The organism is Mesorhizobium sp. B3-1-8 (assembly GCF_006439495.1).
Lineage (GTDB): Bacteria > Pseudomonadota > Alphaproteobacteria > Rhizobiales > Rhizobiaceae > Mesorhizobium.
Window position 1 is genome coordinate 57,315 of the sequence record NZ_VFTK01000009.1, and the last position, 56,455, is coordinate 113,769.

Genomic DNA, 56,455 nt, shown 5'->3' on the forward strand with positions numbered 1-56,455 from the left:
TCGGCGTGCACTGGTTGCTGCAGGGCGGGCCGGTCGAGCCGTCCGTCGCGATCCTGAAATATCGACCTGGCGCCGGCGTGCCGCGCCACCGCCATGTCGCGCTGGAGACCATCGTCGTGCTGGAAGGCACCCAGAGCGACGAGAACGGCGACTATCCTGCCGGCAGCGTGATCCTCAATCCGGTCGGAACCGAGCATTCGGTGTGGACGAAGGACGGCTGTGTCGTGCTGATCCAATGGGACCTGCCGGTGATCATTCTGGGGGAGACGAAATGAGCGATGTCTACTTCGACATAGCGAGCCTGCGCGCCGCCTATCGTGGAGGTGTCGGCGTTGGCGATGTGATCGCGGCGATTTATGCCCGCATCGAGGCAGCTGATGATCCGGGCATCTTCATCCATCTCGCCGCCAGGGCGGATCTGCTTGCCGCGGCCGAAGCGCTCGGCCCGTTCGACCCGGTGGCAAAACCGCTGTGGGGCATTCCCTTCGCCGTCAAGGACAACATCGACGTCGCCGGCATGCCGACGACGGCGGCCTGCGCGCAATACACCTACTGGCCCGACAAGGACGCCACCGTGGTGGCGCGGCTCAAGGCCGCCGGCGCGCTGGTCGTGGGCAAGACCAATCTCGACCAGTTCGCCACCGGCCTCGTTGGTGTGCGCACGCCCTGGCCGATCCCGCGCAACGCCATCGACGCGGAGCTGGTGCCGGGCGGCTCCTCGTCCGGGTCGGCGGTGGCGACGGCGCGCGGTATCGTCTCCTTCGCGCTTGGCACCGACACCGCCGGCTCCGGCCGCATCCCGGCCGGCCTCAACAACATCGTCGGGCTGAAGCCGACCGTCGGCGCGTTGTCGACGGGCGGCGTCGTTCCGGCCTGCCGCACGCTCGACTGCGTGTCCGTGTTCGCGCTGACCGTCGACGACGCCTATGCAGTGTTCTGCGTCGCGGCAGCGCGCGATGCAGCCGATCCCTATTCGCGCGACATCGCCGTCCGGCCGCTCGCCGCGCGCCCGCCTGTGCCGAGCGTCGGCATCCCGGCAAAAGCCGACCGGAAATTCTTCGGCGATGCGGCGATGCAGGCCGGCTTCGAGGCCTCGCTCGCCATGCTGTCGCGGCTCGGCTGCCGGCTGGTCGAAATCCCGTTCGGCGATTTCTACGCTACCGCCAACCTCCTCTATGAGGGCGCCTGGGTGGCCGAGCGCTATGCCGCGATCCGCGATTTCATGGAAGCCAACGAAGCCGCCATGCATCCGGTGACGAGCAGGATCATCGGGGGCGCCAGGAAGCTGTCGGCGGCGGACGCCTTCCGCGGCCTCTATGCCTTGCAGGCCTACCGGGCCAAGCTCGCCGCGCTCATTGCCTCGGTCGACCTGTTCTGCGTGCCGACCGCGCCGACGCATTACACCACCGCCGCCGTGCTCGCCGATCCGGTCGAGACCAACAGCCGGCTCGGCACCTACACCAATTTCGTCAATCTGCTCGACATGTGCGGCATCGCCGTGCCGACCGGCACGCGCGACGACGGCCTGCCGATGAGCGTGACGCTGCTTGCGGCCGCCGGACTGGACGGCCTTGTGGCGTCCGTCGCGCGCGATCTCCATGCCGCGAGCGGGCTCACCCTCGGCGCGACCGGCTGGGGGCAGCCGAGCGTGCAGCCTGTCGGCGCTTCGGCCGAAGACGGCACAATCGAATTGGTGGTGGTCGGCGCTCACCTCTCGGGAATGCCGCTCAATGGCCAGCTCAAGCAGGCCGGCGCCAGGTTCTGCCGGGCGACGAGGACGGCCTCTTCATACAAGCTTTACCAACTCGCCGGCCAGGCCACGCCCAAGCCCGGACTGGTCCGTGTGGAGAGCGGCGGCACTGCGATCGACGTAGAGGTCTGGCGGCTGCCTGCCGAGGCCTTCGGCCACTTCGTGGCCGCCATCCCGCCGCCGCTGGGCATTGGCAACATAGAGCTTGACGACGGCAGCAGCGCCAAAGGCTTCCTGGTGGAATCCGTGGGCTTGCTAGGCGCCTCTGATATCTCGTCGTTCGGTGGCTGGCGCCGCTTTCTGTCGGATCGCGTTCCCGCTTGAGCACTTCGTCAACGGCGTTTGCGAAAAGCAAGGACAACTCAGGAACCTGCGGCAGGTTGAGCGTCAGATATCTTTCGCTTCGAGGCCGGAAAGCCGCCATTCCGCCTCCGGCCCCAAATAAGACGTTCATGATCGTTGTCATGGGCGCTTGTCTCCGGGTAGGCCGAGGCTTGATGTAGGCAAGCCATCGTAGCTCGGAGACCTGGCCAACTACTCCGCTTTGCTTCTGAGCCATCGACGCCGCCAGTGCCTCCGTCGCCATTTCTCAGAGCGCACCAACGACCTCTCGAACGGGCTGATCTGGCCGAAGGACGGCTGAAGCCTCGACCGCCTATGCCGCAACGGCACGTCGCGAGTTTCTTCCCCTGGGCGAAGCCCATTCCTCGCGAAACCAAGAAACGCGCGCCTGCGCCATCCTCCGCTTCGCTGCGGTCGCAAGCGATGCGGCGGCGGTCGCCTTCGGCCTCACGATCGCCATCGAGGCCGCATGGTGCGGGCTCGGAAACGAGAACGGAGACTGAAAATGGCTACCATCGGCATCTTCAAGAAGACCAATGCGAACGAGTTCACCGGCGAGATCATCACCCTCAGCGTCCAGGCCAAGGGCGTGCGCATCGTCCCCGATACCCGGGCCAGTGGCGAGAACGCACCAAGCCACCGCGTGGTGGTCGGCAAGGCCGAGATCGGCGCCGCCTGGTCCAAGCGCTCCAACGAGGGTCGCGATTATCTCGGGCTCAAGCTCGACGATCCGAGCTTCACCGCTCCGATCTACGCCAACCTCTTCGCCGACGAGGAAGGTGAGGGCCTTAGCCTCATCTGGTCCCGCCCCAACCGCCGCAACGGCGAGTGAATCGGCAGACGCCTCGCCCGGTATCGGGCGAGGCGTCTCCTGATGCCGCGAAAGCCTTCCGCCGCGCCGGTCCGTCCGATCAGTTTCTGTTACCGGATGCGCTGCACGATGGCGCGAAGATGGTTGAGCGTACCGCCGCTCGCTGGAGGCGCCGCCGCCACTCCCGAAGGCCTCGTAGCGGTGCGAAATAGCGCCCCTCAATTGCACACCTGATCACCGTCCCCTTGCTCCTCCATCCTGGCCCTCGATCGCCGTTCAACCGCAACGGCCGGAAGGAGACACCTCATGAACGCCGACGCCGCGCCACTGCCGCCGCGCTACCTGCGCACTTCGGAAGCCGCGCATTTCCTCAGTCTCTCGGCGCGTACGCTTGAGAAACATCGTACCTACGGCACCGGGCCTGCCTACCGCAAACTCGGCGGCCGCGTCGTCTACGCAGTCGACGACCTCCAGCTCTGGGTTCAGCGCGGCGCGATGACATCGACATCCGATCCGCATGGCTCGGTGCTGCCCGCCAAGCCTCAGGCCGCCCGCCTGATCCCCTATGCCGGGCGCGAAAGGCGCTGAGCCCGCTGATCTCCCCCATGTCGGCACGACCACGTCAACCATTGGAGCGCGAACAGCTCGACCTGTTCCAGGCGCTGCCGGGCGTCGTCGCGCCACGCGATGCGCAGGACCTCATGGCCTATCCCTTCTTCTCCCTCGCCAAATCCAGGCGCATCGCGCCGATCGACTTTCGCGCCGGCGATGTGGCGATCCGTGTCGAAGCGATGCCCGATCACGGCATGGCGACGATCTGGGATGCCGATATCCTGATCTGGGCCGCGAGCCAGATCGTCAGCGCGCGGGACGCCGGATTGCGCACATCCCGCCTGATGGCCGCGACGCCATACGAGATGCTTACCTTCATCGGCCGCGGTGTCTCGAAGCGAGATTACCTGCGCCTCAAGGCGGCACTCGATCGCCTGCAGTCGACAAGCGTCGTCACCTCCATCCGCCAACCCGCGGAGGGCCGGCGCCATCGTTTCTCGTGGATCAATGAATGGCAGGAGCGCTGCGGTCGAAACGGCCGCCCGCTCGGCGTCGAATTGATCCTGCCCGATTGGTTCTATCGCGCCGTCATGGAGGATGCGCTGATCCTGACCATCGACCGCGCCTATTTCGGGCTGACGGGCGGCCTGGAGCGTTGGCTCTATCGGCTGGTACGCAAGCATGGCGGGCGCCAGCGCGCCGGCTGGCGTTTCGACATCCGACACCTGCATCGGAAGTCCGGCAGCCTCTCGCCGCTCAAGCGCTTCGCCTTCGAGCTGCGTGACATCGTGCGGCGCCAACCGCTCCCCGGGTATCTTCTGTTCACGGAGGTCGAAGCCAGCGGCCGCGTGTTGTTGGCTTTCGAACCGGCGCGGAGGCCTGTGGACAGCGTCGTGCCATCAGGAACCCGAACCATCGTGCCATCGGGAACCGCCTCCTCGTGCTTTCGGGAACCGCGATCGGCTCTAAGCGACGGGCCCGAAACGGGAAATCGCGCTCCTAACTTAGAGTCTAACTCCCAATCTAACAGTCTTGCGGAGAAGCCACGGACTGGCGGCGGGGAGCAGAAGCGGAGGTGCGTTGGCCGGCGCGAGGGAGACGACACATGATGCCGTCTTCCCAACCGACGCCGCGTGGCGGCCTCACGACGGTCGAGCTGATCTGGATCGAGAAGCGGATCGAGCACCGCATCCGCTTCGGATGCCCTGCGCACGAGACGATCATCGACAAGCGGCGCCGCGTCGTCGGATTTGCGCCGGGCAGTGTCTTTGCGTTCCTCCGCTGGGCGGCAAGTGACTTTGGCACCATCGTTTCGAGGATAGACGTCGTGCGCGCCGTCTTGCCCGCTGAACCTTACCAGACGCTGCCTTACATCCGGCCAGGCGGCGAGATCCTGCTCAAGATTGCAGGCTGGGAAAAGGTTGAGCGGGTTCTCCAACTTATCGATGCGATCGAGGCGATCGGCCTCGATCCGGTCGACGCCGCCCCTGAGTACTGGCGTCAGACCCACAACCGAATGGTTGCCGGCGGAACGCCGTGTGCCTATTCGCTCGAGCAGCACCGGGCCTTTCTGTTGCGCAAGCGAGCGACATCATGAGCCGCGCCGCTTGCATGGCCGCGACGCTTGCGGCCGTCGTCGCGACGGCCGCTCCGGCTGCCGTGGAAATGCCGCCGCTGCTGCTATGGAACGCGTCGGCCAGCGCGCCCCTCGGGCTCTATGCGATCCGGAAAACGGCCGCTCCGGCGGCTGGCGCGCTCGCCGTCATCGAACCGCCAGAGACCGTCGCTCGGTTCGCCGCCGAGCGCGGCTACCTTCCGCTTGGTGTGCCAATGCTGAAGCGCATTGAAGGGCTTCCTGGACAGGAAGTTTGTCGCGTTGCCGGCGTCATCATGGTCGACGGGATCGCGATCGGCACCGCACTGGAGCGCGATCGTAACGGACGCGCGCTGCCTGACTGGCAGGGCTGCCGCACTATCGCCGCCGCCGAAATCTTCGTCATGAACCGGAAGGTCCAGGACAGTCTCGACGGCCGCTATTTCGGCCCGTTCCCGGCGAGCTCGATCGTCGGACGCGCGCTGCCGCTTTGGACAGACGAGAGGGGCGATGGCCACTACACCTGGCTCGCTCCCGCGAACTGAAATTCAGCACATCCAACAACAGGAAGGAGATAGTCCAATGGCCGAGATCGGCGTCTTCCAGGAAACAGAATCCGGTTACTCCGGACGCATTCGAACACTGCTCGTGGATGCCGAGCTTGTGCTTGTCCCGATCAGGACGTCGAACGGCAATGCGCCGGATTTTCGCATCCACATCGGCGATGGCAGCGGCCCCGAGGTCGGCGCGGCCTGGAAGGAAACCGGGCAGACGGCTGGCGACTATCTGTCTTGTCGACTGGAGGATCCGCTGTTTGGTCGACGCTTTCGCGCCGGTCTCTTCCGATCCGACGACGGTTCCTGGTCGCTGCGCTGGATCCGGCCGAAATGGCGGCCGGAGCGTGCTCGATGAGTGGGCTATCGGCGCCGAGATATGCGGACGAAAGCCGACCCGTCAGTTGCTTGCCTGGTCGGAGGCAAGCACGTTGGCTTGTCGCTGGCACGCTGATCCTCTGCCACGCGATCACGGGGGCGGCCGCACAATCCGCGCCGGTCTCCCACAAATCCGCCGACGATCCATATGCCGCCCACATCGCCGAGGCGTCGCATCGCTTCCGCGTTCCTCAGCTCTGGATACGGGCAGTCATGCACCTCGAGAGCGCCCGCGACCCACGTGCCGTTTCGCGAAAGGGTGCGGTGGGTCTGATGCAGATCATGCCCGAAACCTGGGCCGAGCTGCGCCTTCGTCACCAACTGGGCAGCGATCCCTATGATCCGCACGACAACATCCTTGCCGGCACCGCCTATCTTCGCGAGCTCTATGATCGATACGGTTCACCGGGTTTTCTCGCCGCCTACAATGCGGGACCGGGGCGCTACGAAGCCTCCTTGAGGGGCCGGCCGCTGCCGGCCGAAACCCGCGCCTATGTTGCAAAGCTTCGCCCTTTGTCGGGCGGTGGTGATGCGACCGGCGCGCTCACCGCCAGCCATAGCAAGGCCGTCACGTGGAAGGCCGCGCCGCTGTTCATAGTGCGGTCCGGGTCCCCGGCCGGTTCCGGTCTTTCGTCCGGAGAACACGCTTCCGTCGAGGTCGCATCGTCTCCGTTGGTGCGCGAACTCTTCGCGGCCAGTTCGCAGCCGCGGCAACTGTTCACTGGGTCCGACGTCCGGACATCGCAGCGATGACGAAGTGTCCGTCAAATCGCCCCGCGGCATCTCTTTGGACGTCGCGGCCTTTGAGGCACATAGGGCACGAGGCAACAACCGACGGATGGCAAGATAAAAGGGCACACATTGTGCTGCGGTCGGTTGGTTGCATTTGCTGGATGTTTTGCCGCTTCCCGCACATTGCAGCGCCACGGCGCAATGTGCTGAGAACAGGCAAATCATTGTATTTGCCGTACTTATGGCAAGGTGAGGGCCGGTGCCGTGTCCGATGAGCACGAGTTCCGCATCCGTCCAGGCCGCATTCGCTCGACGCGAGCCCAATCGTCGCGGCCCTTCATTGCCCAAGCGCTTGCGGCGGCGCAAAAGGCTGGCGGCGGCGTATCGCGCTCAGGCCGGATCGGGACAGGCAACAGTTCGCGGTTCGGGCGGGGCAGGGCAGCGAGCCTTCAAGCCAATCGCTTCCTCACCGCCCGCTCCCGCATCTGCATGATCAAAACCCGCGTGGTTCGCCATTCGAAACGCGGCGCGCCGCTGGCGACCCACCTCAATTATCTGCGGCGCGAGGGGGTCACACGCGACGACGCGAGAGCCCGCATGTTCGGACCGGAGGTCGACGATGCGTCGATCCCGGATTTCGTCGATCGCTGCAAGGACGACCGGCATCATTTCCGCTTCATCGTTTCGCCCGAGGATGCCGCCGAGATGGCCGACCTGAAATCCTTCACCCGTGATCTCATGTGGCGCATGCAGAAGGATCTCGGCACGACGCTCGACTGGATCGCGGTCGACCATTGGAACACCGACAATCCGCATGTCCACGTCATCCTGCGCGGCCGGGCCGACGACGGCCAGGACCTCGTGATCTCGCGCGACTACATCAGCCGTGGCATGCGCGATCGCGCCAGCGACCTCGTCACGCAGGAGCTCGGCCCCCGGTCGGATCTTGAGATCCTCCGGCATGTCGAGCGCCAGGTCGAGGCCGAGCGGTGGACCGGGCTGGACCGCCAGTTGCTCCGCGACGCACGCGACAACGGCGTCATCGATCTAGCACCGCGTGCCGATCGCCAGCCTGACGAATTCATCGCGCCAAAGATCGGGCGGCTACGCAGGCTGGAAACGCTGGGCCTCGCCGAGCAACTCGGTCCTGGCCAATGGATCCTCAGCGAGAGAGCCGAGGCGACGCTGCGCCAGATGGGTGAGCGCGCCGATATCATCAAACGCCTGCATCGCGCATTCTCAGCCCGCGGCATCGAACGCGCGAGCGCCAGCTATGTGCTGGCCGCAGAGACCATCGGCGAGACGATTAGCGGCCGTCTGATCGAGCGCGGACTGGATGACGAACTGAGCGGCAGTGCCTATGCAATCATCGATGGCGTCGACGGTCGTTGCCATCACCTGCGGCTCGCCGATCTCGAGGCGGCGGGCGACGGTGCGCCGGGTGCGATCGTCGAACTGCGCAAATTCGAGGACGCTCAGGGACGCCCGCGGCTGGCGCTTGCCGTGCGCTCCGACCTCGATGTCGACAGACAGGTGGTTGCTGAGGGGGCAACCTGGCTCGACCGGCAGGCGCTTGCCCGTCCTGCGGCGGCTCTTTCCGACGGCGGCTTCGGCGCCGAGGTGCGCCAGGCGCTCGATCGGCGCGTCGAGCATCTGATCGGACTGGGGCTGGCTGAGCGGCAGCCGGGCGGGACCGTCTTTGCCGGCAACTTGATCGACACGCTGCGCCGAAGGGAACTCAATGCGCTGGGCGGCAGGATCGGGACCCAATCCGGGCGCACCTTCAACCGTGCGGCAAGTGGCGAATCCGTGTCCGGCACCTACAGGCAGCGCTTTGCGCTCGCGTCCGGCCGTTTCGCCATGATCGATGATGGCCTCGGGTTCCAGCTCGTGCCCTGGACGCCTTCGCTCGAAAAGCACCTCGGTCAGCATGTCAGCGGCAGCACTCGCGGCGACGGCGGTATCGATTGGAGTTTTGCCCGCAAGCGCGGGCTAGGTCTCTAGCAGCTGAAAGAATGGGTCCTGCCATGTCCGCCGCCAAATCCTTCGGCAGCAGATCCCCACGGTTTTCCTGAGCGTGGTGTTGACGACTTCGAAGGCGACACAATCGCGGCATGGAGACTTGGCGTTCGGCCGCACCTCGGGCCGCGCTGGTCGATCGCGCCGGCTTGCCCGTCCACTTATGCGCCTGCGCGCGCAGGAGGCGGGCGAACGCTACGAGGCCTTCATCACGGCGCGAGACGGCCTGGCGAAAGGGGCGAAGCTGCGCCAAGATTTCGGAAGTTAGCGATGCCGTGGGTCCGAGAAGGGGCAGTCTTAGCTGCGCCGCAGGTGATGTCGATATCGAATGTGCGGTCGGGCAGCCCAGAATTCTTGTCCGGCCGCCCTCTGAGCTTGATCAGCGTGTCTCGGCGAGGATTGTCGCGCGCCTGATTATCGCCGATCTGACCGACTCGACGAGCTGCGCGGGAAAGTGACGTGGCAACGAAGAAATCACGGCCTCGGTCCGCCTCTCGGCATTTCCGGAGATGTCTTCGAGGACCTTGCGCATCAGGGACGTCCCCACGCCGGATATGGCGGCGGTCTGCATGAAATGGCGGGGCACAATTTCATGTATGGAATAATGCCGGCTCTTGCCGGCAGACATCGCCAGCTTGAATTTCTTGCGAGGGATCTGGCCAGCATCAAGGCTGGGCTGCGCGGTCAGCACGTCATAGAGCGGCGTCATCCGAAACCGCCCGCCGGGCCCGAGAAAAATGCTGAAATTCTTGGCGTGGCCGTCGGTCGCACCAATGAACCAGAATATTATGCAAGCACGCAAAAACAGCGAGATGTCGTCTTCGGGCCGGTCACTGCCCTTAAGAAGCTCGATAATCGACGGCATGCCGGGACCGCCCTCTGACTGGTACTTGCGTGTCGGCGGGACCGACAGTGCTTGACACATATCCTCCTGTGGTAGGCGCATGAGACGGCCATCCCTGGCCCACAACCGATCGAACCGCTCGACGATCAGCGTACGGCGCTCCCCGAAGTCGGCGATCTCAGTTTTGGCGGCGGGAACGCCGAACGCGTCGATCAGCTTCAGGCACAGATATTCGTTCTCAACGCTGTTGGAGAGATCGATGCCATTCGGCAACCTGCCGATCTGCGGTTTCAGGATGTGGGTGGTCGCCGCCGTGCCGACCGGCTTGTACCAGCGTCCGTCCTTGCGTAGCAGCGCCGTCTTTTCCTGGGCGCCCGCGATCGAGATGCGGAAATCTTCATCCTCGCCGAGGCCAAGTGGGGCGACCGCGAGGTTTGCGATGATCCCGGCGATATCCTTTTTGCTGGCCGGCTTGCCGTCGCTGCTACCAGGACTGCCGGGATCGGCGCCATCAGGCAGGAATTGCAATGCGCCGACGCAGTCATGGCCCAGGGCGGCAAGCATGCTGTAGGCGTCGGTGCCATCTGCGCCGACGCGTTCGGCAATACGCTTGCGGATGGCGTCATTGTCGGGAAGCAGGTTGTCGAAGACATTGACAACAGGCGCGCCGATATAGCGGTCCTCCCGCAAGGGAAGCGAAAGCGAGACAGGGAAGGTACCGTGCCAGTCCAGCCATTCGCGGGCATATTGAAAGTCCACGGCGCCAGTGGATTGCCTGCGCAGCACGCCCACCAGCCGACCGTTCACGAAGATATTGAGCGGCGTGTGAGCCGGTCGCCGCGCCATCAGAACAGGTCCGCGATGTCGGTCGCGCTGCTTTTGCTGCGCGGGCGAACGACGAGTTCAAGGTCAAGGGCGGAGAGCGCAGCCATCAACGTACTGAGCTGCACTGCCGGCTCGCCGGCTTCAAGGCGAGACACGGTGGCCTGACGCAGGTGGATCCGGCTGCCAAGCGTCTCTTGCGTGAGGTCGGCTTGCCTGCGGGCGCGACGCAGAATGGCGCCGAGTTGCTTTTCGTTACGAGCGATCTGTTCGGTCATGATAGTCTCCTGAGCATATATACGCGATCGCGTATGACTTGGCAATATACGTAATCGCGTATAAACCTACCGTATACGCAAATGCGTATAGAGATCGGATATACGCAATCGCGTATGATGTTTGCTGCTCAAATGCGCAATCCAGGAGGACGGCGCCCTCGCTCGCGCCCCGGGCTCTTGGGCTTCCCGATTCCCTGTCTTCCTTGCCGACAGTACGACGCGACGCGATCGGCGTGAGCCCGCTGTTGAATCTCGCGCCAACCTTGCTGACCTCTCGCCACAAGGAGAAGCGAATGTCGGGAACGAAAGTCCTTTGGGGACAGATTGTCGTGGTCATCTTGATCGTGCTCTTCACGATCTGGGCCTCGACGCAATGGTCAGCCTGGCAGCTGGGCTATCAGGAACGGCTGGGAGCGCCTTGGTTCGTCATTGGCGGCATGCCAGTCTATTATCCGCCCGCCATCTTCTGGTGGTGGTATTTCTACGACGCCTACGCACCAGCCATCTTCGCGCGCGGCGGTCTGATTGCCGCCTCGGGTGGCTTCATCGCGATCGCCGTAGCGATCGGCATGTCGCTATGGCGTGCCCGCGAGGCGAGGGAGGTCGCGACCTATGGCTCCGCGCGCTGGGCCGAAAGAAGCGAGGTGCAGGCGGCAGGCCTGCTTGCCCCCGACGGCGTGGTGCTGGGGCGCTATGGAACTCATTATCTGCGCCACGACGGGCCCGAGCATGTGCTTTGCTTTGCGCCGACGCGTTCGGGAAAGGGTGTCGGGCTTGTTGTGCCGTCGCTGCTGACCTGGCCTGGCTCGGCAATCGTCCATGACATCAAGGGCGAGAACTGGGGTCTGACCGCCGGCTTCCGCGCCCGCCACGGCCGGGTTCTGCTGTTTGATCCGACCAATGCAAGATCGGACCCATACAATCCTTTGCTCGAGGTTCGCCGCGGTGAATGGGAAGTCCGCGATGTGCAAAACATCGCCGACATCCTGGTCGACCCCGAGGGCTCGCTGGAACGGCGCAACCACTGGGAAAAGACGAGCCACGCGCTCCTGGTCGGCGCGATCCTGCATGTGCTCTATGCCGGACCGGACAAGACGCTTGCCGGCGTAGCCGCCTTCCTGTCCGATCCGAAGCGGCCGATCGAATCGACCTTGGCCGCGATGATGACGACGCCGCATCTGGGCGAGGGCGGTCCGCACCCGGTCATCGCCAGCGCAGCCCGTGAGTTGTTGAACAAGTCGGACAATGAACGCTCCGGCGTGCTCTCGACCGCCATGTCCTTCCTTGGGCTCTATCGCGATCCGGTGGTGGCGGAGGTGACGCGCGCATGCGGCTGGCGCATCGCCGACCTGGTCGCCGATCCTCGTCCGGCGACGCTCTATCTCGTCGTTCCACCCTCCGACATCAGCCGCACCAAGCCGCTGATCCGTCTCATCCTCAACCAGATCGGCGGCCGTCTGACCGAGGATCTGCAGGCGAGGGTGGATCGGCATCGATTGCTTCTGATGCTGGACGAGTTCCCGGCGCTCGGACGGCTCGATTTCTTCGAATCCGCGCTCGCTTTCATGGCCGGCTATGGGTTGAAAAGCTTCCTGATCGCGCAGTCCCTCAACCAGATCGAGAAGGCCTACGGCCCGAACAACTCTATTCTGGACAACTGTCATGTACGCGTCAGCTTCGCGACCAATGACGAGCGCACCGCCAAGCGCGTCTCGGACGCCCTTGGTACGGCAACCGAGCTGAAGGCGATGAAGAACTATGCCGGTCACCGCCTCTCACCCTGGCTCGGCCATCTTATGGTGTCGCGCTCGGAGACGGCGCGACCGTTGCTGACGCCCGGCGAGATCATGCAACTGCCGGCCAGCGACGAGATCGTCATGCTGGCGGGCACGCCGCCGATCCGGGCGAAGAAGGCGCGCTATTTCGAAGACCCGCGGTTGCGGGAGCGCATCATGCCGCCACCGGCTGTCACGGCTCGAACCGAGGCGGAGCCTGACGGTTGGACGGCGCTTCCGTTGCCGGCTCCGCCACCGGGTATGGCAGCCGTGAGCGCGGGGGCGAAGGTCCAGGAGGGATCGACAGAGTCCGAATTGCGACGTCAGCCCGAGCTCGATCCACTTCTGCCAGCTGCGGAGCTGCCCCCCGTCAACGAATTCGAGATCGAAGCGCCTGACGAGACGGATGATCTCGCCGCGAAGAGCAGCCGGATGGCTCGCCTTGTTCGGGGCGTGGCACGTCAGATTGCGCTCGACCCGGACGATGGCATGGAGTTGTGAAGCTCGTGACAGCAAGAAAGAAGAAGGTCCAGATTTCCGTCTATCTCGATCCTGCCGTGATGGCCTTGCTGGTCGAGTATGCCGCCCGGCGCGATCGCTCGCAGTCGCTCATTGCTGAGGCGGCGATCGCCTCATTCCTCTCTCCGGATGCCGAAGCGCAACGCGAGGCGGCGATCTCCAAACGTCTCGACCGGATCGATCGCCGGATCGCGCGGTTGGAGCGCGACGTCGGCATCTCGGTTGAAACCCATGCGGTATTCGTCCGCTTCTGGCTTGCCACCACTCCGGCCTTGCCTGAGCCGATGGCCCAGGCAGCGCGCGCCAAGGCAAGCGAGCGCTATGAAGCTTTCCTTTCCGCGCTTGGCAGGCGCCTGGCCAAGGGGCCGAGCTTGCGGCAAGAAATCCCCGAAGACATCGCGCCATCCAGCGATCCTGAGCGATAGTGATGTGGCGGCCTGCGGGCGGAGGCGCCGCCCGAGCTCGCGCGGCGCCACCAGGTCCTGTTGATTGCTGGACGGCTTTCCCGTTGCTGACCCGGTCAGTTGGCGGCTCCGCATAATTGCGAGGTCGTCAAGCCTGGCGGCACGTTTTCGGTAGGGCCAAATCCGTACTTCGCCATGATGGTGGCAATCGTGCCGTTCGACATCACCTTGGCCAGCCCTTGGTTGTAAAGGTCGCGCAGGTCACCATCATCCTTCCTGAACGCGATCGCGACGTAGCTGATCGACTTCTCGTCGGTCGTGAATGGGTTGGCGCGCTCCAGATCGGGGCTCTTTTTGCCGGCCAGCAGCCCGATCGCCGTCGGGGAAGAAAATACCGCGGCGTCGATGCGGCCGGCGCGCAGTGCCGCGATGTTGGTCTCGACATCGGGAAACTGCAGGATCCGATCCTGAGGGACGCCCTCGGCGATGGCGTTCTGGATGACATTGCTGCCGCGGCCGCCGCCCATGATGGTGTCGGATTTCTTGGCAAGATCCGCATAGCTATGGATCGCCTTGGGGTTGCCGGCGAGTACGATCGCCGCGTCGTCCTGCCTCAGATCGGGAGCGCCGAAGGCGACCTGCTGGCATCGCGGCGGCGTTATCGACAAGCCGGACGCCACGGCATCGAAACGCCCGGCCATCAAGCCAGGGATCAACGCACCGAACTCGGTGACCTCGAAGTCGATCTGCTTGACGCCGAGATCGGCGAACGCTGCTCTGAGCAGGTCCGGATGCCAGCCGAGCAACTCGCCGGTTCCTTCCTTCTTGTAGCCCCATGGCGAACGGTTGTGGATACCGATTACAATCCTGCCCTCTCTCAAGATGCGTTCCTTTGTCGTTTCCGCCGTGGCCGGCAGCACGGATCCGACAATCGCGGCATAGGCGATGCAGGCCAGGCCAATGGCGGCCGATCGGGCTCGAAATTTCATCGTGCAGTCCTCCCATGAGATTGAGTTGCGCGCAGGGGTTCGGCCCCAGCCGTTCAACGCTACGTTGAGGGCAGCCAATGCGTCAATATAGATATACAAAATATGTACAAAATATTGCCGCCCCTCAAACAATGGGAGGCGAGCTGACCGGGCCGAATATTTGGAGTCTTCAATTTTCCTGGCCCCAACCCCGCCGACGATGCAGATCAGCAGACTCTCGGTCAGGCGCGCTTTTCACCGTTCGGTCTTCCTACTTGAGCCCTCTTTGGCGGCTCACCGCTGGATTGACCTTTGAGCGAATAAGGCTCAGCGCACGATCATTGCTACAAGGTTTCTAAAAGCTTCAGAGGCAAGCAGCCGACCGCGCCGGCGGCCGCGATCATATTCAATTTTGCTAAACTCTTCGGAACCGATTGCTCCGGCCCGGTTTGAATCCCGGTTCAGGAGTTCGAGTGCATGCGTAAATCGACCGGTCAGCTCGCCTTCATCGAATTTCAGTCACCGACGCTGGTCGAGAACGCTCCTGCCGACACGGACTGGCTGCACGAAATCAAATACGATGGCTACCGGACTGAGCTTATCGTCCAAGGTGGCGCGGCACGTGCTTTCACGCGCCGCGGCTATGACTGGTCACACCGATATAAGCGTATCGTCCAAGCGGCGGCGAATCTATCGGTCAAATCCGCAATCCTCGATGGCGAAGTAGTCGTCCTTGGTAAGACTGGCTTACCGGATTTCCAAGCTCTCGAGCGAGAGCTGGGGAATCCGGACTCGCCGAAGCTCATGTTCTTTGCGTTCGATCTTTTGCACCTTAACGGCCGAGACCTTCGACAGCAGCCGCTAATTGAGCGGAAAGCTGCTCTGCATAGACTCTTGCAGGAAACGGCTCCAACGCTGACCTATGCCGAACATCTGGAAATTAGCGGTAATGACGTGTTCGACCATGCCTGCCGTATGGGCTTGGAGGGCATCGTCTCAAAGCAGGCTTACTCTCCTTACCGATCCGGTGTCCAAGCGAGCTGGCTCAAAGTGAAGTGCGTAAAGAGCGACACGTTCCCGATTGTAGCATTCGTTGAAAAGCTCGGAGCCCAGCCGCGCCGCATTGCTTCTTTGTATATCGGCAGATGGGAGGGCGATCGGCTGCTTTACGCGGGAAAGGCGCAGAGCGGCTATACGCTGGAGGCAGCCCGGCGGGTTCGTGAGCGGCTTGATCCGCTAGTCATCAGCAAATCGCCTCTTTCGGAACCGATCAAAAAGCCCAAGGCAACTTGGGTGCGGCCGGAGATGCTAGCTGAGGTGCAATTCAATGGCGTGACCGACCGGGGCATCTTGCGCGAGGCGGTGTTCAAGGGGTTGCGCGAGGATCTCCATGTGATCCCGGCGAAGCCGCCGTCGCCCTCCAAGCGCAGGTTGGAGAGCCAACATGGCGTTCCTCGCGAGAACATTCTCCAGCTGTTACCCGATGCTGTTGCACCTTCCAAGGAAGAGCTTGCGGGCTACTGGCGGCGAGTGGCCGACCGAGCGCTGGTTCATCTGGGCCGACGACCGCTAAAGCTGGTCCGTCATGCCTTCGGTGCCACCTTCTATCACAAGGGACCGCTGCCTCCCATACCAGCGTCGGTGCACCAGCTGCGGGTGCAAAAACGCGAAGGCGGCGAAGGTGTCCGGGTCTGGGTAGATGGTCTCGACGGGCTGCTTGGGTTGGTCGAAATGGATGCCGTCGAGCTACATCCTTGGAACGCTACGGTTGACGATATCGAGCATGCTGACCAGCTCGTGCTCGACCTCGATCCTGGCGAAGGCGTGCCATGGAATGCGGTGATCGAGGCGTCGCTGTCGCTACGTGACATCATGGAAGCGGCTGGGTTGCGGAGCTGGCCGAAGGTCACCGGGGGCAAAGGCATTCACCTGACGGCTTCGCTGGCTTCGGGTGTGACCCACGACACGGCGCGGCAACTGGCCAAATCGCTCGCCCAGTGCCTCATCGATGCTAAGCCGGACCGTTACCTCTTGTCAGCCGATCCAGCAGCCCGACGGGGTCGCATCTTCCTCGACTATCTTCGCAACGGGCGCGGCAATACTGCAGTCGGTACGTTCTCGCCACGAGCGCGGCCCGGCTTTCCTATTGCCCATCCTGTCACATGGACGCAGATCGAGCGGGGAATCCGGCCGGACGCCTTCACCATCGACCATCCATTCAGGGCTGCTGTTCGAAAGGCAGCGTAGTGAGAAGCCGCTTAACTTGCGGCGCTTAGTTCATCCTTCTTGGAAGCGAAGGCGAGTAACCACGCGGCCCAAATCACATTTAAGACCTCCGCCCACTTCGATGCCGACGTGCGCTTGCGAAAGGCCATCAGAACCGGGGTCCAGCCTTGCACTCAGTAAGCTAGCCTGACGAGCGCCATCAGGTATGCGTGCCCAAAGCACCAATTTCGTCCAGGCGCAACATCCGAGGATCGTGTGCGTTCTTTAAATTGGAGAGCTGCGGCCGATCTGCCGTATCTCATGCGATGACAGGTCGGAGGCGGCCAGAAATGTCCAAGTTCAAAGAGGCCCTTGAGCGGGGCAAGAAAGCTCACCGTCGGCAGGACGAGAGCGCGGATGGGCATACTCCAAAGGTGGACTTTGGCGCCCAAGCCAGAGCTTGGCTAACGGAGGTCGTCGTTGCGTCGTTGGAAGCGGCCAAGGCAGACGTGGCGGGAGAGGTGACCATCGATATAGAACCCATCCCACGCCCCGAGGATAGCGCCATTGCGCCGTCTGTTGAATTCCGAATCTACGGGAGTGGAGCAGTGGAGAAAAACCACGCAAGGGCCTTCAAGGTCAGCGTTTCGATAAGTGGGGAGGCGTCGGTTTCTGCGCCCGGTATGGTGGCGGAAGATATAGGAAGCATTGGCGATAAGTCTGACCAACGATTCCGCCAGTTGCTGGCGAGATTGATCGAGGATGCGGCCAGGGACCGCCGATCTTGAGGCGCATCCGCCCTCGATCAGCGCAAGGTCACGCAGACCGGCTGCTGCCGCGATGGCCGTCGCGGAATACTCGCTCGATCAGATTGGCAGCACTTCCGAGCGCTTGACCTGGCCCAGGGCGAAACTGCTTTCGATCGAAGCGATATTGTCCAGCCGCGTCAGCTTGTCCTTGATGAACCGCTCATAGGCCTCGAGGTCGCGCACCACGATGCGCATCAGGTAGTCGCGCTGGCCGGTCATCAGATAACAGTCGACCACCTCCGGCCAGCGAAGCACGGCTTGCGAGAACCGGTCCAGATCGTCCTCGCGTTGCCTTTCAAGCTTGATCGATGCGAAAGCGCTGATCGGCAGGCCGAGCTTCTTCTGGTCGACGACCACGGTGTAGCCCTTGATGACGCCGGCGTTCTCCAGGAGCCTGACGCGCCGCGCGCAAGGGGAGGGCGAAAGTCCGACGGCTTCGGCGAGGTCGTTCGAAGTCGCCTTGGCGTTCTTCTGCAGCGCGGCGATGATCTTCAGGTCGATTGCGTCAAGCGCCGGATTTGGCATGTTTCCCTCATCCGTGGGCCGTAATTGGCTGGATCAGCCAATATCATCGATCGCTTTGTGCAAGAATAGCCACATTCGGAAGATCGACGCAGGTATCGTTGAGGCGCGATTTCACAGGAGCCGACGATGACGATCCTTTCCGAGCTTGAGCGCAAGGTCCTCTGGCTGGCCGTCTGGATGATCCATCACGCCAATCATCTTCGCGAGTCGACGGACGGCCTCAAGGTCGGCGGCCACCAGGCGTCTTCGGCGTCCGCCTCGACCTTGATGACGGCGCTCTACTTCAAGATCCTGAGGCCGCAGGACCGCGTCGCCGTCAAGCCGCATGCCAGCCCGGTTTTCCATGCCATCCAGTATTTGTTCGGCAAGCAGACGCTCGAGCAGCTGCAGAATTTTCGTGGCTATCGCGGCGCGCAGTCCTATCCGTCCCGAACCAAGGATATCGACGATGTCGATTTCTCGACCGGGTCGGTTGGACTGGGAGTCGCGCAGAGCCTGTTCTCCTCCCTGGTCCAAGATTATGTCAGCGCAAAAGGGTGGAAGACCGATCAGCCGGAAGGCCGGATGGTCGCCCTGCTCGGCGACGCCGAAATGGATGAAGGCAATATCTTCGAGGCGCTTCTCGAGGGCTGGAAGCACGGCCTGCGCAACACCTGGTGGATCGTCGACTACAACAGGCAGAGCCTGGACGCGGTGGTGCGCGAAGGCCTGTGGCAGCGTTTCGAAACCATCTTTCGCAACTTCGGCTGGGATGTGGTGATCCTCAAACACGGGACATTGCAACAGGCCACCTTCGAGGAGGAGGGCGGCGAAAAGCTGCGGGCCTGGATCGACGCATGTCCCAATCAGCTCTATTCCGCGCTGACCTTCCAGGGCGGCGCTGCATGGCGCAGGCGCCTGCTGGACGATCTGGGCGATCAGGGACCGGTCAGCCGCCTGATCGAGAAGCGCAGCGACGATGAGCTTGCCGCATTGATGGCAAACCTCGGCGGCCACGATCTTGAGACCATCTTCGATGCCTTCGAAGAAGCGCGCGGGCATGATCGCCCGACCTGCTTCATCGCCTATACGATCAAGGGCTTCGGCCTGCCGCTCGCCGGCCACAAAGACAACCACGCCGGATTGATGACACCGGCGCAAATCGAAGCCCTGCGGCAAGGCATGGGTGTCCGCGAGGGCCGCGAATGGGACATGTTCGAGGGCCTCGCCTATGACGAGGCTGCGATACGATCTTTCCTTGCGTCCTCGCCTTTCGCGCAGGCAACCCCGCGTCGTCACAAAGCTCCTGCTATTCCGGTGCCGGCGCGCATCAGCTTCGCCGCTCAGCCGTCCATGTCGACACAACAAGGCTTCGGGCTTTTGATGCACGAGATCGCAAAGTCGGACAGCGATTTTGCAAGCCGTGTCGTCACGACATCCCCCGACGTCACCGTCTCCACCAATCTGGGAGCCTGGGTAAACAAGCGGGGTCTGTTCGCGCGCGGCGACCACGCGGACATTTTCCGCGAGGAGCGCATTCCCTCCACCTTCAACTGGACGTTTTCGCCGTCGGGGCAGCATATCGAACTGGGCATCTCCGAGATGAACCTTTTCACCATGCTTTCGGCGCTCGGCCTGTCGCACTCGCTCCACGGCGAGCGCCTGCTTCCGGTCGGCACGCTCTACGATCCCTTCATCGAGCGTGGCCTCGATGCGCTCAACTATGCCTGTTACCAGGACGCCCGCTTTATCCTGGCGGCGACGCCCTCCGGCGTGACGCTGGCTCCCGAAGGCGGAGCGCATCAGTCGATCGCCACGCCGCTGATCGGCATGGCGCAGGACGGTCTGGCGACGTTCGAGCCGGCCTACGTCGATGAACTGGCGATCATCCTGCGTTGGGCATTCGAATATATACAGCGTACCGGCGAAGCCGAGCCTGACGACCATACCTGGCTGCGCGATCAAACTGGAGGTTCGGTCTATTTGAGGCTCTCGACGCGCTTGATCGAGCAGCCGAGACGCCCGACGGAAAGCAAGCTGGCGCGCGACATCGTCGATGGCGCCTACTGGCTACGCAAGCCCGGGCCGAACGCCGAGCTGGTGATAGCTTATTGCGGGGCAGTCGCGCCGGAAGCGGTACAGGCGCTGGGCTTGATGGCCGGCGATCGGCGCGATGTCGGGCTTCTGGCCGTGACCTCGGCCGATCGGCTTAACGCCGGCTGGTCAGCCGCGGCCCGGGCGCGCCAGTACGGCCATCCGCGCGCCTCAAGCCATGTTGAGCGCCTTTTGGCCGGTCTTCCGGCTTCCTGCGCCATCGTGACGGTGTTGGACGGGCATCCCGCGACGCTCGCCTGGCTGGGTTCGGTCCATGGCCACCGCACGCGCGCTTTGGGGGTCGAGCATTTCGGCCAGACTGGCACGATCGCCGATCTCTACCGGCATTACGCGATCGACGCGCAAGGTATTATGGCTGCGGCGCAAGCGGTTTCGGTCGGCCGGCCACTGAGGCACCTCGGCTCCGCCGCCTGACGTTCGATCACGCGTCTCCCGGCCGGCTCGTTAGATAGCAAGCCGTCAATACCGGAATTCCTTGAGAGCGGGCGTCAGCCGTCGGCGCCATCCTCCTCCGCTGCGAGAAAGCATGGGGGAGATGAAAATGGCTGGCGCCGGCGATCTTCCGAGCCGTGAAACGCTGCGATCTTCGATCGGGACGGGAGCGGCGATAGCGCATCACGGCGAACTCATCCAGGGCGTCTTCAAGGATGATGGCGGGCGCCTTCATCGCGGGCTCGTCACGCTGCCGGTCGCCGGTTTGAGGTCCGAGGCCACCTTTGCCAGGAGCGACAACGATGCGGTCATTGTCCACCCTGATCATAAGGTCAAGGCGTCGGCAGCCGCGCGGCTCACGCTCGATTCCTTGAATGTGACCGGTGGTGGCGTGTTGACGCTGCAAAGCTCGATTCCCGTGGGGCACGGCTACGGCTCATCGACCGCAGACGTCGTCGCTTCCGTTCGCGCTGTAGCCGCAGCCCTCAAGGTCCAGTTGCGGCCCTCGAGCATCGGGCGTCTCGCCGTTGCCGCCGAGCGCGCCAGCGACGCGATCGCATTCGATGAGCATGCGGTCCTGTTCGCGCAACGCGAGGGCACGGTGATCGAGAATTTCGGCGGCTCGCTGCCGCCGCTGCTACTGGTCGGGTTCAAGGCGAATGGCGGTGTCCCGGTCGACACGTTGCAGCTGCCGCCGGCGCGTTACGACAGTGCCGAAATCCAGGAATTTGGCGTGCTTCGGGCGCTGGTAGCGCGGGCGGTCTACCTTCAGGATCCGAATCTTCTTGGACGTGCCGCCTCGGCCAGTGCCTTGATCAGTCAACGGCACTTGCCAAAACAGGGCTTCGACGAGATCGCCGAAATCGCCAGGCGAGCCGGGGCGTGCGGGGTGCAAGTCGCCCATAGCGGCTCGTTGTTTGGTCTGATTTTCGATCTTTTCGCATCGAATCTGAAGCGACGGGCAGCTTTGGTCGCACAACAGATAAGACGCGCCGGCTTCAAGGAAGTCGAGGTCCATTTGGTCAATGCGGAGGGCTGGACATGGTAACCCTCGCAGTTGACTATTTCAGGGACCTCGAGACCCCACGCCTTGCTCGCCTGGCGCCAAATTTGGTCGCGGCGGCTTTTCCATTGATGAAGCTGATGCCGGCCCGCTACATTCTGGATCGGGCAGCGTCGAATGGCGAACTCAAGGCAGGCTCCCACATCCTCGAGACGACGTCCGGCACGTTCGGCATGGCGGTGGCGCTGCTCGCGGCGGCGCGTGGCTATCGCCTTAGCCTCGTCACCGCTTCGACGCTTATCGATGCCAAATACAAAGCCCGACTGGAGCGCATCGGCGCCACGGTCATTGCACTTGACGATCCGCGCGGTGACGGCAATCAGCCTGGCCGGCTTGAGCGCCTGCAGGACATCCTGACCAGGGAGCCGGACGGCTTCTGGACCCGCCAATACGACAGTCCGGGAAACTGGCTCGCCTATGCGCGGCTGGCTGAACTTTTCATCCGGGCGGTGGGCAGGGTTGACTGCCTGGTCGGCTGCGTCGGCACTGGCGGTTCGCTATGCGGCACCGCGTCCTTTCTGCGAACGGTCTTTCCCCATCTGACGGTGTTTGCCGTCGACACCCATCGCAGCATTCTGTTCGGGCAGCCCGTCGGCAAACGCATGCTGCGGGGCTTGGGCAACAGCGTTCTGCCGAAAAACGTCAGGCATGAGCTTGTCGACGAGATCCATTGGGTCGGCGCCTATCCGGCGTATATGAGCGCGCACCGTTTGCTGTGCGAGCACGGTATCTTCATGGGGCCGACCAGCGGCGCCGCCGCGTTGGTGGCGCAATGGGTTGCAAAGACCCTTCCGGACGCACAGGTCGCAGTCATCATGCCTGACGAAGGCCATCGCCACGCCGAGACCGTCTACAATGACGACTGGCTGGATACCCTGCCTGGCTGGCCCTGCAAGCAACCGTCTGAGCCGAGGACGCTAACGACAATCGCACCGGCCGCAGAGACGCAATGGACGCGCTTTCTTTGGCTGCGTCGCAGTCTCGAGGATGTGCTCAAAACCCAGGCAGCAAGTGCTGTGCCATCGGCTATTGGTGCGGTTGAGAATCTATGAGACGAGATCCAGCCCGCTTTTGTCCAGCCAGTGCCAGGCGTCGTCCGTCGTCTGGAAGATCTGATCGTGTTCGTTCGATCCGGTGGACCGATCGAGGTCCTTGAGACCGCTGGCGGTCACAACGGCCACGACGCGGTCTGTGGCTGCGATGATACTTTGAGCCTTCAACGTCGATATTGCGATGAGCGGCGTGACCGACGCCAGTTCGGCAAAGATCCCTTCATCCCGCGCAAGGCGTTCCTGCATCGCGATCAGGCCGTGATTGTCGACGGGGACGGCGTGCCCGCCGGATTCGCGCAGAGCCTTCAGAGCCTGAAAGGTGCTGCGCGGCGTGCCGATCGATACGGCAAGGCTGTCGAAGAGCATCTTGCGTTCACTCAAGGCATCGGCGCCGCTGGCAAGCGCGTCCGCCAACGACCCATGCACCTCCGCGGCGACGAGACGGGGCAGCTGCGTGATCGTCCCTTGCGCGTACAACTCGCAAAAGCCCGCCCACACGCCGGACAACGCATCGCCATAGCAGACCGGCAGGACGCACCAGTCCGGCGCCCTGCCATCCGATTGCTCGACGATCTCGTAGGCGATCGTCTTGTAGCCCTCGATGCCGAGTGGATGGCTGCCCACCACCGGACCGTGATAGGGCGAGGCGATGAACCAGTCATAGCGGGCAGCCGCCTGTTCCAGCAGGGACCATCGGTCCATTTTGTTGACCAGGGGCAGCACCGTCGCGCCATATTTTCGGATCTGCGCCAGCATCGCGCCGGCCGACCCGGCGAACGTGGTGACAACGCACTTCAGCCCGGCTTTGGAAGCGTAGGCCGCCAGCGAAGCGCCGGCGTTGCCAGAGGAGGCGGTCGCGACGAACTTCGCGCCACGTGCGCGCGCCACGCTGACCGCGACGGTCGAGAAGCGGTCCTTATGCGACCAGGTCGGGTTTCGGCCTTCGTCCTTGATTGCGAGGTTGGGCACGCCGAGAACCGCCCCAATGCGCGGCGCCGCAAGCAGCGGTGTCAAACCCTCGCCAAGGCTCACTGCATCCGCGCCTGTGCAAGGCAGCATATGCGCAAAACGCCATAGCGAGCGCGAGGGGGTGGCGCCCTCCAAGGGATGAGGGGGAGGATCCGTATAGACCGGCCGAAGATTTGCGGGTGCGGTCTCCTGACACCGCGCGCACCCCTTGGAGTCGATGGTGATATCGGCGGGGTAGGGGGCACCGCAGCGGATGCAGACGAATTCCAGGACCCGGCTTTCTTCCGTTCCGGGTCGGCTGATCTCGCCTGAGGAATGCACGGAACTGTTGTGCGCGAGGTCGCGAAACGGCCGGCTCGGCATGGCTATTCCTGTGTCAGGAAACGATGAATTCGCTGGTTGTTTCAAACAGCCAACAGCACCGCTGTCAATGCGGAATGTGCACTATAGTGTGTCGCACCATAGTGCGCGTCGTAGCATCCGTTGTTTGATGAAACTTCGCGGCGTTTTTGGTCTGAACGTGCAGCGGCTTCGGAGAGAAAGAAAACTTTCTCAGGAGCAGTTGTCTTTCGTTTCGGGCCGCACGCGAGCCTATATCAGCAGCGTCGAGGCCGGTCGGCGCAACGCCACGCTGGATACAGTCGAGATTCTGGCGAAGGCCTTGGATGTCGAGCCGCAAGAGTTAATCACGGCCGTTCCATCGAATCGGCGAGCAGTCCGGGGGAAGAAGCAAACGACGCCAAAGTCAGCAGAATGAAGCGCGGTCTGTTCACGTAATATTGATCCGGCTTTCAGGTTCTTTATCTTTGCGACCGCTAATTGACTCCTGAAGTGTACATTCGGCGCAAGTCCCATTGAATATATCGCATTTGTGACCGTAAGTTCTTGGCTGGGAGGGGGCCTGACGCTTGTCGAGGTCTGCCGATGGAGATGGATAGTCTTGTCGGGTTGTTTGCGGCGATCTCAAGGATCGATGCCGCGTCCTCGGTGGATGGTATCCTCCAAGAGTTCCGCTCTGCCATCGAGCGTTATGGCCTGCGTTATTTTCTGATCACCGGCCTGCCCGTGCCGCACGACACCGACTGGAGGCGAGAGATCCTGGTCGATGGTTGGCCGCCCGAATGGTACCTTCGCTACATGGCAGAGGATTACTTTTCGCATGATCCCTGCGTCGCGCAATGCCGGCATTCGCCGAAGCCATTCCTGTGGGATGAACTTCCACCCGCAAAGCTTTTTGCGCGCGCAAAGCTGGTGATGGATGAAGCGGCGGACTTCGGAATGGGCCAAGGTCTCTGTGTTCCCGTCCACGTGCCGCTGGCAGGCCCAGGTGTCGTCTCGGCAGCGGGCGATCGGATCGAAATAGCGCCGAGCGTCTTGCCATTCATCGAGACACTTTGCGTGCATACCTTTCGACGCCTGTCAGGGTTGGAAGAATCCGGCCAGAGCGTTGAGGCCGCGCCCTTGACGCCGCGCGAGCGCGAACTCCTGGAGTGGAGTGCCGAAGGCAAATCGAACGAAGACATCGCCTGCATCCTCGGCGTCACAAGGAACACAGTTGAAAGCCATCAGCGCAACATTCGAGGCAAGCTCGATGCAGCCAATGTCTCGCATGCCATCGTCAAAGCTCTGCGACGACAGGAAATCCAGATTTAGCAATACCTGAATACCGTCATACGGGCACGAAGCGTGTTTTCCTACGACCTCCACTTTTGGAGGCGTCATGGTCCGTATTCATCTGGTCACCTGGGAAAACAGGAAGCAGTATAGAAAAGTGCTTGAGCGCTATTTTCGTATCCGGTACGAAATTTACGTCAAGCATAGACGATGGCGCGCCGTCGCCCGGCCCATCAACATTGAGATCGACGCCTTCGACAACGAGCATGCGCTTTATATTCTGGCGCTCGATACCAACGGCAAGATCGTCGGCGGCTCCCGTCTTGTTCCGACGCTGCAGCCGCATCTGATGAGCGAGGTCTTCCCGGTTCTCGCCGGCGGCACGCCTCCGAGAGCGGCAGACATTTTCGAATGGACCCGCTTCTTCATCATTCCTTCGCTTCGAACTCAGGGAACTTCTTCTCCAGTCGCCGGCGTCGTGCTGTGCGGCCTTCTCGAAACCGCGCAAAGCCTGGGGATTCGTCAGATCAGCGTGGTGTGCGAAACATTCTGGCCGAAACGTCTGCGTGCGCTTGGCTGGACCCTTTTCGAACTCGGCAACGTGCTCGAGCATCCGGATGGCGACATCATCGCGCTGCTGATCGATGTCACGCCTGAGGCCATTGAGCAGACGCGCCGCGCTTATGGCATCAGCGGCGTCATACTTGCGGACAAATTCTAGGCTGATTGCTGCCTGCAGCTGAAGGTTCGCCCGCCAGGGGATATTGTCATCGCGCCCATTTGCGCGGTAGTCAGCCCTATGATGCACCGAATTCGGTTGACGGACTCATGATGCCGCTGGTCCTGATCTCTTCGAAGGACCCGGATTTCTTTCTGGTTTTCGGGCACATCCTTTCAGTAGCCGGCTTCGAAACCCGCCTGATCACGGCGGACAAGGAGATTGCGCGCGTCATCAAGGCCGAAACGCCGCTTGCCGTTATCCTGGACTGTCAGCCGGGCGACCGCGCAATCGCCAAGCAATGCCTGTCGCTGAAGTCGTCCGAAGCGACACGGGCAACGCCTCTTGCAGGTTTGGTCGCGCCTCGTTCCGGCAAACTGCACCTGGACCTTATCAAGGCGGGCGTCGACGAGATATTTTCGCGGCCCTTTGCGCCCGAGCAGCTACTGACCTGGCTGCATGGCAAGGCAGGTGTCGCGAAGCTCTCGCGCGAAACCAAGACAGGCGATCTGGTGCAGGGCGATTTCCGGTTGGACCGACAGACCCACCGGACATTCTTCAAGCAAAAAGAAATCGTTATGCCGCCGATCGAATTCAAGCTTTTGCGCAGCCTTCTGGCGCAACCTGGCAAGGTCTTCAGCCGGGAGGAACTGGTCGCGACCGCATGGCCTGAACACGCCGCCGCAACCGATGTGCGCGGTGTTGACGTTCATATTGCCAGGTTGCGAAAGAGGCTTCGGGCATCTGTGGGAAGCGATGTGATCCGGACCGTCCGCTCTGCCGGTTACGCATTCGCGCCGGACTGGTAGTTCGCGCGCCAATTCCGGCACGAGTTGTCATGTTGCCGATCGCGCCGCGGCTGCGTGCGCGACGCTCACATGTATCAGCTCTCAATGGCTCAGGATGGTATCGAGGAACAGCCTGGCGCGCGGATGAGCGGCTCCAGAGAAGAAATCACTGGAAGACGCGTATTCGACGATGCTGCCTTGGTCCATGAAAACGATCTCATCCGCGACTTTGCGTGCAAAGCCCATTTCATGCGTCACGCAGACCATGGTCACGCCGGTTTTCGCGAGCGCGATCATGACGTCGAGCACTTCCTTGATCATTTCCGGGTCGAGCGCCGAGGTGGGTTCATCGAACAGCATGATGCGGGGATCGAGGCAGAGCGCGCGCGCGATCGCCGCCCGCTGTTGTTGGCCCCCCGACAGCTGGGCCGGATAGGCCCGCGCCTTTTCGGGAATGTGCACCGCCGTCAGATGCCGCATGGCGATCTCTTCGGCCTCCTGCGCCGATTTCAAGAGGACCCGGCGCAGCGCCAGCGTGCAGTTGGCAAGCACGGTAAGGTGAGGGAAGAGGTTGAAGCTTTGGAACACCATGCCTGTCAGCCGGCGCGCCGTGGCGGCATCGCGATCGCTTTTTCCCAGACTTCTCCCTTCAAGCTCTATCGTCCCCTTCTGGAAACGCTCAAGACCGTTGATGCAGCGAATCAATGTCGACTTGCCAGACCCGGACGGCCCGCAAACGACGACGCGCGCACCCGGCCGTAAGGTCAGATCTATGTTTTTCAAAACGTGCAGGGCACCGAACCACTTGTTGAGACCGTCGATCCGCACGAGCGGGACGGATTGAAGCGTCGAGGGAAGCGCGTGCCGGTCGAGCATCAGCGGCGCCCGCTCGCAAGAAGGAGCTTCTCGACGCGCTTCACTCCATAAGAAACGATCAGCGCCAGGGCGAGAAACAGAATGCCGGCGATCGTCAGCGGCTCCGCGTAGCGATAGGTCTCTGAAGCGATATCGAAGGCGCGCCCGAGCATTTCCGGCACGGCCAGGATCGCGAGATAAGGCGTCGCCTTAAGGATCGAAACCAGGTAGTTGCCCAGGGGCGCGGCGACGTTGCGCAGCATTTGGGGTGCGATGACGAAGACGACCGTGTCGCGGCGGGTGAGCGACAGGGCTCTGGCTGCTTCCTGCTGGCCCCTCGGAATAGCGTCGATGCCCGCCTTGAACACCTCCGCCAGATAACCGCTGTAATACAGACTTAGCCCCAATATGCCCACCGTCATGGCGCCAAGCCGGATCCCGTAGAAGGGCATGACGAAATACAGGAAATAGAGCCAGGCCAACACCGGCGTCGAGCGGATGAAATCGATCAGGAAGCGCACGGCAAAGCCAGGCGCACCGCCCCCGCGGCGGATCATTTCGAAGGTGAAGCCGAGCGCCGACGCACCGAGGCAGCTCAAGACCGTTGCGAGCAGGGTAGTCCCGATCGCACCGACTATGATTGGGATGGTCGAGAGCGCGAAATCGAGGTTAAATCCCACGAGGCGCTCCTCTTTCGGGATTGACCCGCGCCTCGAGCCAGCGGCCGGCGAGCGCGATCGGATAGCAGACGACGAAGAAGGCTAACAGCAACGCCGAATAGATCGCGACCGGGTCGTATTCGGTCTGCGAGATTTCCTTGGCGCGGAAGGTCATGTCTGTCAGCGTGACCAAGGAGACAAGGGAAGTCGCCTTGACCAGCTGAATAAGGTTGTTGACGAATGTGGGACTCATTGCGACCAACGCCTGGGGCAGCTCGATCAGAAGCAGGATCGCCGGGCGAGAGAGGCCGAGCGCCATGCCAGCCTCGCGTTGGCCGGCAGGAAGAGATTGGAGGCCGGCGCGCACCGCTTGGCTGGCATAGCCGCCGCTATTGAGGCCGAGCACCAATGCACTGACGGTCATCGCCGATAGAGTGACCCCCATGACCGGCAGAACGTAGTAGAACACGAAGAGCAGGACGATGACCGCCGAGCTGCGCCAGAATTCGATTACTGCCGTGACCAGCAAGCGCGTCAAGCCGGTGGTCAGAAACTGCGCGACCCCGAAAACAAGCGCGAAGGGCACTGCGAAGACCAAGCCATAGGCGGTAACCGCTGCCGTTATGCGCAGCCCTTGCAGGATCCCAAGCCAGATGTCGAGCATGCTCATGAAGCTTCGCCGCCCTTTGCCGTGAAGGGGCACGGCGTTGCGACGGTCGTGGCGCCTGGAGCATATTTGGAAACGCCTGTTTGGCGCCGCGAAACCGAGCCCTCCGGACCAAACCGCATGACAATCCTCCGCGCCGTGGAAAGGGCGATCGCCCGTTCGGCCAGGTCATCGATGCCCTCTCATAAACCCGGTGGGAGTCAGGTGTCAATAAACATATACATAGTATTGCGAAAGTTTATATTCTGCCGATCTTGGAACGCCGCGAAACGCCGCCACAGAGCTTCCTGAGCTCTGCGCCGCCGTTCGCCGGTTTTTGCTCGCTGCGCTACGACGGCGGTCGAAAGCTGTTGAACCGGGCTGCTTAAGGCCTCTCTTGCTCATCCCCGACCGGAACTGCTCGACGGGTTCCCGGGCCAAACGGGGACAGGATGGCTATCTCGCACAACGATACCGAAGGACGCGCGCGCAGCTCGCGTATGCTGCGCACCGCGCTCGGACCCGCCATCGCCCGGTTCCTGGACGACCCCGCGATCGTCGAGGTCATGCTGAACCCGGATGGCCGGATCTGGGTGGATCGGCTTTCGGAAGGTTTGGCCGATACGGGCGAAATGCTCGCGCCTGCCGCTGGCGAGCGGATCGTGCGGCTGGTCGCCCATCATATCGGCGCCGAGGTCCATTCCCGGTCCCCACGCGTCTCGGCCGAGTTGCCGCAAACCGGCGAGCGTTTCGAAGGCCTGCTGCCGCCCGTTGTTGCCGCGCCGGCCTTCGCGATCCGTAAGCCCGCGGTCGCCGTCTTCACGCTCGATGACTATGTCGCGGCGGGCATCATGACTTCTGGCCACGCCGCTATGTTGCGCGCCGCGGTTGCTGGCCGCGCAAACATCCTCGTTGCCGGTGGCACGTCGACGGGCAAGACTACCCTGACCAACGCGCTGCTCGCCGAAGTGGCGAAAGGGACGGACCGGGTCGTCATCATCGAGGACACCCGCGAACTGCAATGCGCTGCCCCCAACCTCGTCGCGATGCGCACCAAGGATGGCGTCGCCACGCTTTCCGACCTGGTTCGTTCCTCGCTGCGCCTGCGGCCCGATCGCATTCCCATCGGCGAGGTGCGCGGCGCCGAAGCGCTGGACCTCTTGAAGGCATGGGGCACCGGGCATCCCGGTGGCATCGGCACCCTTCACGCCGGCTCCGGTATTGGCGCTCTGCGCCGACTTGAACAACTGATCCAGGAGGCCGTCGTCACTGTCCCGCGTGCGCTGATCGCCGACACGATCGGCCTTGTCGCCGTGCTCGCCGGACGCGGCGCCGCGCGACGGCTGATCGAACTGGTCAGGGTCGAGGGTCTGGGCCCCGATGGCGATTATCGCATCGCTGAAGCTAACCCGATCAACACAGGAGAAATTTCATGATCCGCCTTTCTTCGCGCTGCCACGCCAGCCTGGCGGCGGCCAGTGCCGCCATTGCCCTCAACCTCATGGTCGCGCCGGTCGCCTTTGCGTCGGGCTCCTCGATGCCGTGGGAACAGCCGCTCGAGAAGATCCTGCAGTCGGTCGAAGGACCGGTGTCCAAGATCATCGCCGTCATCATCATCATCGTCACCGGCCTGACGCTGGCCTTCGGCGACAGTTCGGGTGGGTTCAGGCGGCTGATCCAGATCGTCTTCGGCCTTTCGATCGCCTTCGCGGCGTCAAGCTTTTTCCTTTCGTTCTTCTCGTTCGGCGGCGGGGCGTTGATCTGATGACAACCGCTTTCGAACAGCTCGACACAGTGCCGGGGTGGACCGTGCCCGTGCACCGGGCGCTGACCGAGCAGATCCTGCTCGGGGGCGCGCCGCGCGCAATCGCGATCCTGAATGGCACGCTGGCGGGCGCTGTCGGTCTTGGGCTGCGGCTCTGGCTGGCCGGTCTTCTGATATGGGCAATCGGACATTTTACGGCGGTATGGGCTGCCAGGCGCGATCCGCTTTTTTTCGAAGTCGGACGCCGGCACCTGCGGCTGCCCGGGCATCTGTCGGTTTGAGGGCGCCGCTATGCTGAGCCTTGCCGAATACCGCCGGACTGCTGCTCGCCTTGCCGACTTTCTGCCTTGGGCGGCGCTCGTCGCCCCCGGGGTCGTGCTCAACAAGGACGGCAGCTTTCAGCGCACCGCGAGGTTTCGCGGACCTGATCTCGACTCCGCCGTAGCGGCGGAACTTGTCGCGGTGGCATCGCGCATCAACAATGCCTTTCGTCGTCTTGGCTCGGGCTGGAGCATCTTCGTCGAAGCGCAGCGGCACGAAGCGGCTTCTTATCCCGAGAGCCAGTTTCCCAATGCGGCCTCCGGCCTGCTCGATGCCGAGCGCAAAGCCGACTTCGACGAGGAAGGGGTTCACTTCGTATCGAGCTACTTTCTCACATTCCTGTTCCTGCCGCCGCCCGAAGACGCCACGCGCGCCGAGGGCTGGCTTTATGAGGGTCGCGACCAGGCCGGCGCGGATCCGGGCGAAATCGTCCGCGCTTTCGTCGACCGGACTGAGCGCGTGCTGTCCCTGCTCGACGGGTTCATGCCTGAATGCCACTGGCTCGATGACGGCCAAACGCTGACCTACCTGCATTCGACCATCTCGACCAAGCGCCATCCGGTGCGCGTCCCCGAGACCCCAATCTATCTCGATGCGCTGCTGGCCGACGAGCCGCTCGCCGGTGGGCTCGAACCGCGGCTTGGCGACAAGCATCTTCGCATGCTCACCATCGTCGGCTTCCCGACCGCCACGACACCTGGCCTGCTTGATGACCTCAATAAGTTGGCCTTCCCGTACCGCTGGTCGACCCGCGCGATCCTGCTCGACAAGGTCGACGCTGTCCGCCTTTTGACCAGGATACGGCGGCAATGGTTCGCCAAGCGCAAGAGCATCGCCTCGATCCTGAAGGAGGTGATGACCAACGAGCCATCAGCACTCCTCGACACCGACGCCGCCAACAAGGCGGCCGACGCCGACACGGCGTTGCAGGAGCTCGGCGCCGACATGGCAGGCATGGCCTATGTCACCGCGACCGTCGCCATATGGGATTCCGATTCGCGCGTCGCGGACGAGAAACTACGGCTTGTCGAGAAAATCATCCAGGGCCGCGACTTCACGGCGATCGTCGAGACCGTCAACGCCGTCGACGCCTGGCTCGGCTCGTTACCCGGGCATGCTTATGCCAACGTCCGTCAGCCGCCTATCTCGACGCTCAATCTCGCCCACATGATCCCGCTTTCTGCCGTGTGGGCGGGGCCGGAACGGGACGAGCATCTGGTCAGTCCTCCCTTGCTTTACGGCAAGACCGAAGGCTCGACCCCGTTCCGGTTGGTTCTTCATGTCGGCGATGTCGGTCACACGCTGGTCGTCGGCCCGACCGGCGCCGGCAAGTCGGTGCTGCTGGCGTTGATGGCGCTGCAATTCTGCCGCTACCGCAACGCTCAGATCTTCGCTTTCGACTTCGGCGGCTCGATCCGCGCGGCGACACTCGCCATGGGCGGCGACTGGCACGATCTCGGGGGTCATCTCACCGAAGGCATGGACGCTTCCGTTTCGCTGCAGCCGCTCGCCCGCGTTCATGACACGTACGAGCGCGCCTGGGCGGCTGACTGGATCGTCGCTATTCTGATGCGCGAGGGCATCCAGATCACCCCGGACGCAAAGGAGCATATCTGGGCGGCGCTGACCTCGCTCGCCTCGGCCCCGGTCGAGGAGCGCACCCTCACTGGGCTCAGCGTGCTCCTGCAAGCCAATGACCTGAAACAGGCGCTTCGTCCTTACTGTGTTGGTGGCCCGAACGGCCGGCTGCTCGACGCAGAGGCCGAACACCTCGGCCAGGCATCAGTGCAGGCGTTCGAAATCGAAGGTCTGGTGGGCACGCCGGCCGCGCCCGCCGTCCTGTCCTATCTGTTTCATCGCATCGGCGACCGGCTCGGCGGTCGTCCGACACTGCTGATCATCGACGAAGGCTGGCTTGCCCTCGACGACGACGCGTTCGCCGGGCAGTTGCGCGAATGGCTGAAGACGCTCCGCAAGAAGAATGCCAGCGTCGTCTTCGCCACCCAGTCACTCTCCGACATCGACAATTCGGCTATCGCGCCGGCGATCATCGAAAGCTGTCCAACCAGGCTGCTGTTGCCCAATGAACGGGCGATCGAGCCGCAAATTACCGCCATCTATCGCCGCTTCGGCCTGAACGACCGCCAGATCGAGATCCTGGCCCGAGCCACACCCAAGCGCGATTATTACTGCCAGTCCCGTCGCGGCAATCGTCTCTTCGAGCTCGGCCTGTCCGAGGTCGGGCTCGCGCTTTGCGCCGCGTCCTCGAAGAGCGATCAGGCCCTGATCGGCAGCATCATCGCCGAGCATGGCCGCGACGGCTTCCTGCCGGCGTGGCTGCGTGCCCGCGACGTCGGGTGGGCCGCCGACCTCATTCCCAACCTCACCGTTCCCGAACCTGAAAAGGATTCCAAACCATGACTGTTCGTCAAAGCCGGCGGCGCGTCCTTCTTCTGGTCGCGGCGACGCTCGCCACGCCGATCGCGATCTCGCCGATGATGACTTTGCCAGCGCATGCCTTGATCGTGTTTGATCCATCGAACTACTCCCAGAATGTCCTGACGGCTGCGCGCTCGCTGCAGCAGATCACGAACCAGATCACCTCGCTTCAGAACCAGGCCCAGATGCTGATCAACCAGGCGCGCAACCTGGCGAGCCTGCCTTTGTCCTCGCTGCAGCAACTGCAACAGTCGGTGCAGCGCACGCAACAGCTTCTCGGCGAAGCACAGAACATCGCCTTCGACGTCCAGCAGGTCGACAAGGCATTTCAGCAGCAATACAGCAGCGTCTCGCTCTCTGCTTCCGACCAGCAACTCGTCACGGACGCGCGCTCGCGCTGGCAAAACACAGTGGGAGCTCTCCAGGACGCAATGCGCGTCCAGGCGGGCGTCGTCGGAAACATCGACACCGGCCGCGCGCAGATGTCGGCGCTGGTCGGCGCCAGCCAGTCGGCGACCGGTGCGCTGCAGGCGACGCAAGCCAGCAATCAGTTGCTTGCGCTTCAGGGCCAGCAGCTTGCGGACTTGACCGCCCTGGTAGCCGCCAATGGTCGCGCCCAGGCGCTGACCGAGGCCGAGCGTGCTGCCGCGGTCGATCAGGGGCGTGAGCAACGCCGCCGCTTCCTGGCGCCTGGCTCCGGCTACCAGGCCGGCTCGGTCCAGATGTTCAACCGCTGAGGTCGATCGCCATGGACGGCAAAACCCTCGCTCGCGTCGTGGCCGTCGTCTTGGTCGCCGTCGCCATGACGGCGACGGCGCTCGAGATGAGCCGGAAGGAACACAAACCGGTGGGGGAGGGTCAGCACACACCGGCGGCCTCGGTCCCGAATTCGCATCGCGATGGCCTGCGCCGCTGCCAGGCGCTCGGCGAGGCTGCCCTGCGTGATGATGGATGTGCGCGGCTGTGGGCCGAACAGCGTGATCGCTTCCTCGGTCTGGAAAAGCCGTCGGGGAATTCGATCGTCGAGCCGGCCACTTCGCGGTCGCCGGATGCTGGCCAGCACGAGACCCGGTAGACATGGGCAATACCGGCGTCATCGACCAATTCCTGGCCACCTTCACCCGTTATATCGACAGCGGCTTCGGCCTGCTCGGCGGCGAGGTCGCCTTCGTCGCCACCACGCTAATCGTTATTGACGTGACGCTTGCCGCGCTCTTCTGGAGCTGGGGCGCCGACGACGACATCCTCGCGCGGCTCGTCAAGAAGACGCTCTTTGTCGGTGTCTTCGCCTACCTGATTTCGAATTGGAACAGCCTCGCCCAAATCATCTTCGAGAGTTTCTCCGGTCTTGGTCTCAAGGCGAGTGGAACCGGCTTCTCGGCACAGGATCTGCTGCACCCGGGCAAGGTGGCGCAAACCGGCCTCGACGCCGGACGACCATTGCTTGAGGCGATCTCCGGTCTGATGGGCTACGTCTCCTTCTTTGAAAACTTCATCCAGATCGCTTGCCTGCTCTTTGCCTGGGCGCTCGTCCTGCTCGCCTTCTTCATCCTGGCGGTGCAGCTCTTTGTGACGCTGATCGAGTTCAAGCTGGCGACGCTGGCCGGCTTCGTGCTGATCCCCTTCGGGCTCTTCGGCAAGACGGCCTTCATGGCCGAACGCGTGCTCGGCAACGTCATCTCGTCCGGCATAAAGGTTCTGGTGCTTGCCGTGGTCATCGGCATCGGATCCACGCTCTTCGGCGAATTCACCCAAGGCTTCGGCGGCGAGAACCCCACCATCGACCAGGCCATGGCGATCGTGCTGGCAGCGCTGTCGCTGCTTGGTCTCGGCATCTTCGGTCCCGGCATCGCCAACGGCCTCGTCGCGGGTGGACCGCAGCTTGGCGCCGGTGCGGCCGTCGGGACTGGCCTGGCCGCGGGTGGCATCGCCGTTGCAGGCTACGGAGCAGCCAGCCTCGCGACGCGAGGCGGAACAGCCGCATTCGCGGGGGCGGCCTCAACCGTGCGTGGCGGGACCTCACTCGCTGGCGGCGGTTCGGCCGCCTATATGCTTGGCGCCGCCGGCCAGTCTGGCGTGACAGGCATCGCCTCCGGCTTGGGCGGCATTGCGCGCGCTGGCGCTTCAGCGGCAATCTCTCCACTCAAGCGCGCCGCTGCAAACACCGATCAAGCTCTTCAGTCGAACTTTGCCTCTGGCGTCGGTTCGGCCGCTGAAATCACCGGCGGCTCGTCGACCATGGGAACGATTGGCGGCGCCGCTGCGCCAACCGCGTCCGGCGTGGGCAAGCCATCCAGCACTCAAGGACAGCCCGAATGGGCCAGACGCTTGCATCGCTCCCAGCGCCTCGCCCACGGCGCCCAGACCGCCGCCCACGCGGTGCGCGCCGGTGACAGCCATGGCGGCGGAGCCTCGATTTCTCTTTCTGAAGGCGAATGAACCATGAGCACCTTTAGGCGCCCCGCCGTCCACTACGGCAAGAGCCCTCGACCGGAAACTCCCTATCAAAAGGCTGAGCAGATCTGGGATGAACGCATCGGCTCCGCACGCGTGCAGGCTCGCAACTGGCGCGCCATGGCGTTCGGGTCGCTCATCCTGTCGGCGGGGCTAGCCACCTCACTGGTCTGGCAGTCGGGCCGCGGCACGGTCGTGCCCTGGGTCGTGCAGGTCGATAAGCTCGGCCAGGCTCAAGCGATCGAGCCGGCAACCGCCGACTATAAGCCGACCGATCCGCAGATCGCGTGGCATCTCGCCCGCTTTATCGAGCAGGTACGCTCCATCCCCGCTGACCCGATCATCCTGCGCCAGGACTGGCTGCGCGCCTATGATTGGACCACCGACCTGGGTGCTGCGGCGCTCAACGACTATGCGCGCGCTGCGGATCCTTTCTCCAAGGTCGGCAAGCAGCAGGTCGCGGTGGACATTTCTTCGGTCATCAGAGCCTCGCCGGGCTCCTTTCGTGTCGCCTGGATCGAGCACCACTACGAGAACGGTCAGCTTTCAGGCACCGAGCGCTGGACCGCGATCCTGACGATCGTGACGCAGACGCCAAGCGACGCCGAACGGCTCCGCGCTAATCCGCTCGGTATTTACGTCAACGCCATCAACTGGTCGCGGGAGATGAGCCAATGAGCCCGACATCGCGTCTTGTTGCCGGCACGACTTTCCCAAGATATCTGCTATCGGCCATGCTGGTGTCGGGGACGACGCTGCTTGCGGGTTGCGCCACGACTGCGAAGAAGCCGCCGAAGATCAGCTACGACACCTATGTTCCGCCCTTGCCGCCAGCTCCGACCGCCGCGACCGACCAACGGCCGAAACCTCTTCGCGTGCCACCAGGCTGGGCGCCGGCGAGAGGCGGCGCCATCGGGGAAACGCCGGCAGCCCGTGTCGAGAACGCAAACGCCGCGGCGCGCGTGGAACCGCGCCGTGAGGGCTACTACAATGCAATTCAGATCTACCCATGGAGCGAAGGAGCGCTCTACCAGGTCTACGCCTCACCTGGCCAGATAACGGACATCGCGCTTGAGCCGGGCGAGAGCCTGACTGGAGACGGTCCGATCGCGGCAGGTGATACCGCGCGCTGGATCATCGGCGACACCGAAAGCGGGTCCGGCATTGCCCGACGCGTCCACGTCCTGGTGAAACCCTCGCGGGCGGACATCACAACGAACCTTATCATCGCCACGGACCGGCGCAGCTATATGCTTGAGCTACGCTCAGGCGCGAAGCCCTACATGCCTGCCGTTGCGTGGTCCTATCCGGCTCTGAAAGCGGACCTCCCGCAGACGATCGCCACAACGCCGGTCATACCGGACGTTACAGTGCGCAACTATCGCTACGGCCTCACCGGGGACAGCCCGCCCTGGAAGCCGGTGAGCGCCTACGATGATGGGCGCAGGGTCTATATCGAGTTTCCGCGCGGCATCGTGCAAGGCGAGATGCCGCCGATTTTCGTCATCGGTCCGGACGGCGAGGCTGAAATCACCAACAGCCGCGTCTATCGAAACGTCCTGATCGTCGACCGCCTTTTTGGTGCGGCCGAACTGCGTCTTGGCGCTGGCAAGCGGCAGCAGACGGTCAGGATCGTGCGCATTGATGGAGGAACAGACCATGGATTGTGGCGGAGGCCAAGCGTCAGCGCCGCGTCGAAGGTGCCGAACGCAATGCACAGGGGAGCGCTGCAGCCATGAATGAGGACGATAAGGACGTCGGACCCATGCGGCTTCGCGCCGACCCGCCGCGTGTGACGCGTCTGTCGCGCAAGATGCTCGCAGGCATCGGCTTCATCGCCTCGCTCGGTCTCGGCGGCGCGCTGATTTACGCTCTGCAGGACGCCGACACATTCAAGCAGGGCGAGGAGCTCTACCCTACCTCCAATCGGCCGCCCGCGGACGGACTGGCAAGCCTGCCGCGCGACTATGCCGGCCCGATCCTTGGGCCGCCGCTGCCTGGCGATCTCGGCAGGCCGATCCTCGATGCCCAGAAGAAGGGGCAGGCCGTCGTGCCCCCCTCAATCGCGAGCCCTGCGGTTGACGAAGCCGAGCAGCGCCGACGAGCCGAAGAGGAAGCGGCCAGAACCTCGCGCGTCTTCTTCCAGACAGCGCAAGGAGATCCCAAGACCGCCGAAGCGTCCGTCCCTCCTGTTAGCGATCTTGCCAGTCAGTATGCTCAGCCAAATGCGCAGGATCGCCAGCTTTCCTTCCTGTCTGCCGCCGCTGACCGGCGTACAGTGGCCCCGGATCACATCACGCCTCCCGCGTCACCCTATGTGCTTCAAGCCGGTGCCGTGATCCCGGCCGCGCTCATTACGGGTATCCGGTCGGACCTTCCCGGGCAGATCAGCGCTCAGGTGACCGAAAATGTCTATGACAGCCCCACCGGCCGCTCGCTGCTTGTCCCGCAAGGCACTCGTATTGTTGGGCAGTACGATAGCGGAATTGGTTCCGGGCAGCGCCGCGTGCTGCTTGTCTGGAACAGGCTGATCTTTCCCGACGGACGCTCCATGGTGCTGGAGCGGCAGCCTGGCGCGGACGCACAGGGCTATGCCGGCCTAGAGGACGACGTCGATTATCACTGGGGCGAGTTGTTCAAGGCCGCGGCGTTGTCGACCATTCTGAGCGTTGGCGCGCAGGCCGGTTCTTCTGATCAAGACAGCGATATTGTGCGGGCTCTGCGAAGCGGCGCTTCCGATAGCGTCAGCCAGGTAGGCCAGCAAGTCGTTCAGCGGCAACTCGCTATCGCCCCGACGCTCACGATCCGGCCGGGGTTTCCCGTTCGCGTCCTTGTCACCCGCGACCTTGCCCTTGAACCATACGGAGGTTGACATGGCCAAGTTGAAACTCGCAACGATCGCCGACGACAAGCCAGTGAAGATTACGGTGGAACTGCCGGCTCCCCTGCATCGCGATTTGGTGAAATACGCAGAGATCCTTGGGCGCGAGACCGGGCGGCCGTCTGCCGATCCATCGCGCTTGATCGCGCCGATGCTTGAACGGTTCATCGCAACGGACCGCGGTTTTGCGAAAGCAAAGAAGGAGGAGGCTTAGACCGAGCTTTCCTGTGGCCAACGACCGGCGAGCGTCTTGAGCCGAGCCGTCGATAGGATGCTCGCCTGTCGATGGCTTACGCCCAATGAGGCTTGAACGGCCAAAACTTGTACTCACCAACAGGTCGAATGATTGATCTTCCAATGCACCCGGCACCGCTGATCTGCACGAGCAGAAGCCAATGCTGAAGCGCCGCCCGGCATAACCTGTGAGGGCGCTGGCCACCATACCGCGGAGTAGCGCTCGTCATCGCGAATGGTGAGGCGCCCAAGGCATTCGCGACCAGCTACCGTCGAGTCGCCGGGATGTTTATAGCATACACATCCGGCCTCCGACTTTTGCCCTAGGTATTCGGCGCGCGCCGGGATAGCATATGTGCTGGTTGGGGTGTGCGATGACAGAAGTCTCGATACGCCGAGCGGACTTCATGATGGTCCTCGCTAATGCGTCGGACCTCGCGACAGGCCATTCCCGCGACTTCGCGCTGAAATCTTGCGTGCTTGCAATGCGGATCGCGGACCTTGCGGGTGTTTCCGAGCAGGACCGGCGCAATGCCTACCACCAGTCGATGCTGCGCTATGTCGGCTGCAATGCGGATACGGACCTTCTGGCGGCCACCTTCGGTGACGAAATCGCACTGCGCCAGGATCTTGTCGCTCTCGACATGGGCAACCGTGCAGAATTGGGCAGGGTCTTCGTGCAGGCCTTCAAGCGGTTCTACTACTATCTCGAGCCTGACGCGCAGGCCAGGGCGATCGAGGCTGCGATGGCGCAGGCGCTGGCCGTGGCCCGCCCGGTGCTGACTGCGCATTGCGAGGTCGCCCAGCGTATCGGCGAGCGGCTTGGCCTGTCCGAGGACATCCGGCGCAACCTTGGCCAGATCTACGAACGCTGGGACGGCAAGGGCCTGCCGCGCGGGCTGAGCGGCGAGGATGTTCTGCCGGCCGTGCGCCTGATCACATTGGCGCAGGATGTGATTGCGCTCAGCGATGCTGTCGGTATCGACGCGATGGCCGAAACCGTTGCCAGTCGCGGCGATGGCCCATACGAAGCGGGTCTAGGCCGGCTCGTCTCGGCCAACGCGACCGCGCTGATGAAGGATATCGGTGCGACAGTCGATCGCGAGACGATTTTGGCGCTGGAGCCCGATCCGCCGGTGACGCTGGATGAGGCGGCTTGTGACGAGGCGTTCCTCGCCATCGCCGACATGATCGACATGCGCATGCCCTTTACGCAGGGCCATTCGCGAATGGTGTCGGAACTGGCCGCGGGTGCGGGCCAGCGGATCGGGTTGCCCACTGCCGATGTCCGCGCCCTGCGCTGGTCGGGCTGCATCCATGACATCGGCGAACTGGTGGTGCCGGTGCCGACCTGGATGCGCAACGGCCCTTTGTCGGTGCGTGAGCGCGACGCGGCGCAACTGCACGCTTATTACGGTGAGCGGGCGTTGGCTTCCTTCGGCCACGGCGGCGATGCGATGGGCGCGCTCGTGCTGCGCCATCACGAGCGCCTGGACGGTTCGGGATATCACCGCAAGGTCAGCGGCTCCGATCTGTCTCCGGCGGCCAGGATCCTGGCCGCCGCCGAGGCCTTTCAGACGTCGCGGGAGGAACGTCCGCACCGCAAGGCGCTGTCCAGCGAGGCGGCGGCGACGCAGTTGCGTGCAGCTGTTCGTGACGGCTGTATCTGCCCCGACGCCGCCGAGGCGGTGTTGTCCTTCGCCGGGCAGCAGTCGCGCCGGGCCTTACCGCAGGCGCTAGCCGGCATGACGCGGCGCGAAATCGAGGTGCTGCGCCTGATCGCCGCCGGCCTTACGGCGAAGGAGACGGCTCGCAAGCTCGATATCTCGCCCAAGACCGCCGACCACCACATCCAGAGCGTCTACTCCAAGGTCGGCGTGACCACCCGCGCCGGTGCCGCGCTCTATGCGGTCGAGCACGGCCTTGTCCGACCGGGCGAAATGCCGGCATAGGGAATCCACCCCATGTGCGCCCGCTTCGGCGCGCGCATCGTGATCCTGTCGATGGACCAATGGTGGCCGCGACCGACAGGAGGAAATCAGATGCTTCTCGCAACGACCAAGGTGGCGGACGTCGACCACTTCATCCGGATCTTTTCGACCAAGGGCGCCGACAAGCGCCGGCTGCACGGCTCGAACGGCGCAACCGTGTTCCGCGACCCGAGCGAACCTGACCGCGTCTGGGCGATCTTCGACTGGGACGCCGAGGGTTGGAAGAATTTCGTGTCGGATCCGGAGGTTCCCGCGATCCTGCAGGAAGCCGGCCATGTCGGCAAGCCGCAGGCGGCACTGCTGCTGGGCCACTACGAGGCCTGAGGGTCCATCTTGCGCGCCGCCTCCCCTTTGGCGGCGGCGCGCCCAACGAATCCCCCAGAAACGGAGAAATCAGATGGATCCGAAACCCATCAAGATCGGCCTTATCGCCGAGATCACCGGCCCATTGTCCTTCATGGGCATCGCCAACGCCAACCTCACCACCATGCTTGTCGACGACATCAACTCCAAAGGCGGCCTCCTCGGCCGGCCGGTTGAGCTGGTCGTCGAGGACGGCGAAACCGTCGAAAGTGTCGCCAAGGCAAAGGCTGCGAAACTAGTCGACGTCGACAAGGTCGATGTGGTCGTCGGCGGCATTTACAGTTCGACCCGCCTGGCCATCAAGAGCGAGGCGGTCACCCGGGGCGGGACGCTTTACATCTATACCGAGCAGTATGAGGGGCAGGAAAACGATCCGCTGATTTTCTGTACCGGGCCCGTGCCTGCGCAGCAGGTCGAGCCGCTGATACCGTGGCTCATGAACAGCACCGGGGCGAAGCGTTTCTATTTGCCGTCGGCCGATTACATCTGGCCGCATTTGCTGAACAAGGCCGCGAGCCGGGCGGTGCGCGCCAATGGCGGCGAAATCGTCGGCGAGGAGTATTTTCCGCTGGACACCATCGACTTCCGGGGGACGGTGCAGCAGATAATGGCGAGCGGCACCGACGTGGTTTTCAACACCATAGTCCCGCCGGGCCTGACACCGTTTCTCGAAGAACTGCACAAGGCCGGCTTCGGCAGACGCGGCGGCCGGATCGTCTGTACCTACTTCGACGAGAACTTCTTCAACCTGGTGCCGCCCGACCAGATCGAGGGCCTCTACAGCTGCCTCGACTACTACCAGGAACTCGACGAACCGTTCGGTCGCGCGCTGTTGCGGCGCTACAGCGAACGGTTCCCCGGCGGCGCCACCTTGACTGCGGGCAGCGGGTGCACTGGTCATTTCCGGGCGATCAGCATGTGGGAAGCGGCGGTGAAGGAGGCGGGCAGCGTCGAGCGCGACGCGGTCATCCAGGCACTCGACCATGCTCGTATCGCCGAAGGCCCGGGAGGTGCGGCCGAGATGGTTCCCGGCCAGCATCATGTTCGCATGAACATGTACATCGCGCAGGCGCAGGGCGGTCAATTCAGGGTCGTGAAGAATCTGGGTCCGATTGACCCCAACGAGCGAGTAGTCGGCGACTTCCAATTCAGGAACGCAGGATGACTTGAAGCGTCGATCACCGGCCTTCCTGGTGGCGGGGGCAGCCACATGGTTCCCTCGCCATCAACCGGATCGACAGGGCTTGCTCCCTCACATTGACCTCTTCCTGCGGGAAAAGAGCAAGACAACGCTTTCATCGAAACTAGTCCTCGTCTTGGTCATTGGGTTCGCCAGACCATACGAGAGAATACGAGGGAAACGGGTTGGCGAACCACCCGCTGACATATTGATTTCCTGTCGAAAACGACAGCCTCAGTGGCTGGCATAATCGTTATTTGCCAATAGGTTACGAGGCAGTTCGCCGAAGTCGATTCAAGAACCCGATTCCGTCTCTCGCCCATCGAGTTTGTCTTCTGCCGAATACAGTTGGCGCCTCATCGCAATCGCTAAATTGGGCTGCTCGCCAGCTGGAAGCGGACACTCCAATTGGACTTTGGCCGCGGAAGGCTCTTGCCGGCGTTACAACACGTCGAAGTGCCCAGCGCCTTACGAGGACCGTGCTTTCCCTGAACCTGATTGCCAGTTCGACTATCTGGGCAGATCCGCAGGGCGGAAGAAATTCCAAACCGTGATGGAATAGTTGCCGGCCTAGCTCGGTAGATGCAGGTTGAGGGTGAGCTTCGACCGTGGCGGCTGCCTCCAGAGGCCACTGTCGGAACTGGGGAGCGAAGCAGGCATTGATGACACATGGCTATTCGACGCCTGCGCTTCGGGAGGAAAGCGCTCCCATCTGGCCCAGCGGTTGCGTCCCTGACCGCTGGGCCGATCCCGGGCGAAGGCTATGCGGAACGGATTGAGCGTGAACTTCGACGTCACACCCTATCTTGAAGATTTATGGCGTTACGCGCGGGTGCTCACGCGCGATGACTCGGATGCTGACGATCTGGTCCAGGAGGCGCTTGTGCGTGCCCTGTCATTGGCCAAGTCTTACGATAGTTCGCGTCCGCTCTTGCCCTGGCTGATCGCGATTGTTCGGAACACTTTCTTGTCCAGTGCCACCCGCATGGCAGCCGACCGGCAGCGCCTCGCCTCTTACGCTGATCTGTCCGATCGAACGTCGCCCCCCGCGCAAGAGCATTGTGCCGAACTAGTCGACGTTGAAAGAGCGCTCGCTGCGATGCCGGCGGAGCAGGCGGAAATCCTTCATCTGGTTGGCGTACTGGGCTTCACCTATTCGGAAGCCGCCGAGTTGCTGGGGGTGCCCACTGGGACGGTCATGTCCCGCCTGAGCCGGGCCCGATTTGCGCTGAAACACAGCGTTGAGGATGCAAGGGGCCAGGTGTCGGGTTCGTTGAAAATTGTGGGAGGCCGTGATGTGGCCGAATAGCCGGATTTCAGACGAAGAGATCAACCGGTTCCTCGACGGCGAGCTCTCCCCGTCGCAGCGATCCGACCTGCAAGCGCGCCTTGCGCAGGAGCCGGAACGGGCCGCCGAGGTGTTTGCACACGCGCAGCGCATGGAGGCTTTGCGCAGTGCTCAACCGCGTCGGGCGGTCCCACCACGCGCAACTGTGGAAAAGGCGAGACAGTTGGAGCGGGTGTTCCGCCGGAAGAAGCTGATAGCCGCCCTGAAACTGCAGGTCGCTGCTGTCGTCCTTATTGCAGCCGGATGGTCGGCCAACTCACTGACCGTGCCGCTTCGTCAAGGCGGCAAGACGGCCGATGAAACCTTCATCCTGGCCGCGAGAGACGCCTTGCGGGTAGCGCAGCTCAATACGGGGCCGGATAGGGGGAACGAGCCGAAGCAGGACAAGATTGAACGGTTGGTCGGTGCAGTCAACGTCAGCATGCCGACGTTGCCTTCGGTATGGGTCGTGAAGGACGTCCAGGTGCAGCCCTGGAACGGGCAGCAGAGTCTTGTAGTGACAGCCGACACGCCCAGCGTCGGTCGTATAACGCTCGTCGCGGCTCCCATGAACGGCGAGGACGCAGTTCCTCCGACCCCGGCCACTGACGGCAGGGTACCGACAGTTTACTGGCAATCGGGAGGTACGGCTTACGCCTTGATGGGGTCCGCCGCCCCTGACCGGCTCGAAGTGGAAGCAAAGCAAATCGAAGTCGCCACGCGCAGAAACGTTGCACCAAAGACAAGAGGCTAGTCAGCGCCGATGCCATCAGAAGGGAACCGAATGCACTCACGTTGCGACCGATGGCACTTGGCGTCAATCGTGTATCGCCGGAGCGGCCTTAATTGGCGCTGTGACCAATCGAACGCCGTTCGCCCGCCGGTAGAAAGCTCAGCAGCATGAACGTGCTGTCGTTCGAACGACGGTACTTTCCGTCCACCTGCCCGGTTTGCGCCGGCACGGCTCTTGAGGCCGAGGTCACTCTCCGCAAGGTGGAATTTCAATGTGCATCCTGCGGAGGTTTCGAAATTACGTCCGCAGCGCGCTTGGCAATGAGAGGTCTGTCGCAGGAAAACCGCACGGTGTGGTTGTCGCAAGCCAGGCAGCAGGGTTCCACGATCCCTGTGGTTGCCTGCGCAAATGAAACGCTTCGCCGAGCCGATCGCTCCGGAGGCCATGGCTAGGCTTCAGGGGAGTGCGACCGCGCGGGCACTTCCTGACGGCCCGGCATCCGGCTGGGGTGGTGCCGGGCCGTTCCCCTCTTGGCGCGAATTAACAAGCGTTCTGTCCTTGATCGTCAGACGGCCATGATGCGTAAGTTGGAAGAATACGAACAAATCGGCCTGATCGGTTATCCGGGAGACGGAGAGTATATAGCGGTCCTAGGGGACCGTGAGCGCCAGAACTGGCTACTCGGGCCTTGCTATTCGCGAATGGCTGGCGACGCGCGAAAGCGCGCGCTGTCCGGTCGAGGATCACGCACCATAACAACCTCTGGCGCCTGTGCGTTCGGATGTCCTTGAGTAGTCTCTTCAACTAGCGCTGAGCCTGGCCAATGCTTCACAGACACGCAAACGGTAGGCCCGCTCTGGACCTGTATGAGACAATCAACGTTCTGAAGCCGGTGGCCCCCGACCTGTGGATCGTCGACGGATCTGAGATCAGGTTCGGGCTGGGCTGGCTGAAATTCCCCTTCTCAACGCGCATGACGATCGTCCGGCTGCGAAGTGGGGAATTGGTCCTCCATTCACCGGTGGCATATTCCCCTGCGCTTCGGTCGGCGATCGAGATATTGGGACCAATCCGCTATCTGGTTGCGCCGAATTCGCTGCGCTATTGGTGGGTGCCTGACTGGAAAGCTGTTGTCCCCGCTGCAAAGATTCTGGCTGTACGCGGCCTCTCACGTCGAGCCAAGCGCCGGATCGATGTTGATACAATGCTGGTGGGTCGTCATTCGCCCTGGCCTGATGACGTCGACCTGCTTGTGGTGCGCGGGCGATATGCTGACGGAGGCCGTACTGTTTCACCGCAGCACCCGAACGTAATCCTCACCGATCTGATCGAGAACTTTGAGCCAAGTCGATTTCATAGCCGGCTTCTCGGACTTCTCGTGAAGCTCGCCGGCGCCGCCGATCCCGACGGCAAGGCTCCTATCGACATGCGATTGAGCTTCTTCGGGCGCCGCACCGCGCTGCGATTGGCGGTTTGTCAGATGCTTGACTGGGATCCGGAACGCGTCATCGTCTCGCACGGACGATGGTATGAGAAGGACGGAGCTTCCGAGCTGCGGCGGGCATTCCGATGGGCGCTCTGAGCCGCTCTGGCTCTCTTCTTAACGCCCTTTTGATGTGTCGCTCTGCCTATCCCTAGTTTCCGGCCTATGGACAAAACGGTAAGGATCGCACTCTTGATTGTCGCGCTGGCTGCGGCCGCCATCATCTTGGCCGTCTGGCTTTTCGAACCCCCTGATTGCGAAGGGCGGTTCTGAAACCGCTAAACTCGGATGAATTCAACGGCAAGCACAAAGGGATCAATGATCCGCGGCCTCGGCCCTATCTGCCGATGTCGTTCGTAGCGCTGCAGGACGCGGAGTTTGAAAATGCCTTCGGCCGCGTCTGGCTAGGCGTTCATTGGCGGCAGGACGGCGAGGACGGCATTCACCTTGGCAATAAGGTGGGCGACTGGGCCTTCCAAAACGGCTTTGCAGAGATTTAGGCTATTAGCGCGTTCCCTGGGCATCTGCTTCGCCCTGCCGCGCCGCGCCTACACTAGTACCTTGGCGGCCGCGTCTCGGGCGCGGCCCCTGCGCTCAGTCCTTCAGCCTTACATCTTGGCAGCGACCCTCCTGTTGAAGCCATCCAGGATCTGCTCGGCCAAGCGAGCATAGTTACCATCAAAGTGATGGCCGCCGGTTGTCTTGATCACCTCGACGCCTCGCGAGGAGAGCGCCTGACAAAAAGTGTCAGTCTCTTCATTTCCGTAGAAACATTGGAGCAACTTCGCAGGCACCTGCTCGATCGCCGGCGCGACCGGAACGGCCTCGGAGCTGGGGGCGGCGCCAAGCCACCCTGCGACCTGAATCTCCCAATCGGCCGCATTCGCGAACCCGAGCAGAGAGATTTGCGCGATGCGCTGTTTGATGCCTGTTGCGAGGTCGTTGTAGACGAAGGGAAGCACATCCGCGCCAAAGGAGTAGCCGACCAAGGCGACATCCTTGGCGTGCCATTTCTCGCCATATGCCTGTATGACCGCGGCAAGGTCGGCCGCCGTCTGCTCGGGCGATTTCTGTTTCCAGAAATAGCGCACGCTGTCCCAACCGACCACGGATACCCCACGCGACTGCAGCTCTTCGGCGATTGTCTTGTCTAGGTCGCGCCAGCCGCCATCGCCTGACAGAACGATCGCCAACAGCCCATTCGGGTTTGGCGCCGGCAGCTCGATCAGGGGAAGCGCCGAGACGCCGCTGGCGTAGCCCGCATTGAAATGCGGCTGGACAAGTGAGGTCACTGCATCCCTCGCGCTACCGGGGACGGACTGAACGCTCATCGGCATGCCGGCGCCTTGGAGCGAGGCAAAATAGGCGCGCGCGTCCTTCGGCTCGGCGGCCGTAAAACCTAGGTTCCAAAAACCCTGCAGGACCCTGGACGGTCCGTACGCAAAGCCGCCAGGTTGAGGAGACGAGGGCGCTCCTGCGCAAAGCGGGCGTTCGCTGGGGAGAACCACGCTCGGATCCACAGAGACAGCCCCTGCCACCGTGTTGATGGGAGCCTGCGCTAGAATGGCCCCTGCGAGCGTTCCGCCGGCATCGACGCCGGCCAGAATGGGAAAATGATACTGCAGGCCGCTGTGCTCACGTTGCAGCCGGCGGCTAAGTATCTCCACATCGCCCACGAGGTTATGGCAGGGCTCCTTTTCTTCCGAGAGCCTGGCCAAATAGGTTTTTGTGTCCACGCCGACCGCGAGTGCCCCCTGCCGCCCTAGCGCCGCAAGCGCCGCCTGGTTAGCGTCGCTCCATCCGTCCTGCCCCGAAAACAAGACGACGTATCCCTGGATCGGATCATCGGGAACCACAAGGTGGACATCCCCGTACCGCCCACCCTCGATCGCCAATGATGGCATCGGCGCCATGATCGCAGATGCTGCTGACAGCAGGATGGCAAGCTTATTCATTCGGCGCTCGTGCTCCTGAGCTTTTGAACCTGGCACCAATCAAGGCTGTGGCATCCGCGAGTACAACAAATGGGCTCAGCGTCCCGGACGCCGCCAGGTAGCGCGGTTCCCATACCGGATTGAATTTGCTCTTGAACGCTCTGAGGCCCTGGAAATTGTAGAGCCGGGTTCCATAGCGCCAGATCATCTCACCGAGCCTGTGCCATCGCGAAGATAGCGGGGCAGACGATACGCCGCTCAGCGGAGCTATGCCGAGGCTTAAGCAAGCGTAGCGCATATCCTTGAGCTCGAGGATGAGCTTCGTGAACAGGAACTCCATGGCGTAGGGCGATGCCGTGGTCGTGTGGCGCATAAGGCCTACCGAAGCTTCCTGCTGTGTCCCGGTCGCCATGACGGTAACGAACGCAACGGGAAGGTCATTCTGTCGAACGAGGGCGACCCATTGGGATCCCAGATATGAGGGTTCGAACGCGGCGATTGAGAATCCCTTTTCTCTGGTTCTGCGCGAACGCAACCATGCTGCCGAAATCTCGATCAAGGCATCCATGATTTCGGCGATCTGTCGGGGTGGCACAAGTTCGAACGTCAACCCATCGCGTTCGCCGCGCTTGAGCGAATAGCGAAGCTGGGCACTTGCTCTGCCCTTCATGTCGAAACCGGCGAGCCCTACACATGCCTCCTCGCCAAGCTTCATCACTGACAGGCCCGCGTCCAGATAGAACGGCAGGCTTTCAGGACGGATCTCGTAGAAGGCGGCGCGACCCCCATGGCTGGCGGCCAATGCAACAAATCTCTTGATTAATTCCGGCCATTCCTCGACCGGGCCTACCGGGTCGAAGAGCGCAATCCAGCTGCGGCCGCGCTTTCCATACATTATGAAAGCGTCTCCCGTTTTAGAGAACAGCAAGCTCTTGTCGCCCATGAGAGCCAGCATCGCCTGGCTCCTGGCTTGGGCACGAATGATCCGCGAAGCCTGTCCAAGCGCTATGAGGTCCGGATGAGGTGCGAGCCCCTTTGGCGGGCGAAGCAACTGCCAAAGGCCGATGACGATGGCAAGGATTGCGGCGCCCAGCAAGGCGCGCAGCGCCCTGGGGGCCTGCGCATCAAACTCAAACTGCCACCATAGGTCGCGCGCCGTGTAGTCGGCGTGCCGGAACGCCACGAGGAAGATCACGGCCGTTGCGAGGACGATAACGCCTACGGCGACGGCCCATCCCTGGGTAAAAGGCTGACCCAACATTGAAGCAGGTCGGTCAAACCGACGTTTGGTCGCGACCAGGAGGCTGATGACAATCGCCAGGAACCCGGCCTCTCCATAAGCGAGTCCTTTGGCCAGGGACAAACCGAGACTTGCGGTCGCCATCAAGAGCGCAAGCCACCAGGCACCATCACGTCGTTCAAACAGTCCACGAGCCAGGAAGAGAAACACAACGCCGGCCAGACTGCCCAGAAAATGAGAGGTTTCGACCACCCAAAGGGGCAGGCGCATCGAGAGGACCGCTAGTCTGTGACCGAAGGTCGGCGTTGCCCCGGACGTGAGCAGCATCACTCCTGTTGCAAACGCGATGACGCCCATGAAGCGGGGCGATAGTTGAGCGGCCGCCTCAATAAGCCGATCGTTGGCGGTGGGGATCCTCGTTCCTAAGGCAAGGCGGGTTTCGAATATTGCGAGTAGGGCCGCGGAAAGCACCAATGGCACCCCAAAGTATATCCCTCGGTACCCCAACAGCGCTGCCGCGATCTGATCGACGGGGGCATGTCCCGCAAACACCCAAAATACAGCAGCCTCAAATATTCCAATGCCGCCTGGCAGGTTGCTGACGGCCCCCAATGCGGTGGCAGCCGAGAAAATAGCGGCAAAGCTAAGGAAATTTATCGAAGCCCCCGGTAGAAGCACCCACAGAGCGGTTGCTGCTCCGAAGAGACGGATACCCGTCAGTCCAAGCTGCATGCCCGCGATCGCCTTGCTCGGGACAGCAAGGCTGAAGCTGCCCACGCGGACTGGTCCGCGCAAGCCAAACAGCAGGAGTATGATGGATCCAGCGAGCGCGCTCCCTGCCGCTACCTGCAATATGCCTGTCGGCCAGCCGAGAAGGTGCGAGACCGGCCCAGCTTCAATGAGTGTCGTCATGCCTCCGAAGCCAGCAAGGCCAAGGCCGAAGCCGCCAGCGACAAACAAAAGGAGCCGGGCAATATCCTCGGACCGAAGCCCGACGGCTCGGTAGATTCGATATCGAACGGCTGCGCCGGTAAGGGTGCCGAATCCGACTGCATTCCCAAGAGCTGTTCCACAAAAGCCGGCCACAAGGGGCGCGAGACGTGGCGTGCGAGCGCCGACGTAATAGACCGCACACACGTCGCGGCCGACCACGGCCGCCAAGCTTACCGCTGTCGCGAAGACCGACCAGCCTAGGGAAGCCGCCGGAAGGTGACTGAGCGTGTGCATAAGCGTATGATAATCGATGCTCTGGACCGTGCTGCCAAATGCCAGAACAAGAAGGGTCAGCGCGGCAAAGATCGTTGCTGAAAGGCCGAGGCGGCGCGCCTTGGCGCCGGATTGGGCGCCCAGGTGCGGAAGGTCCAACTGCACGTGGCTTGGCCTGGAATTGTTTTCCGCGGCGCTCGCACCACCGTCAGCTTGCGCGGTAAGCGACATTTTTACGCCCGTATCTCTTGTCGCTGGAACGAGACATAGGCGATGGTGAACAACACCAGAAGGGCCGCGATCATGCCAGCGAGTTGCGGCCAGATAAGCGCCACGCTGAGCGAGAAGGGCAGGGGCGCGCCCATCAGTGCCCCGCTCAATTGATCGGTAAAAAGCAGGCCAAGCGAGCGCGTTGCCGGATTGAGCAGGGCCAGCGTGGTCTCTCCGTAAAGGGTGTTGGGCGAGATGCGGGCAATGGCCTGCTGAACGTCGATCTGATGAACCGCCGTCATCGGATCGAGCGGGTCGATCGGCGCGACCGCGCCTGCGATCAGCGGTGCCAGCATCGGCCAAAAAACCGTGAACAGCAGCCACGCCGTGAGCGCGCAAAGCGCCGACGTTGCCGGCGATTTGACGATTGTGGAGAAGGCCATGGCCACCGCCAGCCAGACGCCGGCGTAAACGAAAGAGGCGAAGAGAAAAGCAAGGCCGCGGGCGATCTCCTCACCGCTGGGTGGCAGCCCCAGCAGCAGCATCCCCAGGCCAGTGACCAGCAGCCACAGAGCCAGCAGGCAGATGGCGATGACCAGTAGCCCGCCCAGGAACTTGCCCGTAAGAAGTGCGTCGCGATAGATCGGCTGCGAGAGGATACGCGACAGCGTGCGGCGATTGTATTCGCCATTGATGGCGTCGAAGCCAAGCGCGATAGCGACCAGAGGCACCAGGAAGCCGAGGAAGAACACGAAGGACGGCAATGGTTGCTGCGCAGTGGTGAACAGGCGCAGGAACAGGAACTGGTCCTCACCGATTGTGGCCTTGATCTGGCCGATCGCGGCATAGACCGAGCCGATCGCCGTGAGCAGCACCAGAACCATCACCAGATGGATGCGGATGCTGTTCATATGATCGGCCGCTTCCTTGAGCGCGATCGTCGACAGCCCTGCAAATGGCGAGCCTTCACGCCGCGACATCATGGTTCTCTCCTTCGAAGAAGCGGACATAGACTTCGTCGAGCGTAGCCTGACGGATGGTCATGGAACGAAGGGCGCCGTCGGCTTTAACGACATGGCGAGCGATATCGGCCCTGACATCGGCGTCGGCATCGACACGCCAGCGTCCCTTCTTGAGAGGCCTCAGGCCCGATATGTGCGGGACCCCGGCAAGCACCTTCGACAGATCAGTGTTTTCGACTTCAACCTCGACCGTGTGCGTGCTGCCGAGGATGTCCGAGGTGAGATCCTCGACCCGGCCGATGAGGCCGACTTGGCCCTTGCGGAACAGCGCGACCCTGCTGCAGATCGTCTGCATCATCGCGAGCTGATGGGACGAGAGCACGAACGTCACGCCCTCGTCCGCCAACTCACGGATCAACTCCAACAGTTCCTGTGTCGCTTGCGGATCAAGGCCGGACGTCGGCTCGTCAAGAATGGCGATCTCGGCTTGTTTGACCAGCACCTCGGCTAGCCCGAGCCGCTGGCGCATGCCGCGTGAGAAGGTCGCGACGCGGCGATCGGCGACCTCTGCAAGCCGCACTCGCCTCAAGGCGCCAGCGATGCGCCCGTCAGCCTCGCCGGTCACCAAACCCGCAAGCCTTGCCGTGTAGGCGAGATTTTCCCATGCGGTCAGATGATCATAGAAACCGATCTGGTCCGGCAGGTAACCGACCTGACGCTTGACTGTCAGCGGTTGGCGCAACGGATCGAGTCCCAGAACGCGGATCGAGCCGGCGGTTGGTTCCGTGAGACCGAGAAGCAAGAGGATCGTGGTGGTCTTTCCCGAACCATTCGGACCGAGCAGGCCGAACACTTCGCCCTTCTCGATGGTGAGATCGATGCCGTCGACCGCCGGAAATCGACCGTAGCGCTTGAGAAGGCCGTGCGCTTCGATGACCGGGCTCATCGCCGTCCATACCGCGTTATGGCAAAAGCGAGCATCAAGGCGGAAGCGCCGATCACGCCAAGGCCGGTCACGCCCCACAGAGTGGATGTCCGCACCGTCACGCGGAAATCGGCATTGTCGGATGCGCCGTCACCGTTTGCTCGGACCGAGACCATATAGTCGCCGGCGATCGCCTGCGTGGAAGGCGTCATCGAGACGCCGACGTCGGATGTCCCGCCCGGTGCGATCTCATCCACCTTCTCGGGATTGAACGCAACCTTCCAGCCGGATGGCGGGCTCGCCGAAAGCTTGACGTCGCGGGCCGGGGCCGAGCCGCTGTTCGAAAGGGTGAATGTGAAGGTGCGCTCCTGACCCGCCGTGGCATCGCCGGACAGCCGGCCCTGCGGACCTGCAAGAGACACCGACGGCCTGCCCGTGATGTCGAGCAGCAGTTTGGTGTCGGCGCTGGCGTTGCCGCCGCTTGCGGCGACGGCCACTGGATACTGACCCGCCTGGGCGTTGTCCGGCGGCTGGACGCTGACCGAGAGCGTTTTCGATTCCCCCGCCTTTAGCGGCAGGCTGGTCAGTTCCTGAGAGCCATAGCCCTGCTTGAAGGTCACCTGGAAGCCGGGCGGCGCCTTCGAGAGCAGGTTGACGGTCGAATCCTCCTGGCCATCGTTGTTGATATCGACCTGGAAGTCGAAAGCCGATTTGGCGGTGCCGCGCAGCGCCGGGAGCTTGGGCTCCAGCGTCAGCTTCGCCGGCTCCGTCTTGGCGAGCGTCATCTCCATCGGCAATTTCAGAGCGTCCGTGGAGGCCTTGCCGGACACGGCGAAGTTCACGGCTTTGCCGACGTCACCCGTCGGCGGGGTGAGCTTCAGCGTGAGATCCACGGTACTGTCGGCTCCGGCTATCGCAGCACCGACGGGTTTGCCACCGCCGTCGATCTCCCATTTCCAGCCAGTCGGCAGCCCATCGATTCCGAGCTCCACCCGTTGAGGCGGCAGTCCGCGGTTGGCCAGCCTCAAGGGCACGCTGACGCTCTTGCCGGCCTGGGCCGAGAATTCCGGATACGGGGTGGTCAGCCACAAGCCGGTCGGCGCCGGGCTCGCCACACTCGCGGCGGTCTGCGCGTATGCCTGATGTGCGGTTGATGCGAGGCCGACTGCTATCAGGGCTGTGGCGAGATAGATCGGGTGTGAAAAGGGCGCACGAATACGCGCAGGAATCATGGATACCTCCCGCTCTCATATGAAAATTATCGTGGTCTTGCAAAGCTTTGGCGACTTTGCGCTGGAAGGATGGGGAGCCTCCAATGTGGCGCGAGTTGGGCGACTTTCACCTGGTCGCTCCACGTTCACGAATTTGTTCCTTATTGTAATTGTGCGTGATTGCGACCGCTGTCGATCTCGGACAGAACAGGGCCGCCCCATGGGAATGACAGGGACGTTGCGCAACCGTCGCGCTATTTTCCCTTCCCTCGCCAATCCTCCACCAGCGAGAAGAGGAACGAGCCTGACCAGGTCAGGAGCAGCAGTCCGTTCAACGGTGCTATGGACGTGACGAGTCGCATCTCGCCGATCGGTATGACGTTGTTGTAGCCGAGAGAGGCGTAGGCCTCTGCCGCATAGTAGAAATAGTCCATGTTCGACGGGAAGGCCTTGCCGTCGAAATCGCCGAGAGCAAGCGTGCGGTCCGCGAGGTGAAAGATTGCGGCGTAGATCCCGATTTCCAGAAGGTGAAGGCCGACCAGTCCGCAAATGACAAAGAGCAGCGCCGGGTAGGCTCCAGCCGACTTGCGGGCCAACCTGTCGAGACGCTGTATTGCCTCATAGTGCAAGGCGGACGACCCCATGACCGCGACAAAGGTCAAGGTAATGGCGATCAGCATATTCATGGGATCTGTCTGGCAGCGATTTGGATAGCTCGCGGAAACCGCTTTTGAGCTTGTCGAAGTTCGCCATGATTGCGCGCAAATGGGCTGAACGATGGCGAGGCGTTCTGCGAGCCGAAATACTCGTCCGCAGATTGCGCTTCGCGGCCAATTCATTGCATTTCTTGCACCTGTGAGAGCATACTAGCCACTGCGTTCCTCGTGCGAGGGATTGGCTGATGCGTGTAGGCACCAGAAGCGTTCCGATCGAATACTACATTCTTCAGATTGCCGCACCGGCCACTCCGCAATCTGAGAGGGGAAGTGTTGTTGTCGGCTATCTTGCCGATAGACCCATCTTCTCCACCGTCGTGGATTCTACAGGCATCCGCTACCGCGACGTTGGCCTGGCGTCACGACTGCCGGATGGGCGCTACGATGTCCAAGCGCTCTTTCCCGGTGAATGGATCGTCGAACCGGGGCTGATCTACAGATCGCAAGCCGCATCATGTAGCATCAGGAGAAGCGCTGGCAGATTGGCAGGCCTAGCGTCAGCTTTGCATATTTGGACGCGGCGGTGATGACGGGCGATCTCTGGGCCTTGCTTGCGGCCTTATTGCTTGCGAGCGTCCAGCTCACAATCGCCAGCGTTCTAACGCTGCGTCAGCTTGGGGGAGTTTGGGTCGCGGGACCGCGTGATGAACAGCGTCAGGTAACTGGCATCAGCGGCCGCTTCGTTCGAGCTCATCACAACCTCCTTGAGATCTTTCCGCAGTTCGTCGCCGCGCTGTTTCTGGCTCACGCAGCTCATGCGGCAGGTTCGCTCTCTGTCGTTGGAGCTTGGCTCTTCGTCATCGCCCGGCTCGTTTACGTTCCCGCATACGCCTTCGCTCCCGCGGGCGTGCGGCCTATATGTTGGGTCGCCGCATGGGTCGGCATCGTTTTCATCGTCGCCGACGTGTTTGTTTGATCGAGCCCACGAAATCGGTTGCCTCATCAGATCCGGCGGTACTGACAGCATCTACATTCAACGTCGTGCTTGGCCCGGCTGCGATTTGTCATCGTCAGATCGGGAGGGATGGCCATCGATAATCAGGTAGCCGTGCGGCATCGGTAATTTCCTTCCCAATCGCCAGGCGCGCCAGACCAGGCACGGCGAATGCATTTGTAACTAGGTTGCGGAACAGCAGCCCGAACTGTGTCCGAGGTGCCAACGCGGCCGCGAACCGCGCTGCGCCTTGCTGCTTTGTACGGATGTAGTCCCGCAAGAAGGTTTCGTAACGGAAAAAGGCCTCCTGATGCCGTCCGTCAGCTTTCAACAGCTCGCCCGCCAGCACGTAGGCGGAAATCATCGCCAGGGCTGAACCCTGTCCCGCCAGAAGGGAAACGCAAAATGCGGCATCACCGGTAAGGGCTAGGCGGCCTCGAGACCAGGTGTTCATCATGACCTGGCTGACGCTATCGAAATAGAGTTCCGCCGTACGGTCCAGTTCCGCGAGAATGCGAGGACATTCCCACCTGCCATCTTTGTATTTTTTCCGCAGCATTGCCTTTTGCTGGCCCAGCGCGGTTGGCAAAGGGTCGCGATCGACGGTAAAGACGAACAGGAAAAGCGTGCGGTTGTGATGCATAGTGAAGCGGCCGACCATCCGTCCCGGCTGCCCATACATCAGATAGACGTCCTCATCGCGTGGCCTATAGCCTTCGACCTCGAATGCCGCGACCGCGTAGCCGAGTTTCTTCTCGAACTGATCCTGAGGCCCGAACGCCAGCCGCCGAACGCCCGAATGCAAGCCATCGGCGCCGATCACCAAATCGAATGCGCGCTCATCTCCATTTTTCAATAGAACGCAGACGCCTTCCGCCTGTTCGTCGAGCCCTGTGATTTCATTGTCGAAAAAGACCTCAGTTGTGTCTTTGATTTTTTCGAAGAGCAGACGCGACAGGTCGCTTCGTCCGAGCGTCACGTAGCGGTTGTTGGTCAACTCGCCAAAGACGTTCGTGCCAAAGCCTGCGACGCGCTTTCCGCTGCCGTTGACGATGCACATCTCGCGGACATGGTATCCAACGTGATTGATGTCTGCCTCGAGGCCCATCTTCTCTGCGATCCAATAGCCAAGACCCCAGAAATCGATGACGTAACCTCCGGTTCGCAGACGAGGC

55 protein-coding genes (2 of these 55 only partly in view) are annotated in these 56,455 nt (G+C 62.6%); 40 read left to right on the forward strand and 15 right to left on the reverse strand.

Annotated features, from left to right (window positions below; translation table 11 throughout):
• The 10 genes from FJ424_RS10635 to FJ424_RS10680 form a co-directional block, all read left to right on the forward strand.
• On the forward strand, positions 1–275 hold the 3' portion of the coding sequence (locus FJ424_RS10635; RefSeq protein WP_140655608.1) for a cupin domain-containing protein. It extends 76 nt beyond the left edge of the window; only the last 275 of its 351 coding nucleotides appear in the window; its start codon lies off the left edge, out of view; the stop codon is at positions 273–275.
• Positions 272–2,074: an allophanate hydrolase gene (gene atzF / locus FJ424_RS10640; RefSeq protein ID WP_140655612.1), complete on the forward strand. Its 1,803-nt coding sequence runs from the start codon at positions 272–274 to the stop codon at positions 2,072–2,074. The genes FJ424_RS10635 and atzF overlap by 4 nt, the downstream gene beginning before the upstream one ends.
• Before the next feature lie 523 nt (positions 2,075–2,597).
• The gene (locus tag FJ424_RS10645; protein WP_140655615.1) at positions 2,598–2,924 is read left to right on the forward strand and encodes a DUF736 domain-containing protein; all 327 of its coding nucleotides are present in this window, start codon (positions 2,598–2,600) and stop codon (positions 2,922–2,924) included.
• Positions 2,925–3,209: 285 nt separating this feature from the next.
• A complete protein-coding gene (locus FJ424_RS10650; protein ID WP_041002472.1) occupies positions 3,210–3,491 on the forward strand; it encodes a helix-turn-helix domain-containing protein in 282 nt (93 codons plus the stop codon).
• 17 nt (positions 3,492–3,508) lie between these two features.
• On the forward strand, positions 3,509–4,564 hold the full coding sequence (locus FJ424_RS10655) for a replication initiator protein A (RefSeq protein WP_140655618.1): 1,056 nt from the start codon (positions 3,509–3,511) through the stop codon (positions 4,562–4,564).
• Positions 4,561–5,052: a DUF2840 domain-containing protein gene (locus FJ424_RS10660; protein ID WP_140655621.1), complete on the forward strand. Its 492-nt coding sequence runs from the start codon at positions 4,561–4,563 to the stop codon at positions 5,050–5,052. Before FJ424_RS10655 ends, FJ424_RS10660 begins: the two co-directional genes overlap by 4 nt.
• Entirely contained in the window at positions 5,049–5,594 is a 546-nt protein-coding gene (locus FJ424_RS10665; RefSeq protein ID WP_140655624.1) for a S26 family signal peptidase, read from the forward strand. The genes FJ424_RS10660 and FJ424_RS10665 overlap by 4 nt, the downstream gene beginning before the upstream one ends.
• 37 nt (positions 5,595–5,631) lie before the next feature.
• Positions 5,632–5,961 (forward strand): DUF736 family protein, encoded by a 330-nt coding sequence (locus FJ424_RS10670; protein WP_140655627.1) that lies wholly within the window; start codon positions 5,632–5,634, stop codon positions 5,959–5,961.
• Entirely contained in the window at positions 5,958–6,734 is a 777-nt protein-coding gene (locus tag FJ424_RS10675; RefSeq protein ID WP_140655629.1) for a lytic transglycosylase domain-containing protein, read from the forward strand. Before FJ424_RS10670 ends, FJ424_RS10675 begins: the two co-directional genes overlap by 4 nt.
• A gap of 243 nt (positions 6,735–6,977) precedes the next feature.
• Positions 6,978–8,717, forward strand: a complete 1,740-nt coding sequence (locus tag FJ424_RS10680) for a VirD2 family relaxase/mobilization nuclease (RefSeq protein WP_140655632.1) — start codon at positions 6,978–6,980, stop codon at positions 8,715–8,717.
• A gap of 394 nt (positions 8,718–9,111) precedes the next feature.
• Here FJ424_RS10680 and FJ424_RS10685 read toward each other — a convergent pair whose 3' ends face one another.
• The gene (locus FJ424_RS10685) at positions 9,112–10,422 is read right to left on the reverse strand and encodes a type II toxin-antitoxin system HipA family toxin (protein WP_140655636.1); all 1,311 of its coding nucleotides are present in this window, start codon (positions 10,420–10,422) and stop codon (positions 9,112–9,114) included.
• Positions 10,422–10,676 carry a helix-turn-helix transcriptional regulator gene (locus tag FJ424_RS10690; RefSeq protein WP_140655639.1) on the reverse strand — a complete coding sequence of 85 codons (255 nt, stop codon included), beginning with the start codon at positions 10,674–10,676 and terminating at the stop codon, positions 10,422–10,424. The genes FJ424_RS10685 and FJ424_RS10690 overlap by 1 nt, the downstream gene beginning before the upstream one ends.
• Positions 10,677–10,969: 293 nt before the next feature.
• Between FJ424_RS10690 and FJ424_RS10695 the strand changes: the two genes are divergently transcribed.
• Both FJ424_RS10695 and FJ424_RS10700 read left to right on the forward strand, forming a co-directional pair.
• A complete protein-coding gene (locus FJ424_RS10695) occupies positions 10,970–12,952 on the forward strand; it encodes a conjugal transfer protein TraG (protein ID WP_140655642.1) in 1,983 nt (660 codons plus the stop codon).
• 5 nt (positions 12,953–12,957) lie between these two features.
• Positions 12,958–13,395, forward strand: a complete 438-nt coding sequence (locus tag FJ424_RS10700; protein ID WP_140655645.1) for a CopG family transcriptional regulator — start codon at positions 12,958–12,960, stop codon at positions 13,393–13,395.
• 95 nt (positions 13,396–13,490) lie between these two features.
• On the opposite strand, the gene ehuB is transcribed toward FJ424_RS10700, so the two are convergent.
• Positions 13,491–14,495 carry an ectoine/hydroxyectoine ABC transporter substrate-binding protein EhuB gene (gene ehuB, locus FJ424_RS10705; protein WP_246677206.1) on the reverse strand — a complete coding sequence of 335 codons (1,005 nt, stop codon included), beginning with the start codon at positions 14,493–14,495 and terminating at the stop codon, positions 13,491–13,493.
• A 324-nt stretch (positions 14,496–14,819) separates the two neighbouring features.
• Here ehuB and ligD point away from each other — a divergent pair, with 324 nt between their 5' ends.
• The gene (ligD, locus tag FJ424_RS10710) at positions 14,820–16,589 is read left to right on the forward strand and encodes a DNA ligase D (protein WP_140655648.1); all 1,770 of its coding nucleotides are present in this window, start codon (positions 14,820–14,822) and stop codon (positions 16,587–16,589) included.
• A gap of 308 nt (positions 16,590–16,897) precedes the next feature.
• Positions 16,898–17,335 (forward strand): hypothetical protein, encoded by a 438-nt coding sequence (locus tag FJ424_RS10715; protein ID WP_140655650.1) that lies wholly within the window; start codon positions 16,898–16,900, stop codon positions 17,333–17,335.
• Between the two features lie 78 nt (positions 17,336–17,413).
• Here the strand turns inward: FJ424_RS10715 and FJ424_RS10720 are convergent, their stop codons facing one another.
• Complete coding sequence (locus tag FJ424_RS10720) at positions 17,414–17,881, reverse strand: Lrp/AsnC family transcriptional regulator (RefSeq protein ID WP_041002492.1); 468 nt, start codon at positions 17,879–17,881, stop codon at positions 17,414–17,416.
• Between the two features lie 126 nt (positions 17,882–18,007).
• On the opposite strand from FJ424_RS10720, the gene FJ424_RS10725 reads away from it, so the two are divergent.
• The 3 genes from FJ424_RS10725 to FJ424_RS10735 all read left to right on the forward strand — a co-directional run bounded on the left by FJ424_RS10725 (position 18,008) and on the right by FJ424_RS10735 (position 22,522).
• Positions 18,008–20,389, forward strand: coding sequence for a transketolase (locus tag FJ424_RS10725; RefSeq protein ID WP_140655653.1), 2,382 nt, complete (start codon positions 18,008–18,010; stop codon positions 20,387–20,389).
• Positions 20,390–20,516: 127 nt separating this feature from the next.
• Positions 20,517–21,455: a kinase gene (locus tag FJ424_RS10730; protein ID WP_348640115.1), complete on the forward strand. Its 939-nt coding sequence runs from the start codon at positions 20,517–20,519 to the stop codon at positions 21,453–21,455.
• Positions 21,449–22,522: a PLP-dependent cysteine synthase family protein gene (locus FJ424_RS10735; RefSeq protein WP_140655656.1), complete on the forward strand. Its 1,074-nt coding sequence runs from the start codon at positions 21,449–21,451 to the stop codon at positions 22,520–22,522. Before FJ424_RS10730 ends, FJ424_RS10735 begins: the two co-directional genes overlap by 7 nt.
• Here the strand turns inward: FJ424_RS10735 and FJ424_RS10740 are convergent.
• Positions 22,517–23,854 carry a threonine synthase gene (locus tag FJ424_RS10740; RefSeq protein WP_246677207.1) on the reverse strand — a complete coding sequence of 446 codons (1,338 nt, stop codon included), beginning with the start codon at positions 23,852–23,854 and terminating at the stop codon, positions 22,517–22,519. The genes FJ424_RS10735 and FJ424_RS10740 overlap by 6 nt on opposite strands.
• A gap of 127 nt (positions 23,855–23,981) precedes the next feature.
• Between FJ424_RS10740 and FJ424_RS10745 the strand changes: the two genes are divergently transcribed.
• The 4 genes from FJ424_RS10745 (at position 23,982) to FJ424_RS10760 (ending at position 26,632) form a co-directional block, all read left to right on the forward strand.
• Complete coding sequence (locus FJ424_RS10745; protein WP_140655658.1) at positions 23,982–24,248, forward strand: helix-turn-helix transcriptional regulator; 267 nt, start codon at positions 23,982–23,984, stop codon at positions 24,246–24,248.
• A gap of 167 nt (positions 24,249–24,415) precedes the next feature.
• Positions 24,416–25,144: a LuxR family transcriptional regulator gene (locus FJ424_RS10750; protein WP_140655661.1), complete on the forward strand. Its 729-nt coding sequence runs from the start codon at positions 24,416–24,418 to the stop codon at positions 25,142–25,144.
• A 67-nt stretch (positions 25,145–25,211) separates the two neighbouring features.
• A complete protein-coding gene (locus FJ424_RS10755; protein ID WP_140655664.1) occupies positions 25,212–25,826 on the forward strand; it encodes an acyl-homoserine-lactone synthase in 615 nt (204 codons plus the stop codon).
• Positions 25,827–25,933: 107 nt separating this feature from the next.
• On the forward strand, positions 25,934–26,632 hold the full coding sequence (locus tag FJ424_RS10760) for a response regulator transcription factor (protein WP_140655704.1): 699 nt from the start codon (positions 25,934–25,936) through the stop codon (positions 26,630–26,632).
• A gap of 81 nt (positions 26,633–26,713) precedes the next feature.
• Here FJ424_RS10760 and FJ424_RS10765 read toward each other — a convergent pair whose 3' ends face one another.
• From FJ424_RS10765 to FJ424_RS10775, 3 genes are read right to left on the reverse strand one after another with little or no spacing between them, the layout of a single operon-like run.
• On the reverse strand, positions 26,714–27,487 hold the full coding sequence (locus FJ424_RS10765) for an amino acid ABC transporter ATP-binding protein (protein WP_140655707.1): 774 nt from the start codon (positions 27,485–27,487) through the stop codon (positions 26,714–26,716).
• Positions 27,487–28,146, reverse strand: a complete 660-nt coding sequence (locus FJ424_RS10770; protein WP_140655710.1) for an ABC transporter permease subunit — start codon at positions 28,144–28,146, stop codon at positions 27,487–27,489. Before FJ424_RS10770 ends, FJ424_RS10765 begins: the two co-directional genes overlap by 1 nt.
• Entirely contained in the window at positions 28,136–28,795 is a 660-nt protein-coding gene (locus tag FJ424_RS10775; protein ID WP_140655713.1) for an amino acid ABC transporter permease, read from the reverse strand. The genes FJ424_RS10770 and FJ424_RS10775 overlap by 11 nt, the downstream gene beginning before the upstream one ends.
• Before the next feature lie 428 nt (positions 28,796–29,223).
• Here FJ424_RS10775 and trbB point away from each other — a divergent pair, with 428 nt between their 5' ends.
• From trbB to FJ424_RS10865, 18 genes are all read left to right on the forward strand, one after another.
• Positions 29,224–30,207, forward strand: a complete 984-nt coding sequence (gene trbB, locus FJ424_RS10780) for a P-type conjugative transfer ATPase TrbB (protein WP_140655716.1) — start codon at positions 29,224–29,226, stop codon at positions 30,205–30,207.
• Positions 30,204–30,536 (forward strand): TrbC/VirB2 family protein, encoded by a 333-nt coding sequence (locus tag FJ424_RS10785; protein ID WP_140655719.1) that lies wholly within the window; start codon positions 30,204–30,206, stop codon positions 30,534–30,536. Before trbB ends, FJ424_RS10785 begins: the two co-directional genes overlap by 4 nt.
• Positions 30,536–30,817 (forward strand): VirB3 family type IV secretion system protein, encoded by a 282-nt coding sequence (locus FJ424_RS10790; protein ID WP_140655722.1) that lies wholly within the window; start codon positions 30,536–30,538, stop codon positions 30,815–30,817. The genes FJ424_RS10785 and FJ424_RS10790 overlap by 1 nt, the downstream gene beginning before the upstream one ends.
• 10 nt (positions 30,818–30,827) lie before the next feature.
• Positions 30,828–33,278 (forward strand): conjugal transfer protein TrbE, encoded by a 2,451-nt coding sequence (trbE, locus tag FJ424_RS10795; protein ID WP_140655725.1) that lies wholly within the window; start codon positions 30,828–30,830, stop codon positions 33,276–33,278.
• The gene (gene trbJ, locus FJ424_RS10800) at positions 33,275–34,033 is read left to right on the forward strand and encodes a P-type conjugative transfer protein TrbJ (protein ID WP_140655728.1); all 759 of its coding nucleotides are present in this window, start codon (positions 33,275–33,277) and stop codon (positions 34,031–34,033) included. The genes trbE and trbJ overlap by 4 nt, the downstream gene beginning before the upstream one ends.
• Before the next feature lie 11 nt (positions 34,034–34,044).
• Entirely contained in the window at positions 34,045–34,371 is a 327-nt protein-coding gene (gene trbK-alt / locus FJ424_RS10805) for a putative entry exclusion protein TrbK-alt (RefSeq protein ID WP_140655731.1), read from the forward strand.
• 2 nt (positions 34,372–34,373) lie between these two features.
• Positions 34,374–35,735 carry a P-type conjugative transfer protein TrbL gene (gene trbL, locus FJ424_RS10810; protein ID WP_140655734.1) on the forward strand — a complete coding sequence of 454 codons (1,362 nt, stop codon included), beginning with the start codon at positions 34,374–34,376 and terminating at the stop codon, positions 35,733–35,735.
• Positions 35,736–35,738: 3 nt separating this feature from the next.
• Positions 35,739–36,428: a conjugal transfer protein TrbF gene (gene trbF, locus FJ424_RS10815; protein WP_140655737.1), complete on the forward strand. Its 690-nt coding sequence runs from the start codon at positions 35,739–35,741 to the stop codon at positions 36,426–36,428.
• Positions 36,425–37,489, forward strand: a complete 1,065-nt coding sequence (gene trbG, locus FJ424_RS10820; RefSeq protein ID WP_140655740.1) for a P-type conjugative transfer protein TrbG — start codon at positions 36,425–36,427, stop codon at positions 37,487–37,489. Before trbF ends, trbG begins: the two co-directional genes overlap by 4 nt.
• Positions 37,486–38,622, forward strand: a complete 1,137-nt coding sequence (locus FJ424_RS10825; RefSeq protein ID WP_140655743.1) for a TrbI/VirB10 family protein — start codon at positions 37,486–37,488, stop codon at positions 38,620–38,622. The genes trbG and FJ424_RS10825 overlap by 4 nt, the downstream gene beginning before the upstream one ends.
• Position 38,623: 1 nt before the next feature.
• Positions 38,624–38,845: a DUF2274 domain-containing protein gene (locus tag FJ424_RS10830; protein ID WP_140645548.1), complete on the forward strand. Its 222-nt coding sequence runs from the start codon at positions 38,624–38,626 to the stop codon at positions 38,843–38,845.
• A gap of 427 nt (positions 38,846–39,272) precedes the next feature.
• On the forward strand, positions 39,273–40,817 hold the full coding sequence (locus tag FJ424_RS10835; protein ID WP_246677208.1) for an HD domain-containing phosphohydrolase: 1,545 nt from the start codon (positions 39,273–39,275) through the stop codon (positions 40,815–40,817).
• 90 nt (positions 40,818–40,907) lie between these two features.
• Entirely contained in the window at positions 40,908–41,180 is a 273-nt protein-coding gene (locus tag FJ424_RS10840) for a hypothetical protein (protein WP_027024197.1), read from the forward strand.
• Positions 41,181–41,253: 73 nt separating this feature from the next.
• Positions 41,254–42,384 carry a substrate-binding protein gene (locus FJ424_RS10845; RefSeq protein WP_140655748.1) on the forward strand — a complete coding sequence of 377 codons (1,131 nt, stop codon included), beginning with the start codon at positions 41,254–41,256 and terminating at the stop codon, positions 42,382–42,384.
• 796 nt (positions 42,385–43,180) lie between these two features.
• Positions 43,181–43,708 (forward strand): sigma-70 family RNA polymerase sigma factor, encoded by a 528-nt coding sequence (locus tag FJ424_RS10850; protein WP_246677209.1) that lies wholly within the window; start codon positions 43,181–43,183, stop codon positions 43,706–43,708.
• Complete coding sequence (locus tag FJ424_RS10855) at positions 43,695–44,480, forward strand: hypothetical protein (protein ID WP_140655754.1); 786 nt, start codon at positions 43,695–43,697, stop codon at positions 44,478–44,480. The genes FJ424_RS10850 and FJ424_RS10855 overlap by 14 nt, the downstream gene beginning before the upstream one ends.
• Positions 44,481–45,282: 802 nt before the next feature.
• On the forward strand, positions 45,283–46,041 hold the full coding sequence (locus tag FJ424_RS10860) for a DUF4336 domain-containing protein (RefSeq protein WP_210239407.1): 759 nt from the start codon (positions 45,283–45,285) through the stop codon (positions 46,039–46,041).
• A gap of 155 nt (positions 46,042–46,196) precedes the next feature.
• The gene (locus FJ424_RS10865) at positions 46,197–46,442 is read left to right on the forward strand and encodes a hypothetical protein (RefSeq protein ID WP_140655756.1); all 246 of its coding nucleotides are present in this window, start codon (positions 46,197–46,199) and stop codon (positions 46,440–46,442) included.
• Between the two features lie 108 nt (positions 46,443–46,550).
• Here the strand turns inward: FJ424_RS10865 and FJ424_RS10870 are convergent, their stop codons facing one another.
• The 6 genes from FJ424_RS10870 to FJ424_RS10895 form a co-directional block, all read right to left on the reverse strand.
• Entirely contained in the window at positions 46,551–47,897 is a 1,347-nt protein-coding gene (locus tag FJ424_RS10870; RefSeq protein WP_140655759.1) for an AcvB/VirJ family lysyl-phosphatidylglycerol hydrolase, read from the reverse strand.
• Positions 47,890–50,553: a bifunctional lysylphosphatidylglycerol flippase/synthetase MprF gene (mprF, locus tag FJ424_RS10875; RefSeq protein WP_246677210.1), complete on the reverse strand. Its 2,664-nt coding sequence runs from the start codon at positions 50,551–50,553 to the stop codon at positions 47,890–47,892. The genes FJ424_RS10870 and mprF overlap by 8 nt, the downstream gene beginning before the upstream one ends.
• A 2-nt stretch (positions 50,554–50,555) precedes the next feature.
• Positions 50,556–51,515: an ABC transporter permease gene (locus FJ424_RS10880; protein ID WP_140655762.1), complete on the reverse strand. Its 960-nt coding sequence runs from the start codon at positions 51,513–51,515 to the stop codon at positions 50,556–50,558.
• Positions 51,499–52,440 (reverse strand): ABC transporter ATP-binding protein, encoded by a 942-nt coding sequence (locus FJ424_RS10885; RefSeq protein ID WP_140655764.1) that lies wholly within the window; start codon positions 52,438–52,440, stop codon positions 51,499–51,501. Before FJ424_RS10885 ends, FJ424_RS10880 begins: the two co-directional genes overlap by 17 nt.
• Positions 52,437–53,651 carry an NEW3 domain-containing protein gene (locus FJ424_RS10890; RefSeq protein WP_140655767.1) on the reverse strand — a complete coding sequence of 405 codons (1,215 nt, stop codon included), beginning with the start codon at positions 53,649–53,651 and terminating at the stop codon, positions 52,437–52,439. Before FJ424_RS10890 ends, FJ424_RS10885 begins: the two co-directional genes overlap by 4 nt.
• Before the next feature lie 233 nt (positions 53,652–53,884).
• On the reverse strand, positions 53,885–54,316 hold the full coding sequence (locus FJ424_RS10895) for an ion channel (protein WP_140655770.1): 432 nt from the start codon (positions 54,314–54,316) through the stop codon (positions 53,885–53,887).
• A gap of 556 nt (positions 54,317–54,872) precedes the next feature.
• Here FJ424_RS10895 and FJ424_RS10905 point away from each other — a divergent pair.
• Positions 54,873–55,262, forward strand: coding sequence for an MAPEG family protein (locus tag FJ424_RS10905; RefSeq protein WP_140655773.1), 390 nt, complete (start codon positions 54,873–54,875; stop codon positions 55,260–55,262).
• A gap of 94 nt (positions 55,263–55,356) precedes the next feature.
• Here FJ424_RS10905 and FJ424_RS10910 read toward each other — a convergent pair whose 3' ends face one another.
• A protein-coding gene (locus FJ424_RS10910) for an FAD-binding domain (protein ID WP_246677211.1) crosses the window boundary here: on the reverse strand, positions 55,357–56,455 show its 3' portion. It continues 119 nt past the right edge of the window; only the last 1,099 of its 1,218 coding nucleotides appear in the window; its start codon lies off the right edge, out of view — the gene reads right to left on this strand; the stop codon is at positions 55,357–55,359.

Coding starts and splice junctions, on each gene's coding strand:
- FJ424_RS10750 (WP_140655661.1), top strand. CDS start 24,416: ATGGAGATGGATAGTCTTGTCGGGTTGTTTGCGGCGATCTCAAGGATC.
- FJ424_RS10870 (WP_140655759.1), bottom strand. CDS start 47,897: ATGAATAAGCTTGCCATCCTGCTGTCAGCAGCATCTGCGATCATGGCG.
- FJ424_RS10775 (WP_140655713.1), bottom strand. CDS start 28,795: ATGAGCATGCTCGACATCTGGCTTGGGATCCTGCAAGGGCTGCGCATA.
- FJ424_RS10855 (WP_140655754.1), top strand. CDS start 43,695: ATGTGGCCGAATAGCCGGATTTCAGACGAAGAGATCAACCGGTTCCTC.
- FJ424_RS10655 (WP_140655618.1), top strand. CDS start 3,509: ATGTCGGCACGACCACGTCAACCATTGGAGCGCGAACAGCTCGACCTG.
- trbK-alt (WP_140655731.1), top strand. CDS start 34,045: ATGGACGGCAAAACCCTCGCTCGCGTCGTGGCCGTCGTCTTGGTCGCC.
- FJ424_RS10895 (WP_140655770.1), bottom strand. CDS start 54,316: ATGAATATGCTGATCGCCATTACCTTGACCTTTGTCGCGGTCATGGGG.
- atzF (WP_140655612.1), top strand. CDS start 272: ATGAGCGATGTCTACTTCGACATAGCGAGCCTGCGCGCCGCCTATCGT.
- mprF (WP_246677210.1), bottom strand. CDS start 50,553: ATGTCGCTTACCGCGCAAGCTGACGGTGGTGCGAGCGCCGCGGAAAAC.
- FJ424_RS10830 (WP_140645548.1), top strand. CDS start 38,624: ATGGCCAAGTTGAAACTCGCAACGATCGCCGACGACAAGCCAGTGAAG.
- FJ424_RS10835 (WP_246677208.1), top strand. CDS start 39,273: ATGATGGTCCTCGCTAATGCGTCGGACCTCGCGACAGGCCATTCCCGC.
- FJ424_RS10745 (WP_140655658.1), top strand. CDS start 23,982: ATGAAACTTCGCGGCGTTTTTGGTCTGAACGTGCAGCGGCTTCGGAGA.
- FJ424_RS10890 (WP_140655767.1), bottom strand. CDS start 53,651: ATGATTCCTGCGCGTATTCGTGCGCCCTTTTCACACCCGATCTATCTC.
- trbJ (WP_140655728.1), top strand. CDS start 33,275: ATGACTGTTCGTCAAAGCCGGCGGCGCGTCCTTCTTCTGGTCGCGGCG.
- FJ424_RS10845 (WP_140655748.1), top strand. CDS start 41,254: ATGGATCCGAAACCCATCAAGATCGGCCTTATCGCCGAGATCACCGGC.
- trbG (WP_140655740.1), top strand. CDS start 36,425: ATGAGCCCGACATCGCGTCTTGTTGCCGGCACGACTTTCCCAAGATAT.
- trbB (WP_140655716.1), top strand. CDS start 29,224: ATGGCTATCTCGCACAACGATACCGAAGGACGCGCGCGCAGCTCGCGT.
- FJ424_RS10785 (WP_140655719.1), top strand. CDS start 30,204: ATGATCCGCCTTTCTTCGCGCTGCCACGCCAGCCTGGCGGCGGCCAGT.
- FJ424_RS10690 (WP_140655639.1), bottom strand. CDS start 10,676: ATGACCGAACAGATCGCTCGTAACGAAAAGCAACTCGGCGCCATTCTG.
- trbF (WP_140655737.1), top strand. CDS start 35,739: ATGAGCACCTTTAGGCGCCCCGCCGTCCACTACGGCAAGAGCCCTCGA.
- FJ424_RS10720 (WP_041002492.1), bottom strand. CDS start 17,881: ATGCCAAATCCGGCGCTTGACGCAATCGACCTGAAGATCATCGCCGCG.
- FJ424_RS10755 (WP_140655664.1), top strand. CDS start 25,212: ATGGTCCGTATTCATCTGGTCACCTGGGAAAACAGGAAGCAGTATAGA.
- FJ424_RS10760 (WP_140655704.1), top strand. CDS start 25,934: ATGATGCCGCTGGTCCTGATCTCTTCGAAGGACCCGGATTTCTTTCTG.
- FJ424_RS10650 (WP_041002472.1), top strand. CDS start 3,210: ATGAACGCCGACGCCGCGCCACTGCCGCCGCGCTACCTGCGCACTTCG.
- FJ424_RS10730 (WP_348640115.1), top strand. CDS start 20,517: ATGGCTGGCGCCGGCGATCTTCCGAGCCGTGAAACGCTGCGATCTTCG.
- FJ424_RS10675 (WP_140655629.1), top strand. CDS start 5,958: ATGAGTGGGCTATCGGCGCCGAGATATGCGGACGAAAGCCGACCCGTC.
- FJ424_RS10880 (WP_140655762.1), bottom strand. CDS start 51,515: ATGATGTCGCGGCGTGAAGGCTCGCCATTTGCAGGGCTGTCGACGATC.
- FJ424_RS10685 (WP_140655636.1), bottom strand. CDS start 10,422: ATGGCGCGGCGACCGGCTCACACGCCGCTCAATATCTTCGTGAACGGT.
- FJ424_RS10725 (WP_140655653.1), top strand. CDS start 18,008: ATGACGATCCTTTCCGAGCTTGAGCGCAAGGTCCTCTGGCTGGCCGTC.
- FJ424_RS10715 (WP_140655650.1), top strand. CDS start 16,898: ATGTCCAAGTTCAAAGAGGCCCTTGAGCGGGGCAAGAAAGCTCACCGT.
- FJ424_RS10840 (WP_027024197.1), top strand. CDS start 40,908: ATGCTTCTCGCAACGACCAAGGTGGCGGACGTCGACCACTTCATCCGG.
- FJ424_RS10665 (WP_140655624.1), top strand. CDS start 5,049: ATGAGCCGCGCCGCTTGCATGGCCGCGACGCTTGCGGCCGTCGTCGCG.
- FJ424_RS10825 (WP_140655743.1), top strand. CDS start 37,486: ATGAATGAGGACGATAAGGACGTCGGACCCATGCGGCTTCGCGCCGAC.
- FJ424_RS10695 (WP_140655642.1), top strand. CDS start 10,970: ATGTCGGGAACGAAAGTCCTTTGGGGACAGATTGTCGTGGTCATCTTG.
- FJ424_RS10885 (WP_140655764.1), bottom strand. CDS start 52,440: ATGAGCCCGGTCATCGAAGCGCACGGCCTTCTCAAGCGCTACGGTCGA.
- FJ424_RS10660 (WP_140655621.1), top strand. CDS start 4,561: ATGATGCCGTCTTCCCAACCGACGCCGCGTGGCGGCCTCACGACGGTC.
- trbL (WP_140655734.1), top strand. CDS start 34,374: ATGGGCAATACCGGCGTCATCGACCAATTCCTGGCCACCTTCACCCGT.
- FJ424_RS10860 (WP_210239407.1), top strand. CDS start 45,283: ATGCTTCACAGACACGCAAACGGTAGGCCCGCTCTGGACCTGTATGAG.
- trbE (WP_140655725.1), top strand. CDS start 30,828: ATGCTGAGCCTTGCCGAATACCGCCGGACTGCTGCTCGCCTTGCCGAC.
- FJ424_RS10645 (WP_140655615.1), top strand. CDS start 2,598: ATGGCTACCATCGGCATCTTCAAGAAGACCAATGCGAACGAGTTCACC.
- FJ424_RS10735 (WP_140655656.1), top strand. CDS start 21,449: ATGGTAACCCTCGCAGTTGACTATTTCAGGGACCTCGAGACCCCACGC.
- ligD (WP_140655648.1), top strand. CDS start 14,820: ATGCGTAAATCGACCGGTCAGCTCGCCTTCATCGAATTTCAGTCACCG.
- FJ424_RS10765 (WP_140655707.1), bottom strand. CDS start 27,487: ATGCTCGACCGGCACGCGCTTCCCTCGACGCTTCAATCCGTCCCGCTC.
- FJ424_RS10790 (WP_140655722.1), top strand. CDS start 30,536: ATGACAACCGCTTTCGAACAGCTCGACACAGTGCCGGGGTGGACCGTG.
- FJ424_RS10905 (WP_140655773.1), top strand. CDS start 54,873: ATGACGGGCGATCTCTGGGCCTTGCTTGCGGCCTTATTGCTTGCGAGC.
- FJ424_RS10740 (WP_246677207.1), bottom strand. CDS start 23,854: ATGCCGAGCCGGCCGTTTCGCGACCTCGCGCACAACAGTTCCGTGCAT.
- FJ424_RS10670 (WP_140655627.1), top strand. CDS start 5,632: ATGGCCGAGATCGGCGTCTTCCAGGAAACAGAATCCGGTTACTCCGGA.